A 55,310-nucleotide genomic window follows, 5' to 3' on the forward strand; every position below is an offset into this window, starting at 1 on the left:
ACACCCGCTGCTTCCGCTGCCACAGCCGCCGCGCACCCGATCCCCGATCGCCACGGCCAGAACCTCTTCACCACCGACACCGAGCTGCACACGCTGCTCGCGCTGTACCTGCCCGAGGCCCTGCGCACGCACATGCGCCCGCACTTCGAGCGCCTGGGCGGCCTGGCGGGCGGCCTGCTGGACGACCTGGCCGGCACCGCCGACCGCAACCCGCCCACGCTGAAGCAGCGCACGCGCACCGGCGTCGACGAGCAGAAGGTCATCAAGCACCCGGCCTATGTCGAGATGGAGCGCCTGGCGCTCAGCGAATTCGGCCTGGCCGCCATCTCGCACCGCGACGAGACGCTGGGCTGGCAAGGCAAGATGCCGCCGCTGGTCAAGTACGTGCTGACCTACCTCTTCGTGCAGGCCGAGTTCGGCCTGTGCTGCCCGGTCTCGATGACCGATTCGCTCACGCGCACGCTGAAGAAGTTCGGCACACCCGAGCTGGTCGCCAAGTACCTGCCGCGCCTGACCTCGCTCGACTTCGACGAGCTCGCGCAGGGCGCGATGTTCATGACCGAGCAGGCCGCCGGCTCCGACATCGCCGCCACCGCCACGACCGCGCAGCGCCAGGCCGACGGCAGCTGGCGCCTGGCCGGCGACAAGTGGTTCTGCTCCAACCCCGACGCCGGCTTTGCGATGGTGCTGGCACGCGCCGACGACGCGCCCGCGGGCATGAAGGGCGTGTCGCTGTTCCTGCTGCCGCGCGAACTCGACGACGGCAGCCTCAACCACTACCGCATCATCCGCCTCAAGGACAAGCTGGGCACGCGCTCGATGGCCAGCGGCGAGATCCGCCTCGAAGGCGCGGTGGCCTACCTCGTGGGCGAGGAAGGCCGCGGCTTCCAGCAGATGGCCGACATGGTCAACAACTCGCGCTTGTCGAACGGCGTGCGCTCCGCCGGCCTGATGCGCCGCGCGGTGGCCGAGGCCGAGTACATCGCCTCCGAGCGCCGCGCCTTCGGCCGCGCGCTCGAGCAGATGCCGCTGATGCAGCGCCAGCTCGACAAGCTGCGCGTGCCGTCCGAACAGGCCCGCACCATGGTCTGCCAGACCGCGCAGGCGCTGGCGCGCTCCGACGCCGGCGAGCCCGATGCGTATGCGCTGCTGCGCATCCTCACGCCGCTCATCAAGTTCCGCGCCTGCCGCGATGCGCGCCAGGTCACGGGCGACGCGATGGAAGTGCGCGGCGGCTGCGGCTACATCGAAGAATGGAGCGACCCACGCATCGTGCGCGACGCGCACCTGGGCTCGATCTGGGAAGGCACCAGCAACATCGTCGCGCTCGACGTGATCCGCGCCGTGAAGCGCGAAGGCTCGCTGCCCGTGCTGCGCACGCACGTCGACAAGCTCATCGCCGACGCCACCGAACTCACGCCGGCCTTTGCCACCGCACTGCGCGACACGATGGCACGCGCCTGCGCCCTGGCCGAGACCGCCGCGCGCGAAGGCGGCGACGTGCTCGCACGCCAGGCCGCATCGGCCCTGTACCACTGCACGAGTGCCGCCGCGATGGCCTGGGAAGCCTCGGCCGGCGGCTCCGCCGCGCGCCTGCGCTGGGCCCAGCTGGTGCTGCTGCACCGCGTGCTGCCGCGCGATCCGCTGGCACCCGATGCGCTGCCTGCCGACTGGCACGCCGCGCGGGTCCGCACGGCCGCCTGACCCCTTTTCGAGAACAACGGAGACAAGAACCCATGCGACACCCCCTCAGCCACTTTCTCAGCGCAGCGGCCACCGCCTGCGCTGCCCTGCTGCTCGCGGCGACGCCCGCCGCACACGCCCAGCCCGGTGCCTTCCCGTCCAAGCCGATGACGCTGGTCGTGCCCTTCCCGCCCGGTGGCCCGACCGACGCGATGGCGCGCACGCTCGCCGCCGGGCTGCGCGACAAGCTCGGCCAGCCCATGATCGTGGAGAACCGCGCGGGCGCGGGCGGCAACATCGGTGCCGACTACGTCGCGCGCGCCGAGGCCGACGGCCACACGCTGCTGTTCGGCACCTCGGGCCCGCTGGCCATCAACGTCAGCCTGTACCGCAAGATCAGCTACGACCCGACCAAGAGCTTCGCGCCCGTGATCCAGGTCGGCTACCTGCCGAACATCCTGGTGGTGAACCCGGCCCTGCCGGTGAAGAACGTGACCGAGCTGGTCGCCTACGCCAAGGCCTACCCGGGCAAGCTCAGCTATGCCTCGTCGGGCAACGGCGCGTCGTCGCACCTGGCGGGCGTGCTGTTCAACTCGGTGGCCGCCACCGACCTGCTGCACGTGCCCTACAAGGGCACGGGCCCGGCGCTCAACGACCTGCTGGGCAACCAGGTCAGCATGACCTTCACCGACATCCTCACCGCGCTGCCCTACGTCAAGGCCGACAAGCTGCGTGCACTCGGCGTGACCACCTCGGCGCGCTCGCAGGCGCTGCCCGAAGTGCCGACCGTCACCGAACAACTGCACACGCCTTACGACGTGAGCGTGTTCTTCGGCATCGTCGCGCCGGCCGGCACGCCGCCCGACCGCGTGGCCAAGCTCAATCACGCGTTCGCCGAAGTGCTGAACTCGCCGAAGGTCAAGCAGATGTTCGCGGCGCAAGGCCTCGAAGCCAGCGCCGACACCTCGCCGCAGAAGCTCGCGCAATTCATCGCCGGCGAAACGGCCAAGTGGAAGGACGTGGTGAAGAAGTCGGGTGCGCAGCTCGACTGAGCGCGCAGGCACGCCCCATGTCGGACATGAGCCCCGCCTTTACCGCTGAGCCACCGGGCCTGCTGTTCGGCCTGCCCATGCCGATGGCGCGCAGCTTCGCGCTGCGCGGCGAGGCCATCGGCGACGAGCGCTCACGCGTGCGCATGCCCTACAACGCCGACCACGCCAACAGCCGCGGCGACGTGCACGGCGGCGCGATCGCCGTGCTGTTCGACTGCGCGCTCGCCAGCGCCGTGCGCTCGCACGCGCCCACGGCCTTCGGCGTGGTCACCATCGACATCACGGTGCACTACACCGCGCCCTGCGCCGGCGACGTGATCGCCACCGCCGTGTGCGAGCGACGCGGCCGCGCGATGTGCTTCGCACGCGGCGAGGCACGCAACGCCGACGGCGAACTGCTCGCCATGGCCACCGGCACCTTCAAGCTGGTGCCGCGCACCGCTCCCTCTTCTTCCGAGTCCACCCCATGACCACCGCCCCTTCTTCGACCGGCGCCCTCGCGGGCATCCGCGTGCTCGACATCTCGCGCATCCTCGGCGGCCCGTACTGCGGCCAGATCCTCGGCGACCACGGCGCCGACGTGCTCAAGGTCGAGCCGCCACAGGGCGACGACACGCGCACCTGGGGCCCGCCGTTCAAGGAAGGCGTGGCCTCGTACTACCACGGGCTGAACCGCAACAAGCGCGTGCAGCACCTGGACTTCTCGACCGAGGAAGGCCGCGAGGCGCTGCTCGCGCTGGTGGCCGAGGCCGACGTGCTGATCGAGAACTTCAAGACCGGCACGATGGAGCGCTGGGGCATCGGCTACGAGGCGCTGTCGCAGCGCTTTCCGCGCCTCGTGTGGTGCCGCGTGTCGGGCTTCGGCGCCGACGGCCCGCTGGGCGCGCTGCCGGGCTACGACGCCGCCGTGCAGGCCATGACCGGCATCATGAGCATCAACGGCGAGGCCGACGGCGGCCCGCTGCGCGTGGGCCTGCCGGTGGTCGACATGGTGACCGGGCTCAACGCCGTCATCGGCGTGCTGCTCGCGCTGCAGGAGCGCCACCGCAGCGGACGCGGCCAGTTCGTGGAAGCGGCGCTGTACGACAGCGGCCTCTCGCTGCTGCACCCGCACGCGGCCAACTGGTTCATGGACGGCACGGCACCGCGCCGCACCGGCAACGCGCACCCCAACATCTATCCCTACGACGCACTCGCCACCGGCACCGACCCGATCTTCGTGGCCGTGGGCAACGACCGCCAGTTCGCGAGCTTCTGCCGCTGCATCGGCCTGCCTGCGCTGTCCGACGACCCGCTGTACCGCACCGCCGGCGCGCGCTCGGTGAACCGCGACGGCCTCAAGCAGCAGCTCGAAGCCGCACTCGCCGCCTTCGACGGCCGCACGCTGGTCGACCAGCTGATGGCTGCCGGCGTGCCCGCCGCGCCCGTGCTGCCGGTGGCGGCGGCGCTGCAGCACCCGCACACGCTGCACCGCGAGATGGTGGTGGAGATGGAGGGCGGCTATCGCGGCATCGGCGCGCCGGTGAAGCTCAGCCGCACGCCGGCCAGCTACCGCCACGCGCCGCTGACGCCGGGCGACGCCTTCCTGCCGAGCGACGACGACACAGCTGCGCGCTGATCTGCAGCGCGCTCAGTCGAGCGAGAGCTTGAGCGCGCGGATCAGCGGATGCCAGCGCGCCGACTCGCGCGCCAGCAGGGTTTCGAATTCGGCCGGCGTGCCGCCCACCGGCTCGACACCCGCCTCGGCCAAGCGGCGCTGCACCGCCGGGTTGTGCAGGGCGCTGGCCACCGCGCGCTGCAGCCGCGCCACCACCTCGGGCGGCGTGCCCGCGGGCGCCACGAGGCCGTGGAAGATCGCGGCCTCGACCTTCGGCAGGCCCAGCTCCGCGAAGGTCGGCACGCCCGGCAGTTGCGCCAGGCGCGCGGGGTTCGCCACCGCGAGCGCGCGCAGCCGGCCGCCCTGGATGAAACGGCGCGCCGTGGCGAGCTCGCCCATCGCGAACGGCAACTGGCCGCCCGCCACCTCGACCAGCGCCGGCCCGGCGCTGCGGTACGGCACATGCACCATCTCCAGCCCCGCCTCGCGCGCCAGCAGTTCCATCGCGAGGTGCTGCGGGCTGCCGTTGCCGGCCGACGCAAAACTGAAGCGGCCCGGAAAGGCGCGCGCGTCGTCGATGAAGGCACGCGCGTCGCGCACGCCGCTGGCCGGTCCGACCAGCAGCACCATCGGCAGCCGCACCAGCTGCGTGACGGGCGTGAAATCGCGCGACGGGCTGTAGCTCAGGGTGCGGTACAGCGCCGGGTTGAGCACCCACATGCCGTTGTCGGCCGACAGCACCGTGTGGCCGTCGGCCGGTGCGCGCGCGGCCTCGAGGGCGGCGAGCGCGGTGTTGCCGCCGGGGCGGTTCTCGATCTGCACCGGCTGGCCCGTGTCGATGGCGAGCTGGGCGCCGATCGCGCGCGCGACGACGTCGGCAATCGCGCCCGTCGGGAACGGCACGATCCAGCGGATCGGCCGCGCCGTGTCGTCGGAGGGCTGCGCCCAGGCCGTGCCCGCCACCAGACCCAGCAGCGCGGCCAGCCGCCGCCGTGTCAGGTCCGGCGGGCGCGGCGTCACGGGGCGGCCCGACTGGTCTTCAGGCCCTGCCCCGCGGCCCAGGTCGACACGTCTTCGCGCTTGATGGCCGCGGCCATGAGGCCGGGGAACGCATCGGGCGTGCAGGCGAACGAAGGCACGCCCAGCGCCGCGAGCTTGGCGGCCAGGTCGCGGTCGTACGAGGGCGCGCCCTCGTCGCTGAGCGCCAGCAGCGCGATGAACTGCACGCCGGCCTCCACCAGCTGGTGGGCGCGGCGCAGCAGGCCGTCTTCCACTCCGCCTTCGTACAGGTCGGAGATCAGGATCAGGATGGTGTTGCGCGGCTCGCGCACCAGCGTCTGGCAATAGCCCACGGCGCCGTTGATGTCGGTGCCGCCGCCCAGCTGCACGCCGAACAGCAGGTCGACCGGGTCTTGCAGCTGCTCGGTCATGTCGACCACGGCGGTGTCGAACACCACGAGCTTGGTCGACACCGCCGGCAGGCTCGCCATCACGGCGCCGAAGATGCTCGAATAGACGACCGACGCGGCCATGGAGCCGCTCTGGTCGATGCACAAAATCACTTCGCGCTGCGGCTGGCGCGCCTTGCGGCCGTAGCCGATCAGCGTCTGCGGCACCACGGTGCGGTACTCGGGCTGCCAGTGGCGCAGGTTGGCGCGGATGGTGCGGTGCCAGTCGATCTCCGAATGGCGCGGGCGGCGGTTGCGCTGGCTGCGGTTGAGCGCGCCGCTCACGGCGCTGCGCATCGGCTCCTCGAGCTTCTTCATGAGTTCGTCGACCACCTTGCGCACCACGGCGCGCGCGGTGTCCTTGGTGCCGGCCGGGATCACGCTCGCCAGCGCGATGAGGTTGGCCACCAGGTGCACATCGGGCTGCGCGTTCTCCAGCATCTCGGGCTGCAGCAGCATCTGGCGCAGGTTGAGCCGCTCCATCGCGTCGCGCTGCATGACCTGCACCACCTGGCTCGGAAAGTACTTGCGGATGTCGCCGAGCCAGCGTGCCACGCTGGGCGCCGAATCGCCGCGGCCACCGCGCTGCCCGCCCTGGCCGAGGCCGCGCCGGCCGTCGGCTTCGTAGAGCGCGGCCAGCGCCTGGTCGATCTCGCGCACGCGGCCTTCGATGGCGCCGCAGCTGGCGTTGGCTTCGCTGCCGAGCACGAGGCGCCAGCGTTGCAGGCGGTCGGCGGGCGGCAGGGTTTCTTCTTCCATCGGGTTCGAACTCATGCCTTCACTCCCAGCAGTTCCCGCAGCAGCGGCAGCGCGAGCACCGCGCGTGATTCGTCCCAGTCGGCGGCGGCAACGGCGGACGGCAAGGTGCCTCCGACCGCGCCGCGCTTGGCGCGCTCGCCGAGCGCGCGCCGGTCGGCGCCCGAGAAGTCCGCGAAGCTGCGCCGCACCAGCGGCAGCACCTGCACGAAATGGTCTTCGCCGAGCCCCGCGAGCCAGCCGTCGACCAGCGACCACACGGCATCGTCGTGCAGCAGCACCATCGCGTTGCGGTTGAGAAAGCCTTCGAGCCATGCCGCCGCGTCGGTCGGCGGTGCGCCGGCCGAGAGGTTGCGTGCCAGCTGTTGCGAAGCGCCGTCGCTGTCGATCTGCGCGTCGTCGAGCAGCAGCCGGCAGCTCACGCCGCGCAGCAGCGGCGCGCCGGTTTCGCCGAAGGCGATGGATCGCAGCGCGTTGCGCCAGGCGGTGGTGGTTTCTTCGCCGTCGCGCAGGCGCACCGCGTCGTGCGCGCCGATGAGGCGGGTGCGCAGCGACTCGGCGGCTTCGGCGTCGAGCGCTCCGCACGCAATCGGCAGGCCGATGGCGCCGCGCACGATGAGGCTGTCGAGCACGTGCGAAAGCAGCGCGCTGTCGGTCTGGCGCACGCTGCCGTAGCGGAACACATTGGCCAGCGGCGGCACGGCGCCGATGAGCTGCACGGCGTCGCCGGTGAGCGCGGCGCGGTCTTCGAGCGCGCGGGTCACGGCCTGCACGGCCACGGGCAGATCGGCCAGCAGCACGGTGTCGACCTGCTCGGCGAGTGCGGTGAGCGAGGTCTCGGCCGCGAGCCCTTCCATCACGCGCGCGCTCGCGGCGTGCGCCACGGTGGCGCCGAAGCGGCTGGCCTCGATGACGCGCAGCGCGAACTCGGGCTGCCACTGCAGCTGCCACACCTCGTGGAAGGTGCCGCGGCTCGCGCGCTGGCCGGCCGTGACCTCGCCCCACGGCAGATCGAGCAGGCGCAGGCGGTGCAGCAGGTGGCTGCGCGCCAGGTCGTTGGGCTGGCGCAGGTCGAGGTCGAGCGTCTTCGCGGTGGCCTCGGGCTTGAGGCGCAGGCTTTTCTGCGCCTGTTCGAGGTCACGCTGCAGCGGCACGGTGGGCACGTCGGCCGGCACCTGGCCCATGCGGTCGCCGACCGTGAGGCGTTCGCGGATGAGCGTGAGCGGCGCCTGCTCGCCCATGCAGATCACGCTGCGCACGGCCTCGTCGAGTTCGGGCAGGCCGGGCGCGGGGCGCTCGCGCAATGCGGCGAGCGTGTCGGCCAGGCGCGTGGCTTCGATGAGGTGAGCGGAAGAACAGTCGAGATCGTGCTCGCGCAGCAAGCGCGCAACGCGTGCGAGCCAGCCGGTGCTGCGCCCCGCCACCTCGTGCCCCTGCTGCCACAGGTGCTCGTACCAGCCCGGCGAATCGATGCCGGCGCCGTAGCCGCTGGCACTCGTGAGGTGGCGGTAGGTCCACGGCACCCAGGTCGCGAGCACCTTGAGCTTGGGCAGGCCCTTGAGCAGCGCCGCATCGGCCTTGGCGGTGGCCGCGCCCTGCAGCGCGGGCACGTGCCAGGCACCGCAGACGACGGCGATGCGCTGGTGGCCGGCCTTCACGGCCTCGCGGATCGATTGCCGCATGAAGGCTTCGCGCCGCTGCTCGCGTTCCATCGCGCGCACGCCGCGCCGGTCTTCGGGCGTTTCGGCGCGCACGGCGGTCATGGCTTCGGCGATGGCGCCGAACAGGTCTTCGCCGTCGCCGCGTTCCTCGACCATGTGGTTCCACCAGCTCTCGCCGTCGGCATAGCCGGCGGCGTGGGCGAGCCAGTCGAAGGGGTCGTCGGGCAGCGTGTGCGTGGCCTGTTCTTCCTCGGGGGCTTCGACGGTTTCGGCGACGGGCACCGTGTCGGTCTCGTCATCGCCGAGTGGCGTGTCGACAGGCTCTGCGGCCTTGGCCTCGTCGGCCGCGCGCGCGGCCTGCTCGATCGCCATGCGGTGCGCCTGCGGCAGGTCGATGAAGCGCGTGGGCACACCGCGCGCGGCGCCCCACTGCAGCGCCTGCCATTCGGGCGAGAAGGTGGCGAAGGGATAGAACGCGGCCAGGCCGGTGTCTTCGCTCGCATGGATCAGCACCGCGACCGGCGGTTGCAGGTCGGCATGCGCGAGAAAGGACAGCAGCGGCTCGGCCTCGGGCGGGCCCTCGACGAGGATGCAGTCGGGCTGCAGCGACTCGAAGGCGCGCAGCAGGCTGCGCGCACAGCCGGGGCCGTGGTGGCGGATGCCGAAGTAGTGCAGCGGCGAAGGCGCCGCGCTCGTGCTCATGCGCTGGCTCGCGTCAGAGTTGTTCGCGGCAGGCGCGGTAGAGGTCCTTCCAGTCGGCCCGTTCCTTCACCACGGTTTCGAGGTATTCCTTCCACACCACCTGGTCTTGCACCGGGTCCTTGATGACGGCGCCGATCAGGCCCGAGGCCACGTCGGCCGAGCGCAGCACGCCGTCGCCGAAATGGCCTGCCAGCGCCATGCCGCTGTTGATGACCGAGATGGCCTCGGCGGTCGAGAGCGTGGAAGTGGGCGACTTGATGCGCGTCTTGCCGTCTTCGGTCTGGCCGTTGCGCAGCTCGCGGAAGATCTGCACCACGCGGCGCACTTCCTGCAGCGCGGGCGGCTCGGCCGGCAGCGCGAGCGCACGGCCCAGCTCGGACACGCGCTTGACGACGATCTGCACTTCCTCGGCCTCGCTCGACGGCACGGGCAGCACCACGGTGTTGAAGCGGCGCTTGAGCGCGCTCGACAGTTCGTTCACGCCCTTGTCGCGGTTGTTGGCCGTGGCAATGACCGAGAAGCCGCGCGTGGCCTGCACCTCGGTGCCGAGCTCGGGCACGGGCAGCGTCTTTTCCGACAGCACGGTGATCAGCGAATCTTGCACGTCGGCCGGGATGCGCGTGAGTTCTTCGACGCGCGCGATCTTGCCCAGGCGCATGGCGTTCACGAGCGGGCTCGGCACCAGCGCCTTTTCGGACGGGCCGTGGGCCAACAGCTCGGCGTAGTTCCAGCCGTAGCGCAGCTGTTCTTCGCTGGTGCCGGCGGTGCCCTGGATCAGCATGGTGGAGTCACCGCTCACGGCGGCGGCCAGGTGCTCCGACACCCACGACTTCGCGGTGCCCGGCACGCCGTACAGCAGCAGCGCGCGGTCGGTGGCGAGCGTGGACACGGCGATTTCCATCAGGCGCGAACTGCCGATGTACTTGGGGCTGACCTCGAAGCCGCTGGCCAGCTTGCCGCCCATCAGGTAGGTGAGCACGGCCCAGGGCGAGAGCTTCCAGTTGGCCGGGCGCTGGCGGTCGTCGACCTTCTGGAGCGCGTCGAGTTCTTCGGCGAATTGCTGTTCGGCATGCTGGCGCAGGACATTGCTCATGGACGGCCTTGGGAAGAGGTTGAAAGTGAGGAAGAGGAAGAGGAAGAAGACGAAGAAAGCGTGGCGACCAGCCGGCGTGCGCGCACGATGCGCGCGGTGTCGGCCAGTGCGTTGGCGAGGCCGGGGCTTTCCTCGGCCGCGCGCGGCAGGTCGGCCAGCAGCGCCAGCGCATCGAGGTGCAGCAGCGCGGCGGCGGTGCCGAGCACCTGGCGCAGCACGTAGTCGTTGACGAGGTCGCCGCGCTCGACGCGCGTGCGCAGCGCCTGCGCGATGCGCAGTGACAGTGCGGCCGAGGGCGTGTCGCCGGGCGCGCAGGCCTGGTCGGCAAACGCGACGACGTCCTGCACGCCTTCGCCGGCATCGCCGAGTTGGGTCGCCCAATGGCGCTCGCGGCGTTCGCGCGGCAACAGCGCGAGCAGCGGACCCACGCCGCCGCGGTGACCGCGCGGGCGGTCGAGCAGCGCGTCGCACCAGCCGAAGTCGGGCGCGGCCAGCACGGCCTCGTTCCAGGCGCGCAGCAGCGCGTCGTGCCAATCGCCGGTGGCGGCCCAGTCGAGCAATGCAGCGGGCGTCAGGCCGGTGCGTGCGGTCCACCAAGCGAGCGGCATCTGGCGCACGAGCTGGTAGAGCCACCACGCGCGCGCGCCGAGGCTGTCGTGCGTGGGGCGCGCGGCGTCGATGGCGTCGTCCTTCCAGCGCGGGTCGGCGGACTCGGGGGCGTTCAGTTGCCACACCGTGCCTTGCGATGAGAGCAACGGCGCAAGGAAGGCTTCGACACGCCGCACGTGCGCGCTGGCCGGCAGGCGCTGCAGCAGCTCGACCACGGTCTGGCGCACGTCGCGTGCGCGGTCTTTCAGCTGGGCTTCCAGCAGCGCTTCGTCGTCGGGCCCGAGGTTCTCGGCCAATGCGCCGATCAGCACGGCGCGCTCCTTGGCGGGCAGTTGCGGCAGTTCGGCGGCGAGGCGTTCGCGCGCGCCGGCCGGGTCGTCGCGGCGTTGCTCGGCCAGCACGGCACGGCGCTGGTCGATGCTGCCTTCGTCCCAGCGGGTCTGCGTGTCGGCCTGCGCGCTGGCGCCGACGGCGTAGCGCCAGTCGTCGTTGCGCGCGGCCAGCCAGCGCCCGCGCTCGCCGAGCGCGAGAACGACGGCGGGCCGCAGCGCGGTGTCGCGGCGGCCGGCATCGAGTGCGGCGGGCAGCAGGCTGGGTGGCAGGCGCCAGCCAGCGGTCGAGAGCACGGCCAGCACCTCGTGCTGCAGGCGCTGCGGGCCGGCAGCGAGTGCATCGGCGATCACGGCGAGCAAGGCGGGGTCGCCGAGCGCGGGAGAGGGATCGTTGGCGGCAGGCGGTGCGTCGTCGGCCGGCAGGCCCGGCGCGACGAAGCCCGCGCGGCGGCCCACGGCCACGGCGCCCGCGACGCGCAGCAGCAGGCCCTGCGCGGTGTCGGTAGGTTGTTGCAGCGCTTGAAGCAGCGCGCCGAAATCGCCGGCCATGCCGTCGGCGGCTGGCACGGGTTGGCGTGCGGTACCGACAAGGGCCGTCTGCAGCAAGGTGTTCCAGTGGCTCATTCGATTGCCTTCGTGCTTCGCACTTCGGTATTCGCCTTGGGAGCGGCCCGGCGGCTCATGTCCGCGCTCCGCTCAAGGTCCAGACGGGTGTTCCACCCTCAGCCGCCCACGCGGTAAGTGGCGCGAACTGCTCGCCGTCCCATTCGCCGAAGACGCGCAGCGGCGCACCGCCCGAATGCGCCAGCAGCTGCCAGGCTTCCGCTGCGGCCAGTTGCATCGGCAGGGCCTGCGACGCGGCGCCCAGGCGCAGCCACCACTGGTCGCCGTGCCGCGCGGGCACGGCATCGGCCCACACCAGGGGCAGCAGCGGCTGCCACGGGTTGGCCGCGATCTGCTGCGCCATGCGTTGCCATTCACCGGTTTCGTCATTGGCTGCAAAAGGTGCGGCGGTCGACGCGGCCTCGGCCGGCAGCTCGGCCACCACCGCGCGCTGCGAGGCGTGGCCGGGATAGAAGCACAGCATGGCCGCGCGTTCGCTGCCGCTGACCCAGCCGGTCTCGAAGCCGCGTCCGCCGTGCGAGTAGTCGAGCAGCAGCGCGCGGCGTCCGCTCGCGCGGCCCTGCAGCCACACATGGCGCTCGACGAGCTTGGTGTCGCGCTCGTCGAGGCACTGGCCCAGCACGAGCCAGTGGTCGTTCACGCGCTCGCCGTCGGCGAGCAGCGCCTCGCGGTCCTGCGGCCAGCCGAGGGCGGCGCGCAGGTCGGCGCGCGTGGCGGGCGACAGGCTGTCGCGGCGCGGCACCGCATCGACGATCAGTTGCAGCCGGCCCAGCCGGTCGAGCAGGCGCGCGGGCCAGCCGTCGCCGGCACCGATCAGCTCGGCCGCCTGCGTGATGCGCTGGCCGAGCCCCGGCGCCTGCGCATCGACCATGCGCGCGGCCATGGCGGCCCAACCTTCGGCCTGCTCGCTGCCGAGTGCGGCCAGGCCGCGCTGGGTCTGGTCGTCGAGCCAGCGCGCGAGTTCCTGCACGCCGGCCTCGATGCGCTTCCAGCGCTGCGCGTCGCGCTTGGCGGCGGCAGCGGGATCGGGCGCGGCGGCGGGTTCGGCGGCGCGGGCTTCTTTCTTCTCGGCCTTGTCGCGGCGCGAGGCGAGCCAGTCGGCCACCCACGGCGGCGGCACGCCGGCGGTGAAGCTGGCTTCGCTCTGCGCGCGCAGCAGCATCAGCGCCAGGCCGTGCTTGCAGGGGAACTTGCGGCTCGGGCAGGAGCAGCGGAACACGGGCCCCGACAGGTCGACCTGCGTCTGGTAGGGCTTGCTGCCGCTGCCCTGGCATTCGCCCCAGACGGCGTCGTCGGAGTGCGCGAGCGTGGGCCACTTGGCGGGCGCGAGCAGGCCTTTGGCGGCCTTCGCGGAGGCGTCGTCCGGCGCAAGCGCAAGGACGGCTTCGGTACTGAGACTCATGGAAAGGGCAGCCTCGCGCCGGGCCGCGGCGCGGTCAGGGGTGGGAGGGGCGCGACCATCAGGGCGCGATGGGGTTGCCGGGCGTGCCTGCTTCGCCGGCCACGACCGCAGTGGTCGCGGCAGGGGCGCGGTAGGACACGCGTGCCGCCGGCACGGGTGCGGCGGCGATCGGTGGCGACGGCGACATCGGCCGCGTGACGCCGGCCTTGGTGACGGTGACGGGCGGGGTGCCCGCTGCCGCAACAGGCACCACCACGCCAGGCGTCGCCTGGCCGGGAGCTGCTGGCGTCGTCTCGTACGGGTTGTGCAGCACCACGGTCTTGCCGACGCCCACGCCGGTGCCGACCGGTCCGATGCCGACCCCCACGCCGACACCGGCCGAGCCGGTGACGGCGCCGTTGTCGTGCAGGGACACGCCCGCGCCGAGCGGGCCCCAGCCGGTGTTCAGGCCGACGGAAAAATTGCCGTCCTTCGTGGCACCGAGCCCGAGCGAGAGCCCGGGCACCAGCGGAATGCCGATGTGATAGTGCGAACAGCCGCCCACCAGAAGCAACAGCAGCAGCGCCGAAGTGGCAGCCGCTGCGCGACGAACGATGCGCGGCCGGGCGTTCACACCAGCAGCGCGTTGACGCGCCTCACGTAAGCGGCCGGGTCGGCCGGCAGGCCGCCTTCGGCCAGCAGCGCCTGGTCGAACAGGATGTTCGCGAGGTCGTCGAAATGCGCGGAGCCTTCGAGCTTCTTCACCAGCGGGTGCTCGGCGTTGACTTCGAGCACGGGCTTCAGGTCGGGCGCGGGCTGGCCGGCCTGCTTGAGCATGCGCGCGAGCTGCGTGCTCATGCCGCCGTCTTCCACCACGAGGCAGGCGGGCGAGTCGACCAGGCGCGTGGTCACGCGCACGTCTTCGGCCTTGTCCTTGAGCGCCTCTTTCAGCTTCTCGAGCAGCGGCTTGAACGACTCGGCGGCTTCTTCCGCGGCCTTCTTCTCGGACTCGTCCTGCAGCTTGCCCAGGTCGACCGCGCCCTTGGCCACGCTCTGCAGCGGCGTGCCGTCGAACTCGTTGAGGTAGTTCAGCGCCCACTCGTCGACACGGTCGGTCATGAGCAGCACCTCGATGCCCTTCTTCTTGAAGACTTCGAGCTGCGGGCTGTTCTTGGCGGCGGCGAGGTTGTCGGCCGTGATGTAGTAGATGGCGTCCTGGCCGTCCTTCATGCGCGCCTTGTAGTCGGCGAAGCTCACGCTCGCGACGTCGCTCGTGGTGGAGGCAAAGCGCAGCAGCTTGGCGATGCGGTCGCGATTGCCCATGTCCTCGCCCAGGCCTTCTTTCAGCACCGCGCCGAACTCGGCGTAGAACTTGGCGAACTTGCCCGAGTCGTCGGCGGCTGCGGCGGCCGTTTCAGCGGCGGTGGGCGTGTTCTTGTCGACCACGTCCGTCACGCCTTCGGTCGGCTCGGGGGCCGGCACCGACTCGCCCGAGCCCACGTCGGTCTTGCCTTCGTTGCTGTCGGGCGCGGTCTTCTGCTTCCTGGCCAGGTCTTCGAGCATCGACAGCACGCGCTTGGTGCTGCCTTCGCGGATGGCCTTCACGTCGCGGCTTTCCTGCAGCAGCTCGCGGCTCACATTGAGCGGCAGGTCGGCCGAGTCGATCACGCCCTTCACGAAGCGCAGGTAGTTGGGCAGCAGCGCCTCGGCGTCGTCCATGATGAAGACGCGCTTGACGTACAGCTTGACGCCCGCGCTCTTGTCGCGGTTCCACAGGTCGAACGGGGCCTTGGCCGGGATGTACAAGAGCTGCGTGTACTCGGTGCTGCCTTCGACGCGGTTGTGGCTCCAGGCCAGCGGCGCTTCGAAGTCGTGGCTGATGCTCTTGTAAAACTCTTCGTACTGCTCGGCGCTGATCTCCTTCTTGGGACGGCTCCACAGGGCGTTGGCCTTGTTCACCGTTTCCCACTCACCGGTCTTCACCATGTCGCCGGGCTGGTCGTTCTCGCCTTCCTTCCACTCTTCCTTTTCCATCAGGATGGGCAGGGAGATGTGGTCGGAATATTTGCCGACGATCTGCTTGAGCTTCCAGGCGTTGAGGTACTCGTCGGCGTCGTCGCGCAGGTGCAGCGTGATGCTCGTGCCGCGCGCGGCGCGCGTGATGTCGGCCACCTCGAAGTCGCCGGCGCCGCCGCTCACCCAGCGCACGCCCTGGTCGGCGGGCAGGCCCGCGCGGCGCGACTCGACGCTGATCTTGTCGGCCACGATGAAGCCCGAGTAGAAGCCCACGCCGAACTGGCCGATGAGCTGTGCGTCGGCCTTCTGGTCGCCGCTCAGGCGGCTCATGAAGTCTTTGGTACCACTCTTGGCGATGGTGCCGAGGTTGTCGATGGCTTCCTGGCGCGACAGGCCGATGCCCTTGTCGGTGATGGTGAGGGTGCGCGCGGCCTTGTCGAACGACAGGCGCACGTCGAGCTCGGGCTGGTCTTCGTAGAGCTCGGGGTGGTCGAGCGCCTCGAAGCGCAGCTTGTCGCACGCGTCGGACGCGTTCGAGATCAGCTCGCGCAGGAAGATTTCCTTGTTGGAGTACAGCGCATGCGTGACGAGGTGCAGCAGTTGCGCGACTTCAGCCTGGAACGGGAGTTTGGTATTGGAGGAATCAGCCATGGGAAAGAAGGATATCGGAGCCGAAAAATTCTAAGCCGGGTCGCCTCGGCGGCACACCCGGATCGACCGCTTTGCGAGCGGCCGGCCGGGCACGGGAAAGCAGCATTCTTCCCCATCCGTGGCGCAGTTCACGCCGCGGCCCCCGATGGCACCGCAAGTCAGGTGCTGCTGGGATCGGACGCGGAAGCTCGGCCGCCTTACCACCTGCCCCCGAAGGGATTCTCATGACGAAAAATTTCAATGCCTTGTTCCTGGCCTGCGCAGGCCTGGCCTTCACCGCTCTGTCGGCCCAGGCGCAAGTGCCGGCCGAAGCCCCGGCGGGCACCACGGTGCAGTGCAAGGACGGCAGCTATGCCTCGCCGGACACGAAGTCGGGCGCCTGCCGCGGCCACAAGGGCATCCAGACCTGGTACGGCAAGGAGGCCAAGGCCGCTGCGGCACCCGCACCCGCCGCCACGCCTGCGGCTGCGTCCACGCCCGCCGCTGCGGCGACACCGGCCCCGACCGCGGGTGCCGCGACCAAGGCGCCCGGCGCGCCTGATCCCGCGAAGATGGCAGCCGCACCCGGTGGTGGCGCCGGCAAGGTCTGGGCCAACGACCAGACCAAGGTCTACCACTGCATGGGCGACCGCTACTACGGCAAGACCAAGAAGGGCGAGTACCTGACGGAGGCCGATGCCAAGGCCAAGGGCATGCACGCCTCGCACAACAAGACCTGCGCGTAAGGCACGCCCGTTCCGCCCGGAGTCCGGCGACGGGCTACCGGGGCTGCAACTCGACCTCGCGCGTCCAGCGGTCGATGAGCCGCTTGCGCTCGGCCGCCTTGCCGTACTTCTCGAAGTCGTACTTGATGAGCTTCACGCTCTCCATCGACGGAATGCGCGCATCGGGCTTGAAGGTCTTGTTGGCCGGCGACTGCAGGCTGCCGGCCTTGGCGCCGATGGACTGGCCCGCGGGGCTCATGAGCCAGTCGTAGTAGCGCTTGGCGTTCTCCTTGTTGCGCGCGCCTTTCACGAGCGCGATGCCGCCGATCTCGAAGCCCGTGCCTTCGCAGGGCGCGGCGGTCTTCACCGGAAATTTGTCGTGCCGCCAGCGCTCGAAGCCGAAGATGAAGCTCACGCCGATCGCCACCTCGCCCTTGGCCACGTTGGGCGCCTGCGCCTGGCCGCTGCGCGTGTAGCTGGTGACGTTCCTGTGCAGCTTCTTCAGGTAGTCGAACGCGGGTTCCTCGCCCATCTGCTGCACCAGGCCCGCGATGACGGTGTAGGCCGTGCCGCTGGTGGCGGGGTGCGAGATTTCGATCTCGCCCTTGTACTCGGGCTTGATGAGGTCGGCCCAGCACTTGGGCTCGGCGAGCTTCTTTTTCTTCAGCAGGTCGGTGTTGAAGCCGAAGCCCATGGCGCTCGTGTAGAAGCCGCCCACCATGTTCTGCGACATGGCGTACTGGCGCACCGACCAGTCGTGCAGGTCGTTGATGTAGGCCGGGCGGTAGGGCTCGAGCAGGCCCTGCTCGGCGGCCTGCAGGAACGGGTCGCCGGTGCCGCCCCACCAGAGGTCGGTCTTGGGGTTGGCGGCTTCGGCGCGCAGCTGCGCACCGATTTCGCCGGTGCCCTTGTGGGCCTGCTGCACCTTGATGCCGGTCTCGCGCGTGAAGGCCGTGGCGGCCGCCTCGCACCAGCCCACGTCGGTGCTGCACAGCGCGTTGACGGTGCCCTGCGCGGCGGCCAGCGGCGCCCCGAGCAGGAGCACCGCGCCCAGGCAGGCGGTGGCCAGGGCACTCACGGTGTGTGGCGGGGCGAATGAAGGCATGCGCAGGTCTCCTCGTTGTTTGAAAGCGCAGGATAGCGCCCGTCTGCGTGGATGGGCTCAGCGTGTCGCCAGCAGCGGCGGCAGATGCGCCACCAGCCAGTCGATCACCACGCGCGTCTTCAGCGGCAGGTAGCGGCTCGGCGTGCGGATCACGTGCAGCGGAAAGCCGAACGGCACCGGCTCGTCGAACACGCGCACCAGCGTGCCGGCCGCGAGCGCGTCGGCCGCCAGCCAGGCCGGCAGCCGCGCCAGGCCCATGCCGCCGAGGGCGGCCTCGAGCAGCACCTCGGCGCTGTCGCAGCGCAGCCGCGACGGCAGCGCGGTCTCCACCACCGTGCCGCCTTCGTGAAAGCGCCAGGGCGAGACCTGCCCGTCGCGGGCGTAGTACACAGCCTCGTGCGGCGCGACCAGCGCGCGCAGATTGCGCGGATGACCGCGCTCGGCCAGGTACGCGGGCGCGGCGCACAGCAGCATCCACTGCACGCCGACGGGCCGCGCCACGAGGCCGGCGCTGTCGTCGAGCTCGCCGCTGCGAATCGCCAGGTCGAGCCCCTCTTCGACGAGGTCGACGCGCCGGTCGTTGAAGGCCAGCTCCAGCGACAGCTGTGGATGCTGGCGCGCCAGGGCCAGCAGCAGCGGCCCGACCTTGAGCCGCCCCAGCATCGCCGGCATGCTCAGGCGCACGAGGCCGGCGGCCGTGTGGCGCGCGGCGTCGGTGAGCGCCTCGGCCGCGTCCAGCTCGGCCAGCGCGCGGCGGCAGCGCTCGTAGTAGCCGTGGCCTTCCTCGGTGAGGCTCTGGCTGCGCGTGGTGCGCAGGAACAGGCGCGTGTCCAGCCGCGCCTCGAGCCGCGCGATGCTCTTGGCGACGGCCGAACGGGTGACGTGCAGGCGCTGCGCGGCGAGCGCAAAGCTGCCCGCCTCCACCGCCGCGACGAACTCTTCGATGCCTTGCAGGCGTTGGCTCATTGGATACTTTCAAGCACCATTCTTCGGAAAATTATCCACCACCGGATCGTTTTCATCGGCAATAGCATCGAGGCCGATCTTTTCCGATGGAGCCTTTCCGATGCAAGAACCCGACGTGCTGCGCCGCTGGCAGCTTCCCCGACTGGGCCGCGCCCACCTCGAACAAGCCGAAGCGCCGATGCCCTCGCCCGGCGCGGGCCAGATCCTCGTGCGCGTGGGCGCGGTGGCGCTCAACTACCGCGACCTGCTCATGGTGCGCGACGGCATGGGCATGGCGCTCGAGCTGCCCTTCACGCCCGGCTCGGACATGGCGGGCACGGTGGTGGCCGTGGGCCCCGGCGTGCGCCGCTTTGCCGTGGGCGACCGCGTGATCAACACCTTCTGGGGCGGCTGGATCGACAGCCACTGGCATGCCGACACCACGCTGCTCGGCGGCCCCGGGCCGGGCATGCTGGCCTCGCACGTGTGCATCGATGCGACCTGGGCCGTGGCCGCGCCGGCCACGCTGAGCCTCGAGGAAGCGAGCACGCTGCCCTGCGCCGGCCTCACGGCGTGGTTCGCGCTGGTCGAAACCGGTGCCCTGCGCGCGGGCGAGACGGTGCTGGTCCACGGCACCGGCGGCGTCGCGCTGTTCGGCCTGCAGCTTGCGCGGCTGCACGGCGCGCAGGCCATCGTGGTGACGGGCAGCCCCGACAAGCAGGCCGCGGCCCTCGCACTCGGCGCCACGCACGTGCTCGCACGCGACAGCGACTGGCCCGTCGAGGTGCGCCGGCTCACGCACGGGCGCGGTGTCGACCACGTGCTCGAACTCTCGAGCGGCCCCGACCTCGACCGCTCGCTGCAGGCCGTGAAGCAGGGCGGACGCGTGTCGATCATCGGCATGCTCAGTGGCGACACGCTGAGCGCCTCGTTCTACGCGATGGTGCTCGGCCGCGTGACGGTGCAAGGCATCGGCGTCGGCCACCGGCGTGCGCTCGAAGAGCTGGTGCGCGCGGTCGATGCCAACGCGCTCAAGCCGGTGATTGCGGCGCGCTACGGCTTCGACGCGCTGCCCGCTGCGCTCGACCATCTGGAACGCGGCGCGTTCGGCAAAGTGGTCGTGACGATGTGATGTCGACGCCATGTCGATGTGCGGTGGCGCGCCCTCGCCCCGCCCATTTGCAAATGCTGCAGGGCACAAATCCACAGCAATCGTGAACAGTTGCCGTTCAGCGCGCCCGTTTGCTCGACGCCTCCAATTCCCGTTCCTAGAATGCGGCCCGCGTTCGGCTCCCGCCGTGCGTGCTTTCTCAACTTCAGGATGGAGCGTTATGGAACACAGTACCTACAAAAAGTGGTCTGCAGAATTCATTGGTACTTTCTGGCTCACGCTCGGAGGCTGCGGAAGCGCAGTTCTGGCGGCGGCCTTTCCGGGCGTCGGCATCGGCCTGCTCGGTGTCTCGCTGGCCTTCGGCCTGACGGTGGTCACCGGCGCCTATGCGCTCGGTCCGATCTCGGGCGGCCACTTCAACCCGGCCGTGTCGATCGGCCTCGCAGCCGCAGGCCGTTTCAAGGCCGGGCAACTGCCGGGCTACATCGTGTCGCAGGTGCTGGGCGCCATCGCCGCAGCCGGCGTGCTGTACCTGATTGCCACCGGCAAGCCGGGCGCGGACATCGGCGGCTTTGCCACCAACGGCTACGGCGAGCACTCGCCCGGCAAGTACGGCATGACGGCCGCACTCATCAGCGAAGTGGTGATGACCGCCGTGTTCCTGATCGTGATCCTGGGGGCCACCGCCAAGCGCGCGGCCGCCGGCTTCGCGGGCATGGCCATCGGCCTGTGCCTGACGCTGATCCACCTGGTGTCGATCCCCGTGACCAACACCTCGGTGAACCCGGCGCGCAGCACCGGCCCGGCCCTGTTCGGCCCGTCGTATGCGGTGTCGGAACTGTGGCTGTTCTGGGTCGCCCCGATCGCGGGCGCGATCATCGGCGCGGTGATCTACCGCGCACTGCTCAGCAACGGCAACGACGACTGAGCTTCGGCAGTGGAAGCTGGATCAGCTTCCGCTGCCCGACTTCACCATCGGCAGTGAAGTCGATTGCCCGATGGGCTCGGTGCCCGTCGGGTGCGAGGCCGCATAGGCGCCCGCCTGGATGTCGGACACCGGGGTCATCCCGTTCATCGCCGGTGCCGACGTCGACTGGCCGATGGGCTCCGTGCCGCTCGGGCGTGCGGCGGCCATCGCGCCGGCCTGCACGTCCGGGTTCTCCGGCGAATTCATCTGCAGCGGGTGGAAGTCCGAACCGTCGGTGGTTTCAGCGGACGCATTGACCGTGCCCAGGGCCGCGAACGCGGCGAAGGAAGCAACGGCAAGAAGTTGGATCGAAGTGCGCATGGTGTGTTCTCCTGAGGGCAGGTTGTCTCCGGTCCGGTGCCGTCGCGCGGACCGCGCGCAGCAGGACCTGCAGCCACTCTAGGCAGCCTGACTGAGGCCAGCGTGAGCGAAGAATGAGCCGGGCGTGAGCACCACCGCCCGGCCTACGTCGACAACAACACCCGCGCCCTCAGCCCCGGCCCGTCGTCGCGGTTGCGCAGTTCGATGCGCAGGCCATGCCGCTCCGCCGCCGTGCGCGCGATCGCCAGGCCCAGCCCGCTGCCGCCCGCCGCCGCGCCGGGCACGCGAAAGAAGCGGTCGAACACGCGCTCCAGTTCGGCCGGCGGAATGCCCGGCCCGTTGTCCAGCACATCGACCACCGCCTGCCCCTCGACGCGGTGCAGCCGCACATCGACCACGCCGCCTTCGGGCGCGTAGCGCAGCGCGTTGTCGATGAGGTTGTCGAACACGCTGCGCAGCTCGGCGGCAGGCGCAGTCACCACCGCAGCGGTCAGGCCTTCAAAGCCCACGTCGATGCGCCGCGCATCGGCCAGCACCATGCGCTGGCCCAGGCTTTCGCGCAGCAGCGCCTCGATGTCGACCCGCTCGCCCAGCGCATCCGACGGCGGTGCGTCCTGCCGCGACAGCTGCAGCAACTGCTCGATGAGGTGCTGCGCGCGCGTCACGCCGGCCTCGAGCTGGTTGAAGCGGTCGGTGGCTTCGCCGGCCGGCACGTGCGCGCGCAGGTTCTCGATCTGCAGGCCGATGGCGGCCATCGGCGTGCGCAGCTCGTGCGCCGCGTCCTGTACGAAGCGGCGCTGCGTGGCGAAGGCGCTGCGCACGCGCGACAGCAGGTGGTTGAAGGCGCCCACCAGCGGCGTGATCTCGTCGGGCACGCGCGCCAGCGACAGCTCGGTCGGGCGGCGCTCGTCCTGCGAGGCCACGTCGCGCGCCACGCCGCGCAGCGAGCGCGAGGCGGCCGACACGATGAGCCACAGCACCAGCAGCGCCGCCGGCAGCAGCAGCGCGATCGGCAGGCCTTCGAGCAGGGCACGGCGCAGCGCGCGGCGGTGCCGGTAGTCCTCGTTCTGCAGCACCTGCACGCGCGGCGCGTCGGCATGCTGGGCGGGCTCGGCCGTGAACACGCGCCAGCGCGAATGCGCGGGCCCTTCGGCGTGCACGTCGCTGAAGCCGCTGCCGGGTTGCAACGGCACCGACAGCGCGGGCCACGAACTCGCGCGCAAGGTGGCGCCGTCGGCGCTCCAGAGCTGCACGACGAAGGCGCCGCGCGAGAAGGCCGCCTCGCCGTCCATCGCGCGCGGGGTCTTGGGCGGGTCGTTGCCCGCGTACGACTCGGCCACCAGCCGCATCTGGTCGTCCAGCGCGTTGTGAACGAGGTTGCCGTAGGCCAGAAAAGAGAACCACGCCGTGAGCACCGCCGCCACCACATGCAGCGTGACGAGCCACAGCAGCAGCTGGGTGCGCAGCGAACGCGGGCGCCACCAGCGGCGGGCCGCACCGGTCATGCGGCGACTCGCCAGCCCAGGCCGCGCACGTTGCGGATCGCGTCGGCGCCGAGCTTGCGGCGCATGCCGTGGATCAGCACGTCGATCGCGTTGCTGGTCACTTCGTCGCCCCAGCCGTAGATGCGGTTCTCGAGCTGCTCGCGCGAGAGGATGGCGCCGGGCCGCTCCAGCAGCGCATGCAGCAGCGCGAACTCGCGCGCGGTGAGTGCCTCGCGTACGCCGTTCACCGCCACCTCGCGCGTCGTGAGGTCCAGCTGCAGCGCGGCGGTGCCGATCAGCGAATGGGCGGCGCCGTCGCGGCGACGCACCACGGCACGCATGCGCGCGAGCAGCTCGCGGAACTCGAAGGGCTTGAGCAGGTAGTCGTCGGCGCCCAGATCGAGGCTGTGGATGCGGTCGTCCAGGCCGTCGCGCGCGGTGAGCACCAGCACGGGCGTGGCGTCGCCGCGTTCGCGTGCGCGGCGCAGCACCTCGGTGCCGTCCTGGCGGGGCAGGCCCAGGTCGAGCAGCACGCAGGTGTAGCCGCCGTCGCCGAGGGCGCTTTGCGCCAGCTCGCCGTCGCGCACCCAGTCGGCCGACCAGCCCGCGCCCTCGAGCGCCTGCTTCAGGCTGCGCCCGATCATTTCGTCGTCTTCCACCAGCAGCACGCGCATCGCGGCGACTCCTTCGCGCGCAAGGTAGCACGCGACCGGGATGATCGGTAGTGGCCCTGCGCCGCGGCGCAGCGTAGGCGCGAAGACTTAGGCGGGGCTTAGGACGCGGACCGCGTGCCGCTCATTCTCTGCATCCGCGGCAAAGGCCAGCAGGCGCAGCGCCTCTTCCTCCACGCCGCGCCGGTCGGCCACCGACCAGCGTGTGAAAGGCTCCAGCACCACGGTGGCCGCCTGCGTCGTGCGCTCGATCTTCCAGGTGCCCGCCACGAAACCGTCGAGCAGCACCGTGCCACGCACGATGCCGTTGACGGTGAACACGCGGGCGCGGTGCGCCTCGTCGAGCACGCGGCTGCGGTCGGCGTGCGAGAGCAGCAGGTTGTCCCATTCGGCGACCAGGCGCGGCGGCGCGGGCGTGTCGGGGTCGGGCCGCGGCGCACGCGGCAGGTCGAAGAGCTCCTGGCCCTGCTCGCCGGTGAACACGCGCAGCTGCGGCCTCAGCCGCTCGGCCACGGCCTTCCAGCCCGTGAGGCCCGACCAGGCGCCGGCATCGGCCAGCGTCGCGGGGCCGAAGGCGGCGAGGTAGCGCAGGAGCAGGTCGTCTTGCGTGGCGGTGGCGATGCGGGTGGCGGAATCGCCCAGCCATGCCCCGAGTGGCTGCAGCAGCGCGTTCTGGTGCGAATTCCAGCTGCCCGCGGGCGGCAGATGGACCAGCGGCACGTTGTTGCGGATGAGCGCGGCGAGCGAGGCCGGTGCGTGGTCTTTCCAACGCATCGCAAGCGCCTGGCCGAGCGCCGTGCCGGTGAGCGGTCCGCCGCCGAGCAACGCACGGCCCGCCTTCACCACGGCCGCACGGTCGACGCCTTCAAGGGCCCGCGCATGCAGGCCCGACAGGCCGCGCTGGTGCACGGGTTCGAGCAACGGCCGCCAGGCCCACGCGTCCGGGGCGGTCATGAGATGCAGGGTGGCGCGCAGCGTCGACATGCGCACGATGCGGCGGTTCTTCAGCGCGTCGGTCAGCTGCTCGCGGCGAAAGCCTTCGAGCCGGCTCCACAGGCCGACGTACGGTGGGTTGGGCGCCTGCGCCTGCAACCCGGCCAGTTTGTCGATGGCCTGCACGACGGTCGCCTTGCGCCGTGCCAGCAGCATCTGCCGCGCCAGCGTGGCCCGGTTCAGTGCGCGACGGCTCAGCACCGCGGCCATGGGCAGATTCTTAGAACTTCTCGTGCGGCGCCAGGTAGCGCCACTGCCCCACCGGCAGGTTGCCGAGCATCACCTTGCCGATGCGCACGCGCTTCAGGCCCACCACCTTGAGGCCGACCAGCTCGCACATGCGGCGGATCTGGCGCTTCTTGCCTTCGGTGAGCACGAAGCGCAGCTGCTCGGGGTTCTGCCACTCGACGCGCGCCGGCTTGAGCGCCTGGCCGTCCAGGCTCAGGCCGTGCCGCAGCCGGGCCAGCATGGCGGGCGGAAACACCGCCTGCACGTTGGTGGTGACCGGGTCGTCGTCGTCCAGGCGCACCAGCTGGCCGGTGGGCGCGGGCTGGTCCAGGCCGTGGTAGGCCACGCGCACGAGGTATTCCTTGTCCATCACCGAGTCTTCGCCGATGAGCTGGCGCGCGATGCGGCCGTCTTGCGTCATCACAAGCAGGCCGGTGGAGTCGATGTCGAGCCGCCCGCACGGCGCCAGGCCGCGCAGCTGCTGCGGGCCGAAGAAGAAGCGTGCGTTGTCTTCCACCCAGCGGTTCTGCGGCGTGAAGAGCGTGACCGCCGGCTCGTGGCCGTCTTCGGCCTGCCCGCTCACGTAGCCGATGGGCTTGTTGATAAGGATGGTGACCTGGTTCGCCTGCTGGCCCTTGGCGGCCTTGTCGACCTCGATGCGGTCGTTGGGCGTGACCTTCACGCCCATCTCGGCGGGCTTGCCGTTGACGCGCACCCAGCCCTGCGCGATCCAGTCGTCGGCCTCGCGGCGCGAGCACAGGCCGAGTTCGGCCATGCGTTTGTTGAGGCGGATCGGGGCGGGGGCGTTGTCGGTCATGGGAGCAGTGGTTGCGGCTGGCGGGGTGGCGGTGCGCAGCCCGCGGGACGGGGCGTCCCGTGACATTTTCGCCGATGCCGGGCGCCGTGCGACGCGCGGGGCCGATGTGTCGCAATGCGTGGCGATAATGCGCGCCAATCGGCACGCCGCCGGCACCCCTACTGCATGACCCATCTCCTGATCCTCAGTGTGAGCGCCGGCAACGGCCATGTGCGCGCCGCCCAGGCGCTTGAAGCCACCCTCGTCCAGTCGTTCCCGCCGCACACCGCGGTGCATGTCGACGCCATGGCCCATGTGCCGGCGGGCTTTCGCAAGGTGTACACCGACTGGTACCTCCAGCTGGTGAACCGCGCCCCCGAGCTGTGGTCGTACCTGCACCAGCGCACCGACGTCACGCCGCACCACGCGCCCTCGCAGCGGCTGCGCCGCGGCATCGAGCGCCTGAGCACCGGGGCGCTGGTGCGCGAGATTCGCCGCGCCAAGCCCGATGCCGTGATCTGCACCCACTTCCTGCCGGCCGAGCTGCTGATGCGCGAGCGCAACCGGGGCCGCATCGAATGCCCGGTGTGGCTGCAGATCACCGACTACGACCTGCACAACATGTGGCTGGTGCCGGGCATGACGGGCTACCTCGCGGCGACGGAAGAAGTCGCCTTCCGGCTGCGCGCACGCGGCATTCCGCCCGAGCGCGTGCACGTCACGGGCATTCCGGTGATGCCGGCCTTTTCCGAGCCCGATGCGCCGGAACTCGCGCATGCCGCCTGCGCCAGCGCGCTGGGGCTGGACCCCGCACGGCCGGTGCTGCTGATGGCGTCGGGTGGTGCCGGCGTGGGCGACCTGCCGAGCATGGTGGAACGCGTGCTCGCGCTCGGCGGCGACACGCCGTTCCAGGTGATCGCCGTGGCCGGCCGTAACGCTGACGCCCACGCACGGCTCGAAGCGCTGTCGCAGCGCCATCCGGGCCGCGTGGTGGCCGTCGGCTTCACGAACGAGATGCACAAGATGATGGCCGCGGCCGACCTGGTCGTGACCAAGCCCGGCGGCCTCACGGTGTCGGAGTGCCTGGCGCTGGGCAAGCCGATGCTGCTGATCTCGCCGATTCCGGGGCAGGAAGAGCACAACGCCGGCTTCCTCATGGAAGAAAGCGCCGCCTGGCTGGCCTACGACGCCATCGGCCTGGACTACAAGGTCGCGCGCCTCATGGCCGACCCCGCCAAGCTCGCGGACATGGCCGCGCGCAGCCGCGCCCTGGGCAAGCCGCAGGCCGCGCGCGCGGTGCTGCAGCGCGTGCTGGGCATTGCCGAATGAGCGCCGCCGCCGGGGAGCCCCGGCCCCACATCGGCCGCACGCTGGTCTACCTTGCGTGGGTCGTGACGATGGCGTTCTTCTTCGCCAACGCCGAGATCCAGATCGAGGGCGGCGCCGGCTGGGCCACCTCGCTGCCCACCTGGCGCATCGAGAACAACATCTGGCTCGACCTGTTCTGGGGCGGGCGCGCGATGACGGGGTATCACGCCTGGGTGTTCACCTTCATGATGCTGGTGTTCTTCTCGCCGCTGGCCTTCCAGGGACGCTGGACATGGCGCGACTGGGGGCTGGCGCTCGCGGGGCTGATCGTGTTCTGGGTCTGCGAAGACTTCCTGTGGTTCCTCATCAACCCGGCCTTCGGCTTCGAGAACTTCAACCCGACCAAGGCTTTCTGGCACAAGCACTGGGTGTGGGGCGCGCCGGTGGACTACTGGGGCGGGCTCGCGGTGGCGCTACTGATCCTGGTGCGCCGGCACTGGCCTCGCCGCACGCGATGACGACAACAACGAAGACTGCCGACCTGCGCCCCGGCCACTGGGCCGATCCGCTCGATGCCCTGCAGGTCGAGAACCTGCACCGCATCACGCCCACGCTGTACCGCAGCGCGCAGCCGCGCCGCGCGAACGTGGCGGCGCTGCAGTCGCTGGGCATCCGCACCGTCGTGAGCCTGCGCTCTTTCAACGACGACCGGAAGGTGTTTGCCGGCAGCGGCATCCGGCTGGTGCGCGTGCCGATCAACACCTGGTCGATCGACGATGCCAAGGTGCTGCGCGCGCTGGTCGCGATCCGCGAGGCCGAGACTCAAGGGCCGGTGCTCATCCATTGCATGCACGGCGCCGACCGCACGGGCGTGGTGGCGGCCGTCTACCGCATGGCCGTGCAGGACTGGGACAAGGACAGCGCGCGCCAGGAAATGCTGCGCGGCGGCTATGGGTACCACACGCTGTGGCGCAACATCCCGCGCTACATCGAGCGGCTCGACCCGCTCAGGATGCGCCACGCGCTGGCCCATGCCCCGGTGATTCCCGTGGTGTCCTGAAGGCGCCAGCAGACGCGCACACCCGCTCCTATACTGGCCGCCCCGTGGCCGATGGCCATCTTCGAACGACCTTTCACAGGGGCTTCTCCATGGCACTCCAACTGCGCTCTCTCGTCCGTTCCAACGGCGAACTCGAACTCTCGCTGCACGACGACCCGATGCCCGAACCGCAGGCCCACGAGGTGGTGATCCGCGTCGAGGCGGCGCCGATGAACCCGTCGGACCTGGGCCTGCTCTTCGGCGCCGCCGACATGAGCACCGCGGTGGCCTCCGGCACGGCCGATCGCCCCGTCGTCACGGCCATGGTGCCCGAGCGCGCACGCGCCTCGATGGCGGCGCGGCTCGACCAGTCGATGCCGGTGGGCAACGAAGGTGCGGGCGTGGTGGTCAAGGCCGGTTCGTCGCCGGCCGCGCAGGCATTGCTCGGAAAGACGGTGGCGGCCATCGGTGGTGCGATGTATTCGCAGTACCGCTGCCTCGCCGCTGCGCAGTGCCTGGAGCTGCCTGCGGATGCCACTCCTGCCGATGGCGCCTCGTGTTTCGTCAACCCGCTCACCTCGCTGAGCATGGTCGAGACCATGCGGATGGAAGGCCACAAGGCGCTGGTGCACACGGCGGCCGCGTCCAACCTCGGCCAGATGCTCAACAAGATCTGCCAGAAGGACGGCATCGACCTCGTCAACATCGTGCGCAAGCCCGAGCAGGAAGCACTGCTGCGCGGCATCGGCGCGAAGTACGTCTGCAATGCGAGCTCGCCGGACTTCCTCGAACAACTGACCGACGCCCTGGTCGCCACCGGCGCCACGCTGGCCTTCGACGCCACGGGCGGCGGCAAGCTCGCCGGCCAGATCCTCGGCTGCATGGAAGCGGCGCTGAACCGTACCGCCAAGGAATACAGCCGCTACGGCTCGACCACGCACAAACAGGTCTACATCTACGGCGGCCTGGACCGCAGCCCCACCGAGTTCGTGCGCAACTTCGGCATGGCCTGGGGCATGGGCGGCTGGCTGCTGTTCCCGTTCCTGCAGAAGCTGGGCGATGAAGGCACGCAGCGGCTGCGTTCGCGCGTGGTGGCTGAGTTGAAGACGACGTTTGCGAGCCACTACACGCGGGAGGTGTCGCTGGTGGAGGCGCTGCAGCTGGATGCGATCGGGGTGTATGGGAAGCAGGCTACGGGGGAGAAGTTTCTGCTGAATCCGAACAAGGGCGTGGCGGCCTGATCGCTTGCCTGGGGTGAGCGGCTGTCGTGAGGTGATGGCCGCTGCCCTCACCCCAACCCTCTCCCCGAGGGGAGAGGGAGCAAGACCTCGGCGCCACTGAGCGCCCTCTTGCGTACCTCTCGCCGCTCTCGCTCTTGTCCCCGTCTTGTCCCCTCTCCCTCTGGGAGAGGGTTAGGGTGAGGGCATGTGCCGCCGATGAAGCGCGGCCTCCTCACTAGACAACCAGCCGGTACCCCACAGCCGTCTCGGTCAGCAAGTGCTTCGGCTGCGCCGGGTCCGTCTCCAGCTTCTGCCGCAAATGCCCCATGTAGATGCGCAGGTAGTGGCTCTGGTCCGTGTGCGACGGGCCCCACACTTCGCGCAACAGTTGCCGCTGCGTCAGCACGCGGCCGGCGTTGGCCACCAGCACGCAGAGCAATCTGTACTCGGTCGGCGTGAGGTGCACCTCGGCACCGGCGCGGCGCACGATGCGTGCGGCGCGGTCCAGTTCGATCTCGCCGAAGCGGAACACGGCCTCTGCGGCCGGTTCATCGCCGTTGCCGCTCGCCGCACGCGGCCTGCGCAGGTTGGCGCGCACGCGGGCCAGCAGTTCGCCGGTGCCGAAGGGCTTGGTGAGGTAGTCGTCGGCGCCGGCGTCGAGTGCGGCGATCTTGTCGGCTTCGTCGGTGCGGGCCGAGAGCACGATGATCGGCACCTGCGACCAGCCGCGCACATCGCGGATCAGCGACACGCCATCGCCGTCGGGCAGGCCCAGGTCGAGCACCAGCAGGTCGGGTTGCCGCGTGCCGGCGGCGGCAAGGCCGTCGCGCAGCGTGCCGGCCTCGTGCACCTGCCAGCCTTCGGCCTCGAGCGCGCCGCGCACGAAGCGGCGGATCTGCGGCTCGTCTTCGATCACGATGGCGGTGGGGGATGGCATGGCGGGTTTCAGAGCTGGGCTTCAGCGGGTTCGGGGGGCTCGCGGCGCGGCAAGGTGACGGTGAATTCTGCACCGCCGTCGCGCGCATTCGCCGCGCTGATCTCGCCGCCATGCGCGCTCACCACGGCGCGGCAGATGGCCAGGCCGAGGCCGACGCCGGGCGTGGCGGATTCGGCCTCGCCGCGCGTGAACTTGTCGAACAGCGTCTGCTCGCGGCCGTGCAGCGCGGCCGGCAGGCCGGGGCCGTGGTCGCGCACGGTGAGCACCAGCGTGCCGGCCTCGGCGCGCGCGCCCACCTCGATGGGCGCGGCGCCGTACTTGGCGGCGTTCTCCAGCAGGTTGACGAGCACGCGCTCGATGAGCACGGCGTCGAACTCGACCAGCGGCAGCTCGGGGTCCCAGGCGGTCTGCACCACCATGCCGCGCAGCGCGGGGCGGGCGGCGCGGATGGCGGCGCCCACCACCTCTTCGACCGACTGCCAGTCGCGCCGCAGGTTGACCGTGCCGCCGGCCACGCCGCTTTCGAGCCGCGCCATGTCGAGCAGGTTGCTGACCAGCGCATGCAGCGCATGGGCCTGCGTGACGATGGCGCGCGCGGCCTCGCCGTGTTCTTCGGGCGGCAGGGTCTGCAGCGATTCGGCCAGCGCGATGAGCGCGGTGAGCGGCGTGCGCACGTCGTGCGAGATGGCGCCGAGCAGCGCGTTGCGCAGGCGCTCCGATTCCATCTCGACCACGGCCTGCTGCGCCACTTCGACATAGTGCACGCGCTCCAGCGCGATGGCGATCTGGCGCGCGAGCGTGTCCAGCTGCTGCGCCTGCTCGGGAATCAGCAGCCAGCGCGGGCGGGCCGGGCACAGCGCGAGCACGCCGCGCACGCGCATCGGCGCGCGCAGCGGCACGTAGTGCCAGGGCTGCGCGGCGAGCGTGGCGGTGGCCAGGCCGGCGGGCTGGCCGTGGCGGAAGGCCCAGTCGGCCACCTGCGCGTCGAAGCCGGGCGGCGGGTCGGCGGGGGGCACGAGCTGGTCGGCCGCATCGGTGACGAGCACGCGCGCATGGCCGCCGAAATGGGCCTGCACGGCGGCGGTGCCGAGTGCGACGACCTGGGTGCTTTCGAGCGCGGCCGAGAGTTCGCGCGTGAGCTCGAACAGCGAGCGCGCGCGGCGCTCGCGGCTGGTCGACACGCCGGCCGCAAAGCGCAGCCCGGCCGTGAGCTGGCCCACCAGCAGGCCGACGCCGAGCATGACGGCGAAGGTCAGCAGGTACTGCACGTCGCTGACCGCGAAGGACAGGCGCGGCGCGACGAAGAAGTAGTCGAAGGCCGCCACGTTGAGCATGGCCGCGAGCGCCGAAGGACCGCGCCCGAAACGCATCGCCACGCCCACCACGCCGAGCAGGAACAGCATGACGATGTTCGACAGCTCCAGCACGTTGGCCAGCGGCGCACAGAGCAGCGTGAGCGCGATGCTGGTGGCAGCCGCCCAGGCGTAACCGGGCCAGCGGGACTGCGCGCGCTCGTCGTCTTCGTCGTCGTCGGCACGCGCTGTTGCGAACGGCACCTGCGACAGGCGGCGCGCGCTGTCGGCGCGACCGACCTCGAGGATGTCGAGCGCCGACGCCCGCTGCGCCAGCGCGCGCGACAGCGGCACGGCGGACCCGCCCCACCAGCGCCGCCAGCCGCGCACGGGTTCCGATCGCCCGATGACCAGCGTCGCGCAGTTGAGGCGCCGCGCCTGCTCGGACAGTTGCTCGGCCACGTCGGCGCCGGTGAGCACCGCCGTGGCCGCGCCCAGTTCTTCGGCCAGCTTGAGCACGGCGAGGATGCGGTCGCGCTGTGCCGCATCGAGGCGCTGCAGCCGCGGCGTCTCGACATACGCGGCATGCCAGCGCACGTTGAGCTGGCCCGCGAGCCGCGCGGCGGTGCGCACGGTCTGCGCCGCGCCCTCGTGCGGGCCGACGCAGGCCAGGATCGCGCCCGAGGTGTTCCAGGCCTGCAGCGCTGCACCGCCCTGCCCGTTGCCGCCGGGGCCCGACTGCTCGACGCGCCAGCCGCGCACGTCGTCTTCGACATGCTCGGCGGTGCGGCGCAGGGCGATCTCGCGCAGCGCGATCAGGTTGCCCTTGCGGAAGAAGTTCTGTGCGGCGCGCTCGGCCTGCTGGGGCAGGTAGACCTTGCCGGCCGCGAGCCGCGCCGTGAGTTCGTCGGGCGTGACGTCGACCAGCACCACCTCGTCGGCCTCGTCGAGCACGGTGTCGGGCACGGTCTCGTGCACGCGCACGCCGGTGATGGCGCCGACGGTGCCATTGAGGCTTTCGAGGTGCTGCACGTTGAGCGCCGACCACACCTCGATGCCGGCAGCCAACAGCTCCTGCACGTCTTGCCAGCGCTTGGCGTGGCGCGAGCCGGGCGCGTTGGTGTGGGCCAGTTCGTCGACCAGCAGCACGGCGGGCTTGCGCGCCAGCGCGGCGTCGAGGTCGAACTCGGCGAGCGTGCGGCCGCGATAAGGCAGCTCGCGCAGCGGCAGCGTGTCGAGCCCCGTGAGCAGCGCGGCGGTCTCGCTGCGGCCGTGCGTTTCGACCACGCCGATGAGCACGTCGCGCCCGGCCTCGCGCTCGCGCCGGGCGGCGCTGAGCATGGCCCAGGTCTTGCCCACGCCGGCGCTGGCACCGAAGTAGATGCGCAGCTTGCCGCGCAGCGCGCGCGCCTCGTCGCTGCGCAGTTGCGCGAGCAGGGCGTCGGGGTCGGGGCGGGTCTCTGGCATGGGAAGGTGCAGGTTATCGCATCGGCCCGCTCTTGCGTCGCCGCGGATGCCGACGTGCAGTGCGCGACAGCACCCACCAGGCAAAGCCCAGCGGCACGAACAGCGCCGCCATGGCCAGCAGCACGTGCAACAGGTCAGTGACCATGGCGCAGGCCGCAGCGCGTGAGGTGATCGCGCCAGCTCATGAGCCGGCCGATCTCGCCCGAGGGCACGCATTCGATGAGGCGGTGCAGCACCTCGGCGTAGCGCGCAGTCGGAAAGCGGATCATCAGGCGCACGCAGGGCGCGTCGCTTTCCTGCGAGCTGCAGGCATGCAGTAGCGGCTCGCAACGCACCACGCCAGCCTCGGCGCACGCCGCAATGCTGCGGCGCACGCGCAGCGCATCGGCGCAGCAGACGGTGACGTCGAGCACGTGGAACTGCGTCGTGCGCGGCGCGATCGGACTTCGCACGACGCTGGGGTGTTCACGGTAGGCGGCATAGGCCATGGTTTGTTCTCCTCAACGCACCGTCGAAGAAGCATCGAGCGCCAGGTTCAGCGCCAGCACGTTGACGCGCGATTCGCCCAGCACGCCCCACAGCGGCTTCTGGGTGTTCTGCACGACCAGCGCATTGACCTGGTCCAGCGGCACGCCGCGTTCGCGCGCCACGCGGGCAGCCTGGTAGTGCGCGGCGGCGGGGCTGATGTCGGGGTCGAGGCCGCTGGCCGAGGCCGTGACGAGGTCCACCGGCACCGGCGCGGTGTTGCCCGGGTCGGCCGCACGCAGCGCCTCGACGCGCGCCTTCACCGCATCGGCCAGCGCGGGGTTGAGCGGGCCCTGGTTGGAACCGCCCGAGGCGCTCGCGTTGTAGGGCTGCGGCGCGGTGGCCGACGGGCGGCCCCAGAAGTGCTTCGGGTCGCTGAAGTTCTGGCCGATGAGCGCGGAGCCGACGGGCTTGCCGTCGCGCACGACCAGGCTGCCCGCCGCCTGCGACGGGAACAGCGCTTGCGCGGCGCCGGTGACGGCTGCCGGGTAGATCAGGCCGGTGAGCGCGCTCAGCAGCGCGAAGAGCACGAGCGCGGGGCGCACGATGCTGCCTTGGTTGTTGTTGTCGTTCATGACGAAGAACTCCTCAGACCAGACCGACTGCCACGAGCAGCCAGTCGATCAACTTGATGCCGATGAAAGGGACGAGCAAACCGCCCAGGCCATAGATGGCGAGGTTGCGGCGCAGCAGCGCGGCGGCGCCCACGGGCCGGTAGCGCACGCCCTTGAGCGCCAGCGGGATCAGGAACACGATGACGAGCGCGTTGAAGATCACCGCCGACAGGATGGCCGACGACGGGCTGGCGAGCCGCATCACGTTCAGCGCACCCAGCTGCGGGTAGGTCGACACGAAGATCGCCGGAATGATCGCGAAGTACTTCGCCACGTCGTTCGCGATCGAGAAGGTGGTGAGCGAGCCGCGCGTCATGAGCAGCGCCTTGCCGGTCTCCACCACCTCGAGCAGCTTGGTCGGGTTGGAGTCGAGGTCGACCATGTTGCCGGCCTCCTTCGCGGCCTGCGTGCCGCTGCCCATGGCCACGGCCACGTCGGCCTGCGCGAGCGCGGGGGCGTCGTTGGTGCCGTCGCCGGTCATCGCGACCAGCCGGCCTTCGGCCTGGTACTTGCGGATCAGCGCGAGCTTGTCCTCGGGGGTGGCCTCGGCCAGGAAGTCGTCCACGCCGGCTTCGGCCGCAATGGCGGCGGCCGTGAGCTTGTTGTCGCCCGTGATCATCACGGTCTTGATGCCCATGCGGCGCAGCTCGGCAAAGCGGTCCTTGATGCCGGTCTTGACGATGTCCTTGAGCTCGACCACGCCGAGCACGCGGTTGCCTTCGGCCACGGCCAGTGGCGTGCTGCCGCGGCGTGCCGTTTCTTCGGCGGCGCGCAGCATCTCGGCCGGCATGGTGCCGCCGAACGATTCGACATGGCGGCGCACCGCATCGACCGCGCCCTTGCGCAGCACGATGGCGTCGGTGTCCAGGCTGTGGGGCGCGGCCGGCAGGTCGACACCGCTCATGCGGGTCTGCGCGGTGAAGGGCACATAGCGCAGTACGTCGACAGAGGCGGCTTCGAGGCCGTCGCGACGTGCGAGCTCGACGATGCTGCGGCCCTCGGGCGTTTCGTCGGCCAGCGAGGCGAGCATGGCGGCGCGTGCGAGGCGGCCCTTCGGCACGCCGGGTGCGGGCAGGAAGGCGCTGGCCTGGCGGTTGCCGTGCGTGATGGTGCCGGTCTTGTCGAGCAGCAGCACGTCGACGTCGCCGGCGGCTTCCACCGCGCGGCCCGAGGTGGCGATCACGTTGGCCTGCATCATGCGGCTCATGCCGGCCACGCCCACGGCCGAGAGCAGGCCGCCGATGGTGGTCGGGATCAGGCACACGAGCAGCGCGACCAGCGCGGTGAGCGACACCACGGTGCCCGCACCGGCGGCCTCGACGCTGAACACCGAGAACGGCAGCAGCGTGACGGTGACCATGAGGAACACGATCGTCAGTGCGACCAGCAGGATGGTCAGCGCGATCTCGTTCGGCGTCTTGTGGCGCTTGGCCGCTTCGACCATGCCGATCATGCGGTCCAGGAACGACTCGCCGGGGTTCACCGAGATGCGCACCACCAGCCAGTCGGACAGCACGCGGGTGCCGCCGGTGACGGCCGAGAAGTCGCCGCCCGACTCGCGCACCACGGGCGCCGATTCGCCGGTGATGGCGCTCTCGTCGACCGAGGCCACGCCTTCGATGACTTCGCCGTCGAGCGGAATCACGTCGCCGGCTTCCACCAGCACGACGTCGCCCTTGCGCAGGTTGGGTGCCTGCTCCGGCAGCCACGGCGCACCGTGGTGCGGCTGTTGCTGGTCCTTCAGCTTCTTGGCCCAGGTGTCCTTGCGCAGGCCGCGCAGCGACGCCGCCTGCGCCTTGCTGCGGCCTTCGGCCAGCGCTTCGGCGAAGTTGGCGAACAGCACGGTGAACCACAGCCACACGGTCACGGCCAGCACGAAGGCAGGCTGCATGCCGGTGTCGCCCGGGAAGCTCAGCGCATGCACCCAGAGCAGCGTCGTGAGGATGCTCCCGATGTAGACGATGAACATCACCGGGTTGCGCCACTGGGTGCGCGGGTTCAGCTTGGCGAAGGCGCCCCAGAGCGCGGGCTTGACCAGTGCTGCATCGAACAGCGAAAGGGAAGTCTTGGAGGTTTTGGTTTTGACAGTCATGGTGCGCTCCTTCTTATTTCCAGAGCACGAGATGTTCGACGATCGGGCCCAGGGCCAGTGCCGGCACGTAGTTGAGCAGACCGACCAGCAGCACGGTGCCGATCAGCAGGAAGACGAACAGCGGGCCGTGCGTGGGCAGCGTGCCGCTGGTGACGGGCAGGCGCTTCTTGGCGGCCAGCGCGCCGGCAATGGCGAGCACCGGCACGATCATCGCGAAGCGCCCGAGCCACATCGCCAGGCCGAGCAGGCCGTTGTAGAACGGTGTGTTGGCCGACAGGCCGGCGAAGGCGCTGCCGTTGTTGTTGGCGGCCGAGGTCAGCGCATACAGCACCTCGGAGAAGCCATGCGCGCCGGGGTTGGCGATGCCGACCTTGCCCGCGCCCGCGCTCACCGCCAGCGCCGTGCCCGCCAGTACCAACACCGGCGTGACCAGGATGGCGATGGAGATCAGCTTCATCTCGCGCACCTCGATCTTCTTGCCGAGGTACTCGGGCGTGCGGCCGATCATCAGGCCCGCGATGAACACCGCGAGCATGGCGAACACCAGCATGCCGTACAGGCCGCTGCCGACGCCGCCGAAGACGACCTCGCCCAGCTGCATCAGCACCAGGGGGACCATGCCGCCGATGGGCGTGAGCGAGTCGTGCATGGCGTTCACCGCGCCGCACGAGGCGGCGGTGGTCACGGCGGCAAAGAGGGCCGAGGCGTCGATGCCGAAGCGCACTTCCTTGCCTTCCATGTTGCCGCCGCTTTGCAGCGCGCTCGCCATCTGGTCCACGCCCAGCGGACCCAGCAGCGGGTTGCCGGCCTGCTCCGCCGGCGTGACGACCAGCACGGCCACCACGAACAACACCGTCATCGCCGCGAGCACGGCCCAGCCCTGGCGCAGGTCACCGACCACGCGGCCGAAGGCGAAACACAGTGCCGCCGGGATCAGGAAGATCGCCAGCATCTCCAGCAGGTTGCTGAACGCGGTCGGGTTCTCGTACGGATGCGCCGAGTTGGCGTTGAAGAAGCCACCGCCGTTGGTGCCGAGCATCTTGATCGCTTCCTGCGAAGCGACCGGGCCCATGGCCAGCGTCTGCGTGGGCGTGGTGGCGTCTTCCATCACGGGCGCGCCCTTGTCGTCCTTCAGCGGCTGGCCGTCGGGGCCGTTCTTGGGCTGCTGGAAGGCCGTGGCCTCGAGCGTCTGCACCGACTTGTAGGCGTCGAAGTTCTGGATCACGCCCTGCCCCGCAAGGCACAGCGCGAGCACGAACGAGATCGGCAGCAGCACCCACAGCGTGACGCGCGTCACGTCGGCCCAGAAGTTGCCGACCAGGCCCTTGCCGTCACCACGGCGCGCAAAGCCGCGCACCAGTGCGAAGGCGACCGCGATGCCGGTGGCGGCGGAGAAAAAGTTCTGCACCGCCAGGCCGAGCATCTGCGTGAGATAGCTCATGGTCGACTCGCCGCCGTAGCCTTGCCAGTTGGTGTTGGCGACGAAGCTCACCGCCGTGTTGAAGGCCGAGTCGGGCGACACCGCGCCCATGCCGGCCGGATTGAACGGCAGCCCGCCCTGCAGGCGCTGCAAGGCGTACAGAAAGATCGCGCCGATGGCGTTGAATGCCAAGAGCGCCAGCGCGTAGCGCAGCCAGTGCATCGACTGCTCGGGCTTCGTGCCCGCGAGGCGGTACAGCGGTGCTTCGACGCGCTGCATCCAGCGCGGCACGCGCTCGCCGCACAGCGCGGCCAGCAGCTTGCCCAGCGGCCAGGCCAGCACGAGCAGCGCGCCGAGAAAAAGGGCCAACAAGACCCAGGCCGAGGTTTCCATGTCAGAACTCCTCGGCGCAGATCAGCGCGAACACCAGGTAAGCAAACAGGACCACGGCGACCAGTGCGCCGAAGCCGTACAGGACTTCGAGGCCGATCACGATGCATCTCCCTGCGTGCGTGTATCAGCAACGCCCGCGTGCGGCTTCTGCGGCCCTTCGAGCCGGTTCAACCCGACGACCATGGCCGCCACCACGGCCCACAGCGCCAGCAAGGCGCCCATCCAGACGATGTCCATTCATCACTCCTGCAAACAAGATGAGATGAGTCTCGGCAGGCGTGCGTAAAACCGGGGGAAAGAGTGGGTGGGGGGGCGTAAAGAAAGCGTAAAAACGCGGCGCTGGCGCAGGCTCAGTGCGCCATCCACCGCCCGTCGTCACGCTGGCTGAGGAAGTAGCCGGCGCGGCCGACGCCCGGGTCGTCGACCGATTTCTCGTTGACGATGTCCATCTCGGCGCGCGCGATCAGCCAGGTGCCGCCATGCTTGCCGTTGGACCATTGGAAGCGGTGGAACCGCGCATCGGAGCCGATGTAGAAGGTGTGCTGCAGCGGCGACGCGCCGTAGTTGCGGAACGCGGAGACGGGAATCTGCTGCGTCTCGCGGGCGCTGCCACATCCCGCCAACCCCGTCGCAATGAGAAGCGCCGCGACCCCAAGGGCTGCGACGCTGCCACGCGAAAGAAGCCGTGCGGTGCCCATGCCCTGGGTCAGCGGCCGAAGCCGCGGTTGTACGACCCCACGGCGGAGTTGTAGTAGCTCACGATGTTCTTGAACGTCGACGGAAACTTGCTGTCCTTGAACGTCCGCCATTGGCCGATCATGTTCAGCAGGCTGCCGTGCAGCGACTCGTAGTTGTAGTTGGGCGCCTTGCCTGCTTCCCCCTTGGCCTTGGCTGCGGCCTTGGCTTCTTCCAGCGCCTTGGAGAGTTCTTCGAGCGAGGCCTGCAACTCGCTGGCCGCCGCATCGACCTTGGCGACGGCGTCCTTGTTCTTCATGCCGTCGATCTGGTCGAGGCTGTTGACGAACTTCTTGGCCACCGCCATCGACGCCAGCGTGTGGTAGTTGAGCAGGTCGCCCTCGGCCTTGAGCTTGGCCATGCGTTCGGTGCGCGACGCCTCCTGCACGCGGTCGAGTTCGCTGCCCAGCGTGTCGATGCTGGCCAGCAGGCCCTTGAAGGCGGCGTTCATGTCGGCGTCGGCCGCGCGGCCCTTGACCCACTTGTCTTCGAGAAAACTCTTGGACCTGTAGTACGGGTCCATCGGCGTCCAGACGGCGACGAGCTTCTCGCCCGTGGCCACCACGCCGTCGACGGCCGCGTCGAGCGCCGCGTCGCCCGAGCCGCCGGCGCGTGCCTTCTTCAGGTCGTCCGCGATGGACTGCACATCGGAAGGGCTGCCATAGAACGAGTTCCCGCTCGGCGACTTGCCGTTCACGTTCATCTGCACGTAGCTCTTGTACTTGGCGGCGACGCTGCGGTTGTCGTCGATGAGCCGGTTGTAGGCCTGGCTGTAGCTGGTGCGGGCCGCGGCCTGCTCGCGCGCCGGGTCCTTGGCGGGCTGGGTCTTGCCCGATGCGGACTGCGAAGGCGATGGCGACGGGGCCTTGGTGTCGTCCTTGCAGGCTGCGAGCACGGCGCAGAAGCACAGGCTCAAGGCAAACAGGCGCGTGCGCGCCGATCGGTTGTTGTGCGCGGTCATGCGCTCTCCCTCGGTTGTGGTTGTTCGGTGCCGGCCCGGCCATGCCGCATCGAAGAAGGGCATCGCGCGCAAGGGCGGCGTCGGGTGCGAAAAATGATAGCCAGCACCACCGCCTCCGCGCGTCGCAAACGCGCGAAAAGCACGCGGCGCACCGAACTAAATTGTGAGGATTCGCTTCAGGGCCGCGCCTGAAAAATCAAAGCGTGCGTTCGAGCTGCCAGCTTTGGTACTTCAGGCTTACCACCGCACCGATGACAATGCCCGCAATGGCCGGCAGGCTCGCGATGCTCAGCGTCGACAGCGCGCTCAGGCCCTGCCCGATGGTGCAGCCCATGGCCGTGACGCCGCCGATGCCCATGAGCACGGCGCCTGTCGCGTGGTGCGCGAGGTCGCCGGTGTTGACAAACCCTTCCCAGCGGAATTCGCGCGACCACAGCGCATGCAGTGCGGCGCCCACCACCACGCCGGCCACCGACACGATGCCGAGCGTGAGCCGCTTGTTGGCGTCGCTGTAGAACATGAGCCAGTCGAGCGCGTAGGCCACCGGCGTGACGAAGCTCAAAGCTTCGGCGCGGCCGGAGTTGGTGGCGAGGAACACGTGCTCGAGCGTGAGCGGATGCTCCTCGACCACCGCCCAATGCCCGCTGAGCCACCATGCACCGACGACCAATGCGCCGATCAGCATGCCGCCGACGAGGCTGCGCACGTCGCGCGTCGCGCGGCCCCATGCGGCCCACACGAGCAGCGCACCGCCGAGCACCAGGCCGAGCGCGAGGCGCAGCGACGATGCGTTGAGTTGGAAGGATGCGGCCAGTACCTCGGGCAGCGACGCGTTCACCGCGAGCTCCACATGCACCGCATCGACAGTCGCAACACGCAACACCGCGGTGATGCCTTTCAGCGTGGCGAAGGCCGACACACCCATGAGCACCAGCACCACCAGCGCCTTGAGGTTGCCGCCGCCCAGGCGCACCAGCGTCTTGTTGCCGCAGCCCGAAGACAGCACCATGCCGACGCCGAACAGCAGGCCGCCGACCAGCGCCGCGAGCCAGAGGATCTGGTGCGAGGCGTAGAGCGTGCGGTCGGCATCGACGAGCCCCGCGAACACGAGCGCCGAGAAGCCGATGAGCGCGACGCCGCCGGCCGCGGCCCACTGCTTCACGCGGGTCCAGTCGCCGAGCGCCACCACGTCGCTGATCGCGCCCATGGTGCAAAAGCGCGTGGCGCGCGCGACGGCGCCGAACACCGCCGACAGCACGAAGGCCGCCACGAGCGCGAGCGTGGTGAGAAGGGAAACCTGCTCGATGGACATGCCCCGATTCTAGGGAGCGCCCCACATGCGGGGCGCTCGATTCAGGCCAGGCCGGGGTTCGGTGCGATGTTCTTCAGCACGGGTTCGTCGAGCCGGCGCGTGGTCACGACCTTGCGCGACTTCAGCCACGGCTCGATGACTTCCCACACCGGCTTGTTGCCGGCGGTGCGCGCCTCTTCGCTCACGGGCGCCCAGCCCGCGACCTTGTAGCTGCGGCTGGCGTCGATGGGCTTGCCGCCCAGGCGCATGTCCTGGATGCGCTGGCCCATGGCGGCGGTCGGGTCGCAGGTGTACTGCAGCCCGCCCACGCGCACCATGTCGCCGCCCTGCTGGTAGTAGGGGTCGGGGTTGAAGAGGTTGTCGCAGACGTCCTCGAGCACGGTCTTCAGCGTCTCGCCGGTCATCTGCGTGACGGTCGCGTACGAATACGTGGTGGCCGTCATGTCCATGAGCCACTCGCGCGTGATCGCCTGGCCGGGCAGCAGCGAGGTGCCCCAGCGGAAACCGGGTGAAAAGGCGATGGGCGCGTCTTGCACTTCCATGAGCGCATCGAGCAGCAGCTGGTCGCCGGTGCCGTTGAAGTTGCCGCGCCGGTACAGCGCGCCGTCGGTGTGCGCGAGGGTTTCCGCAAGCTTGGCTTCGTAGGGCGCGCGCACGCGGGTGATGAGCGCGTCCATCTCCTTGTCGGCCGGAATCAGGTCGGAGAACACGGGCAGCAGGCGGTAGCGGAAGTCGCTCACCTTCTTGCCCTTGACGTCGAAGTCGATCACGCCGAGGAACTTGCCGTTGGAACCGCCGTTGACCACGATGGTTTTGCCGCCCGCATTGCTCACGAGCGTGGGCATGGGCGTGCCGTCGTGCGTGTGGCCGCCCAGGATGGCGTCGATGCCGGTGACGCGGCTGGCCATCTTGAGGTCGACGTCCATGCCGTTGTGCGACAGCACCACCACCACCTGCGCGCCCTTGCCGCGCGCCTCGTTCACCACGCGCTGCAAGTTGTCGTCCTGGATGCCGAAGGTCCAGTCGGCCACCATGTAGCGCGGGTTGGCAATGGGCGTGTACGGAAAGGCCTGGCCGATGATGGCGCAGGGCACGCCGTTGATCTCGCGCATCACATACGGCTTGAACACCGGGTCGCCGAAGTCGGCCGTCTTGACGTTCTGCGCGACGAACTCGACCTTGCCCGCAAAGTCTTTCTCGATGATCTGCTGCACCCGCGCCATGCCGTAGGTGAACTCCCAGTGCCCGGTCATCACGTCGACGCCAAGCAGCTTGCAGGCATCGACCATGTCCTGCGCATCGGTCCACAGCGACGTGGCCGAGCCCTGCCAGGTGTCGCCGCCGTCGAGCAGCAGTGCGCCGGGGCGGCTGGCCTTGAGCTGCTTGACCAGCGTGGCCAGGTGCGCGAAGCCGCCCACCTTGCCGTAGCGCTGCGCGGCCTTGTCGAAGTCGAGGTAGGTGAGCGCATGCGCCATGCGCGTGCCGGGCTTCACGCCGGCGGCTTTCAGCAGGTGCTCGCCCACGAGGTGCGGCACCTTGCCGCGCATGGCGCCGATGCCGATGTTGACGCCCGGCTCGCGGAAGTACAGCGGCTTGAGCTGCGCATGGCAGTCGGTCATGTGCAGCATCGACACGTTGCCGAAGGCCGGCACGGTGTACATGCCGTCGAGGCCGGCAGCCACGCTGCTGCCGTGGCGGCCCAGGCCCAGGCCGGCGACAGCGCCGGCACCGAGCATCTGGACGAACTCGCGCTTGGAAAGGTTCATGAAGAAGAAAGCCGGACGCTCAGCGGTTGACGGGAGACTGGGGGTCAAGCAGCAAGCCCATCACGTCGCGGATCTGCTTCTCGTTGAGGATGCCGGAGTGGCCGACGCGCGGCATGTTCGAGCAGGCGTTGTAGGCACGCGCGTTCCACAGCTTGCCCCAGGTGTATTCGACGATGGGCTTGGAAGCAGCGCTGGCCGGGTCGCTCACGCCGCGCAGCTTGCCGTAGTGGTACAGGCTCGGGCCGAGCGTGCCGAAGGAGATTTCTTCCTTCGACATCTGGTGGCAGTTGTAGCAATTGCCGCCGTTGGCGGCATTGGCCGCGTCGGTCCAGGTGAGGCCGCGGCCGTTCTGCGCGATCTTCTCGCCCTCGCGCCAGTCGCCGACGAACTTGCCGTCAGAAGGCCAGCGCACGGTCTTCATGTTGGCCGCCTCGATCTCCTTGGTGCGTTGGTCGTCCAGCGGCTTGCCGCTGGCCTCGGCTTCGCTGCATGCGAGGTTGGCCGGGTCTTGCACGAGGCGGTCGACCTTGGCGATGCCCTGGTCGCGGAAGGAGCGCTGCAGCGCGTCGGCGGTGAGCTTGTCGAGCTCGGCAGCGCTGTCGACGGACGCGCAACCGAACACGGTGAGCGCGCAGGCCACGGCGGCCAGGCCGAAGAAATGATCAGACTTCATGGCGTGGCTCCTTCAGCGCTTGATGGCCGGTGCGGTCGTCTTGCCGCCCTGGCCGTTGACGCCCATGTACACGGCCAGCGCCACGGTCACGTCGCTGGCATAGCCCGGGTACGGAAAGCGCTGCTGGCGGAAGCAGTCGTTGAGCCGGCGCTGCATGCCCCACAGCTCGCCCGACGACACGCGGTAGGCCGGCCAGGCGCCGAAGCCTTCACCCGCGCCGGGGTTCTTCGTGAGGTTGGGCAGGTCTTGCAGGCGGATGCGCTTGCCGTCGGCGCCGTGGCAGGTGGCGCAGGCAAAGTCGTGCGGGCCGGCGCGCAGGAAGAACAGGCGCTTGCCCACTTCGTACGCGCGGCGTTCGCTGGCATGCGACTGCGGCAGGTTCAGCGGCAGGCCTTTCGACTCGGCCGAGATCCACGCCACCAGCCCCTCGAGGTTCTTCTGCTCGCCCTGGCCGAACGGCGTCTTGGCGATGGCGGCGGCGTCGAAGCCCTGCAGCGTTTCCATGCAGGTGAGCAGGCGCGACTCCATGTCCTGCACGCGACCGGTGTCGGGAAAGTAGCGCGGCAGTTCGGCGAATGCGCCCTTCACCACGCCCGGGCCCTTGCCGAGGTCGCACTTCTCCATCGACGCGGCCTTGGGGCCGCGCTTCTGTTTCCAGAGGTCTTCGCCCTTGGCCTCGAACAGTTCGGCGGGGTTGCCGTCCTGCAGCAGCGCGCGGTACTCGGCGATGCCTTCGGCCGTGGTCTTCTGCGCCGCGGCGGGCAGCGCGATGCTGCCGGCCAGCACCAGCAGGCTCAGGCATGTGGTTGTCCTCATGGGGCCGCCTTTTTTTCTCGTGGGGAACACAACACGCGAGCGAGCGCTCGCGTGGTCGAAGAAAGCGTCAGCTGACGGTGGCTTCGTCGGTGCGGGTGTCGCCGCGGTTGTCCTTCCAGGTCACGGCGATCTTGTCGCCGGCCTTTGCGCCCTTCAGCGTGAACTGCATGAAGGGGTTCTTCGACACCGCCGGGCCCCAGTCGGCCGTGAGCACGGTCTTGCCGTTGAGCGAGGCCGTGACCTCCTGGATGAACCAGGCGGGAATCGTCTTGCCGGCGGCGTCCTTGCGCTGGCCGGTTTCCATTTCGTGCGCCATGAGGATGCGCACGGTCGTCTTGTCGCCCGCGGCCTGGGCGCGGATGCGCATGGGATCTGCCATGGTGGTCTCCTTCTTCTCGTCGTGTTCTTGTGTGTGAAGTCCGTCGCTCAGCCGCCGCAGCCGCCGAGCGTGACCTTGACTTCCTTCTTGGCGAAGAGCGCCTTGCCGTCGTTCATGACCGCGATCGCGTACACGTCGGACGACTGGCCCAGCTTGGCGCGCGTGGTGAAGTTCGACTCGACGAACTCCGAGGTGTTGAAGATCGCGACCACGGCGTTCGGGTTCTTCTCGACCAGCAGCATGAGCTGCTTCACGCCGGGCAAGGCGGTGGCCACGCTGAGCGGCACCACGGCGCCGTTCTCGGCGATGTCGGGGCCGGTGATGGTGACGTCCTTGCTCTCGGTGGGCGCGCCGGTGACGCCGACGGCCTTGAGCGCGTCGGCCACGCTCTTGGCGTCGAAGGCGTCTTTCGAATACGCGAACGCGGTGGCGGGAAGCCAGCCGACGGTGGCCGCCAGGCCTGCGAGGGCGGCGGACTGCGTGAGCATCTGTCTGCGGTTTTTCATGGGGTTGTCTCCTGTCGAATCATGGTCCGGCGCTGTCGGCGAGCCAGCGTGCGATGGCCTTGGCATCATCGTCGCCGAGGGTCTGCGGCGGCATCGGGATCGCCCCCCAGACACCGGTGCTGCCCGCCTTGATCTTCTGCAGCAGGTGGTCGGTCTGGCCGGGGTACTTTTTCGCGATGTCCGAGAAGGCGGGGCCGACGAGTTTTTGCGTCATGCCGTGGCAGGCGGTGCAGCTGTTCTTCTCGAGCAAGGCGACGGGCACCTTCGGTGCTGCGGCGGCCGGTGCGCTGGTCTTCACTGCAGCAGCGGGCGCGGCGGTGGCGATGCCGCGCTGCGCGCCCACCAGCCGGTTCTGGTCGGCGAGGTTGCCGTGGCTGCCGCGCGCATGCGGCGGCAGTTGCGTTACCGACGATGCGGCCGGCACGCAGTCGCGCATGCAGGCCACGGCCGACACATCGGGCTTGGCTGCGCGGCCGAGTTCGTTGCCGGGCCACATCGCGTGCGCGGTGGTGCCGCCATTGCGGTTGGGCATGCGGGCCTGCACCTCGCGGATGTTCTTGTCGGACAGCGTGAAGTCGTCGGGCACGATGCCGCCGAGGTTCAGCATGTAGGCGGTGACGGCATACACATCGTCCGGCGTCAGCGACTTGGGCTGGTTCCACGGCATGGCGCGGTACACGTAGTCCCACACGGTCGACAGGCTCGTGACCTTCATCAGCGTGGTGCGGCCGGGGAACGCCGGGTCTTTCAGGCGCGCGACGTGGCCGCTCTTGATGTCTTCTGCGGTGGTGCCGCCGACGATCGGGCTGAACACCTGGTTCGATTCGCCGAACACGCCGTGGCACGAGGCGCACTTGCCTTCCCACAGGTCCTGCCCGCGCGTGACGGAGCCCGAGCCGGGCGGCAGGCCCTTGAAGTCGGGGCGCACGTCGATGTCCCACGCGGCCACTTCCTTGGGCGTGGCGTCGCGGCCGATGCCGGCGTAGCCTGCCGTCTTCGGTTGTGCCCATGCCGCAGCGCCGACGCCGCAAGCGAGCGCAAGAACGAGCAGCGTGCGCTTAGGAAAGCTGGACATTCGCCACCTCCCCGTTCGCCTGCACCTGCCACGACTGGATGGCGTTGTTGTGATAGATCGAGCGTGTGCCGCGCACCGCGCGCAGCTGCTTGTAGCTGGGCTGCACGTAGCCGGTGTCGTCCATCGCGCGGCTCTGGATGATGGCCGGCGTTCCGTCCCACACCCAGTCGATGTTGAAGCGCGTGAGGCACTTCGAGAGCACGGGCGATTCGAGCCGTGCGGTGCGCCAGTTGCGCCCGCCATCCACGCTCACGTCCACGCGCTTCACCGAGCCGCGGCCCGACCACGCGAGGCCGGTGATGTTGTAGAAGCCCTTGTCGAGCAGCATCTGCCCGCCCGAGGGCGTGGTCACGACGCTCTTGCATTCCTGGATGCTGGTGTACTGGCGGTGCTGGCCGTCGGGCATGAGGTCGACGTAGTGCACCGTTTCATCCTTGGCGCCGTAGGGCTGGTCGCCGAGTTCGATGCGGCGCAGGTACTTGACCCAGCTCACGCCCTGCACGCCGGGCACCACGAGCCGCAGCGGGTAGCCCTGCTCGGGCCGCAGCATCTCGCCGTTCTGGCCGTAGGCCACGAGCACTTCGCCGGAGCGGATGAGGCTCATGGGAATGGTGCGCGTCATCGACGAACCGTCGGCGCCTTCGGCGAGCACGAAGCGCTCGCCCTTGAGGTCGGCGCCCGCCATCTCGAGCAGCGTGATCAGCGGCACGCCGGTGAACTCGCTGCACGACAGCATGCCGTGCGTGTACTGGGCCGTCGGCACCGCAACGTTGCCCCACTCCATGCCGGTGTTGGCGCCGCACTCGATGAAGTGAAAGCGCGACACCGACGGCAGCCGCATGAGCTCGTCGAGCGTGAAGACCTTCGGCGTCTTCATCATGCCGTTGACCATCAGCCGGTGCTTGGACGGATCGATGTCCCACCAGCCCTGGTGGTGCCGCTCGAAGTGCAGGCCGCTGGGCGTGACGATGCCGAACAGCGACTGCAGCGGCGCGAACGACACCGAGGCCTGCGCGGTCGGCGTGAGCCCCGGGCTCTGGCGGCGCTGCACGTTGGCTTCGTACTTGGAAGGCTTGCCGTAGCCGTCGGTGACCACCGGCTGGCCGAGGCCCGTGCTGTGCGCGGGCAGATTCAATATGGCAGGGTCGCCGTCGCCCACTGCGGTGCGCGTTTGCGCAAGCGCGGACGACGTGGCCGCCGTGCCTGCAACGGCGGCGGCGAAGGCATTGCGGATGAAGTCGCGCCGCCCCTTGCCGGCTTCGGCGAAGACGGCACGCACGCCCTGTGCGTCGAGAAAATTCTCGGGTGCCTTGCGCACCTGCCCGGTCTGCTGGATGCTGCCGCTCATGGCGTCGCGTCCGTGCGCCTTACTTGGCGCCACCCAACACCCAGGCGGCCAGCGCCTTGGCATCGGCCTCGCTCATCGCAGGCTGCGCGGGCATGGGCACGGCACCCCACTTGCCGGTGCTGCCCTTCTGGATGCTCGCGGTGAGCACAGCGAGCGCATCGGCCTGGCCGGTGTACTTCTTCGCGACGTCGAGGTACGCGGGGCCGACCAGCTTCTTGTCGACCGCGTGGCAGGCGAGGCAGGCGTTCTTCTGGGCCAGCTCCTTGTTGGCAAGGGCCGGTGTCGACAGCAGCAGGGTGGTGACAGCAACGGCGAGCGACGGCAACAGCAACTTCAAATCGGTCTCCTCGAAACGCGCCCCGAAGCGGCTGGTTTCATCGTTAAATAAGTAAATCGTTATGTATTGATTTTAGGGACGATCGTGCACAAGGGAAGGGCTTTGCTCTTGGGGGAAACCCGTTCGGTTTCTCCATGCATAACGTCAGCTGCGGACGGCGGTGCGCGCTTGCTGCAGGCGTGCTTCGAGGTAGGCGCCGTAGAAATCAGAATCGCCACCGGTCAGCCGTTCGGCGACCTCGCGGCCGTTGCGGCCGAAGAAGAGCACGGTCGGTGCGACGGTGACTTTCCACGCCTTGATGAGCGCGTCGTGCGTGCGCGCTGTGCCATCGAAGTCGCGCACGGTGCGCGCGTCGCGAAAGTCGATCTGCACCACGGGCAAGCCGGCGGCGACTTCGGGCACGAGGTAATGCTCGCGCACGATCTTGCAGAAGGGACAGCCCTGCAGGCTGGCCATGACGACCAGCGGTTGCGAGCGGGCCAACGCCGCCGCGAGTGCACCGGTCAGCGAAACGGGCGCGGGCAATTGCTGCACCTCAGCCGCATGCACAACCGTCGGCGCCACGCACCACGCGGCAAAACCCGCGACGAGCTGCCGGCGCGTGCGGTCGCCGGTCATCGCGCCTCCTGCTCCAGCAGCAGGTAGGTGTTGTAGGCGTTCATGCGGTTGGCCACCTTGAACAGCGGCCAGGCCTCGAAGCGCGACCAGTCGGTGGCCGCGTAGGCCTCGTCGAAGGGCGTCATCTCGGTGGCGGCCTTCTGCATCGCGCCGCGCAGGAAGACGAGGTAGTCGCGCGTCTGCCGCAGGTCTTGCGCCGGGTCGTCCGACGCGGGGCCGTGGCCCGGCACGATGGTGCGCGCGTCGAGTGCGAGCAGCGCGTCGAGCGACGTGATCCAGTGCCGGCTGTCGGCCGAGCCCACGTAGGGCGTGCGGTTGCGGAACACGATGTCGCCGGTGAACAGCACCTTCTGCTGCGGCAGGAAGATGGCCAGGTCTTCGGGCGTGTGCGCGGGGCCCGCGGGCTGGATCACGAAGCGCGTGCCGCCGATCGTCAGCTCGGTGCGGCCGTCGATCCACACGTCGGCCGGCACCAGCCGCGTGCGCTCGTCGATCCACGGCGCGAGCTCCTGGCGCGAGGCCTCGAGCCGCAGCCGTGCGGTATCGGACGTGAGGTAGGTCTTGCCCCGCGTGTGCGCCACGATCTGCGCGCCCAGCGCCTTGAACACCTGCAGGCCGTAGATGTGGTCGGCGTGGTAATGCGTGAGGATGACGTGGCTGATCGGCTTGGGCGTGAGCTTGCGGATCTCGGCCACCATGCGCTCGGCAACGGCGGGCGAGCCGAGCGCGTCGATCATCACGACGCTGTCGCGCGTGATGACGAAGCCGGCGTTCGAGATGAAGTTCTGGTTCTCCTTCGAGCCGAGCGCGGGGATGCCCTGCACGTAGTAGATGTCGGGCGCCACCGGCAGCGGGCGGATCTCGGGAGCGGCGAACGCGGCACTGGCGCTCAACCAGAGCGCAGCGCACATCAACAGCGCCTTCGCGCGAACGGCGGTGGGCCGGCACGGGAACATCGTGGGTCGTCTCCTGCGGGCTGGGCGGCGAGGGCCGCGGGCTTGCCCGGCTGTAAATATAAGCAGAAGATGATATTTTGCGGGCAACGACAACAGCCAGAGGGTTTCCCCATGAGACACGCATTCATCGCTTTCCTGCTCGCCATGGTCGCCACGTTCGCGGGCGCGCAGGAGACCAAGGTGGTCTACCACGTGAACACCGGCGTGGAGAACAGCGCAGCCATCCTTGCGAACATCACGAACCACCTGAACGCAGACCCGAAGGCGAAGATCGTCGTGGTCACGCACGGCCCCGGCATCGACTTCCTGTTGACCGACGCCAAGGACAGCAAGGGCCGCGAGTTCAGCGGACCGGTGAGCGCACTGGCCGGGCGCGGCGTGGAGTTCAAGGTGTGCAACAACACCCTGACCACGCGCAACATCGACGCGGGCAAGCTGCTGATGGAAACCAAGATCGTGCCCTCGGGCGTGGCCGAGGTGGCGCGGCTGCAGGCGAAGGAAGGCTACGTCTACCTGAAGCCCTGAAGTTCAGAAGCCGGCTGACGCCGGCCTTCTTCTCTTCTTCTTATTCCTGCTCGATGGCGATCTGCACGCAGATGCTGCGGCACAGCGCCACCACGGTTTCGTTCGCGATGCTGTAGTAGATGCTCACGCCGTCGCGGCGTCGTGCGAGCACGCCTGCCTGGTAGAGCGTGTTCAGGTGCTGCGACATGTTGGGCTGCGTGGTGTCGATCTGCGCGAGCAGCTCGCTCACGTTCTTCTCGCCGTTGCACAGCAGGCTCACGATCTTCAGCCGCATGGGCGCGGCCATGGCCCGGAACAGGTCGGCGGCAATGTCGAAGACCTCGTCCTCGGTGACAGCCGAGGACTTCTTGCGGGGTTTGGTGGCCATGCTGAATAGGTTCATGCGCAGGTCGCAATGTACATCGGCCCTTGGCGGCACGAGCGATGTCCCGGCGGCCGCACGGCGATTGCACGCGGCCGCCGCGTCACAAACGCGACGGGCTGCCCGTCTTCGGGATGCGGGGATGTCCCCGCGCCACCACCCGGAGCACCCCGCATGCACGCAACGCAAAAGATAGCCCTGCCCTATCGAGGCCATTGCCACGTCGTTCTCGACATCGTTCGGACGCGATCTAATAATCAAAGTACTTTCTTTGATAAAAGAGCAGGTTGCGTATGAACAAACAATCCAGGACCTGGCTCGGCGCCGGTCTCACGGTCGCGGTGCTGGGCGCGGCGGGCTACGGGCTCGTGGCGAAATTCCAGCCGGCCCATGCACAGGACGGCGCCACACCGCCGGCCAAGGTGGCGGTGGCCCCCGCGAGGCAGACCGAGATGGCGCGCTTTCTCAGCGGCATCGGCACGCTGGAGGCCAACCGGCAGGTCGAAGTACCGGCCGAGGTGGAGGGACGGGTCGCGAAGATCCTGTTCACGCCGGGCGCGCAGGTGCGTGCCGGCCAGCTGCTGGTGCAGCTCAACGACGCGCCCGAGCAGGGCGACCTCGAACGGCTGCGCGCCCAGCAGGCCAATGCCAGGGCCTTGCTCGAACGCACGCGCCGCCTGCTGCCGCAGCAGGCCGCCACGCAGGAGCAGATGGAGCAAGCCCAGGCCGCGTTCGACCAGGCCAGCGGCGAGCTGCGGCGCGTGCAGGCGCTCATCGAACAGAAGCACATCAAGGCGCCGTTCGACGGCGTGCTGGGCATCCGCAAGGTCAACCTCGGCCAGTTCGTGCGCGCCGGCGATGCGCTGGTGTCGCTGACCGACAGCCGCACGCTCTTTGCCAACCTCACGCTGCCCGAGACCGCGCTGCCGGCGCTCAAGCGCAACCAGGCGGTGGCGCTCGCGGTCGATGCCTACCCGGGCCGCGTGTTCCCCGCGAAGCTCAGCGCCATCGAACCGATGATCGGCAGCGACACGCGCACCGTGCGCTTGCAGGCCACGGTCGACAACGCCGACGGCGCGCTCACGCCCGGCATGTACGTCAACGGCAAAGTCGCGCTGCCCCCGCGCGCCGACGCCATCGCCGTGCCTGAAACCGCCATCACCTACAGCACGCACGGCGACTCGGTGTTCGTGGTGCGCGCCGGCGAAAAGGGCGACGGCTTCTCGGTGCAGCAGGTGTTCGTGAAGACCGGCGAGCGGCAGGACGGGCTGGTCGTGGTCGAACAAGGCCTGAAGGCCGGCGAGCAGGTCGTCACCTCGGGCCAGCTGCGCCTGTACAACGGCGCGGCCGTGGCGCCGGCCGCGAAGGACACGCTGGCCCTCACGGAGCCGAAGTCATGAAGTTCACCGACCTCTTCGTGCGCCGGCCCGTGCTGGCGCTGGTGGTGAGCACGCTCATTCTTCTGCTCGGCGCCCGCGCGCTGGGCGACCTGCCGGTGCGCCAGTACCCACTCACCGAAAGCACCACGCTCACCATCACCACGCAGTACCCCGGCGCCTCGCCCGAGCTGATGCAGGGCTTCGTCACGCAGCCCATCGCGCAGGCGGTGGCCACCATCGAGAACGTCGACTACCTCTCGTCGTCGTCCACGCTGGGCCGCAGCGTGATCAGCGTGCGCATGAAGCTCAACGCCGACGCCAACCAGGCGCTCACGCAGGCGATGGCGCAGGTCAGCCAGGTGAAGTACCGGCTGCCGGCCGAGGCCTTCGATCCGGTGATCCTCAAGTCGGCGGGCGAGGCCACGGCGGTTGCGTACGTGGGTTTCTCAAGCAAGACCATGCCGGTGCCGCAGCTCACCGACTACCTCTCGCGCGTGGTGCAGCCGCAGTTCGCGTCGATCGAGGGCGTGTCGGGTGTCGAGGTGTCGGGCGGGCAGACGCTGGCAATGCGTGTGTGGCTCGACGCCAACCGCATGGCCGCGCGCGGCATCTCGGCCGGCGAGCTGGCCGACGCGCTGCGCCAGAACAACGTGCAGGCCGCACCCGGGCAGGTGAAGGGCCTGTACGTGGTGTCGAACATCCGCGTGAACACCGACCTGGTGAACGTGGCCGAGTTCCGCGACATGGTGATCAAGCGCGACGGTGAAGCCATCGTGCGGCTGGGCGACGTGGCCACCGTGGAACTCGGTGCGGCCAGTGCCGACAGCAGCGCGACGATGGACGGCGACAAGGCCATCTACCTCGGCCTGCAGGCCGCGCCCAACGGCAACCCGCTGGTGATCGTGAAGCGCATCCGCGACCTGCTGCCCGGCATCAAGCAGAACCTGCCGCCGGGCGTGGAGGTGCAGCTGCCTTTCGAACTCGCGCGCTTCATCGAGGCCTCGATCGACGAGGTGCAGAAGACGCTGCTCGAAGCCATCGCCATCGTGGTGCTGGTGATCTTTCTCTGCCTGGGCTCGCTGCGCGCGGTGCTCATTCCGGTGGTGACGATTCCACTGTCGATGCTGGGCGCGGCGGCGCTGATGCTGCTGTTCGGCTTCAGCATCAACCTGCTCACGCTGCTCGCAATGGTGCTGGCCATCGGCCTGGTGGTGGACGACGCCATCGTGGTGGTGGAGAACGTGCACCGCCACATCGAAGAGGGCAAGTCGCGCGTGCAGGCCGCGTTGATCGGTGCGCGCGAAGTGGCCGGTCCGGTGATCGCGATGACGCTCACGCTGGCCGCGGTGTACGCGCCCATCGGCCTCATGGGCGGGCTCACAGGCTCGCTGTTCAAGGAGTTCGCCTTCACGCTCGCAGGCGCGGTGGTGGTGTCGGGCGTGATCGCGCTCACGCTGTCGCCGGTGATGGCGTCCTTCCTGTTGCCGCAGGACGCCAGCGCGGGCCGCGTGGCCCGCATGGCCGAAGCCTTCTTCCACAAGCTCGCCACGGCGTATGGCCGGCTGCTCGACGTGTCGCTGCACCACCGCTGGGTGACGGGCCTGCTCGCGGCAGCGGTGCTGGTGAGCCTGCCTTTCCTTTACAACGCCGCGCAGCGCGAGCTGGCGCCCGGTGAAGACCAGGCGATGGTGATGACCGTCATCAAGTCGCCGCAGCACGCCAACATCGACTACGTCGAGAAGTTCGGCCAGACGTGGGACGCGGTGCTGGCCAAGCTGCCCGAGAACACCGGCCGCTGGCTCATCAACGGCTCGGACGGTGTCTCCAACAGCATCGGCGGCGTGCAGCTGTCCGACTGGAAAGACCGCGAGCGCAACGCCGACCAGATCCAGGCCGACGTGCAGGGCGGCATGAACGAGGTCGAAGGCAGCAGCGTGTTCGCCTTTCAGCTGCCGTCGCTTCCCGGTTCGACCGGTGGGCTTCCGGTGCAGATGGTGATCCGCAGCGCGGGCGACCACGCCACGGTGTTCGAGGCGATGGAAACGTTGAAGAAGGCGGCGCGCGAGAGCGGCAAGTTCGCCGTGGTCGACAGCGACCTGGAGTTCAACAACCCCGTGACCGAAGTGCGCGTGGACCGCGCCAAGGCCAACAGCATGGGCGTGACCATGAAGGCCATCGGCGACACGCTGGCGGTGCTGGTGGGCGAGAACTACGTCAACCGCTTCGGCATGGACGGCCGCTCGTACGACGTGATTCCGCAGTCGCCGCGCGACCAGCGGCTCACGGCCGAGGCGCTGTCGCGCTACTTCGTGAAGAGCGCGAGCGGCCAGCCCGTGCCGCTGGCCAACCTGGTGACGCTGTCGACGAGCGTGGGCCCCAACAAGCTCACGCAGTTCAACCAGCTCAATGCCTCGACCTTCCAGGCCATTCCGATGCCTGGCGTGACCATGGGCGACGCAGTGGCGTTCCTGAGCGAAGAGGCGAAGAAGCTGCCGGCCGGCTTCAGCTACGACTGGCAGTCGGACGCGCGCCAGTTCACGCAGGAAGGCTCGGCGCTGGTGATGGCCTTCGTGTTCGCGATCGTGGTGATCTACCTGGTGCTGGCCGCGCAGTACGAGAGCCTGCGCGACCCGCTGATCATTCTGATCAGCGTGCCGATGTCGATCTGCGGCGCGCTGGTGCCGCTGGCGCTGGGCTTTGCCACCATCAACATCTACACGCAGATCGGGCTGGTGACGCTCATCGGGCTCATCAGCAAGCACGGCATCCTGATGGTGGAGTTTGCCAACGAGATCCAGGAGCGCCAGAACCTGGACCGCCGCGCCGCCATCGAGCAGGCCGCGCGCATCCGGCTGCGCCCGATCCTGATGACCACAGCCGCGATGGTGGTGGGCCTGGTGCCGCTGCTGTTCGCGAGCGGTGCGGGCGCCAACAGCCGCTTCAGCATCGGCCTGGTGATCGTGGTCGGCATGCTGGTGGGCACGCTGTTCACGCTGTTCGTGCTGCCCACCATGTACACGCTGCTGGCGCGCGACCACCGCACGGTGGGCCGCTCGGCGCGCACCGCCGAACTCGAAGCGCTGGTGGCGCGCGAGCCCGCCGGCGACCCCGCCTGATGACACCGGGAGCATGACCATGACAAGAAGACTCTTCTCTTACGCCGCGCCGTTCGCCCTCAGCGTGCTGGTGCTGGCCGGCTGCGCGGTCGGTCCGAAGTACGCCGCGCCGAACGACGCGCCGGTGGCCATCTCTGCGCCCGAGCGCGCGCTGTTCGCGCCCGACGCGGTGCAGCGCGACTGGTGGCGCCAGCTCGACGACCCGCAGCTCGACGCGCTCATCGAACGCGCGCTGGCCGGCAACCACGACATCCGCATCGCGCAGGCCCGGCTGCTCGAAGCCCGTGCGATGCAGACCGAGGCCGAGCTCGACCGCCTGCCCGTCGTGACGCTGGGCGCCAGCAAGACACGCAGCATCGCGCAGGGCAACGGCGTGCCGGCCGATGCGCGCACGCTGGCGCAAAGCAGCCGCGCGGGCTTCGACGCCGGTTGGGAGATCGACCTGTTCGGCCGACTCCAACGGATGGACGAAGCCGCCACCGCGCGCGCCCAGGCCAGCGCAGCCGACCTCGAACAGGTGCGCATCGTGGCCGTGGCCGAACTGGCGCGCAACTACTACGAAATGCGCGGCGCCGAGCAGCGCCTGGCCGTGACGCAGCGCACGCTCGACAGCCTGCGCCAGAGCCTGCGCGTGACCGAGGCGCAGGTGCAGACCGGGCGCGGACTCGAAGGCGACCTGGCGAGCGCGCAGGCCAACCTGGCCAGCACCGAGAGCCAGCTGCCCGCGCTCGAAACCGCGCGCCGACAGGCCGCTTACCGCGTCGCCGTGCTGGCGGGCCTGCGCCCGGCCGAGCTGGTGCCGATGCTGCAGCCGCAAGCGCTGCGCGTGCTCGACAAGCGCCTGCCCATCGGCGACCTCGGCGAACTGCTGCGGCGCCGGCCCGACGTGCTGCGCGCCGAGCGCGGCCTGGCGGCCAGCACCGCCGATGTGGGCGCGGCCACGGCCGAGCTGTATCCGCGTGTCGACATCGGGGGTTTTCTGGGGTTCATCGCGCTGCGCGGCGCCGACCTGGGCAGTTCGTCGAGCCGCGCCTTCAGCGTCACGCCCGGCGTGAGTTGGCCGGCTCTGCGGCTGGGCTCGGTCAAGGCCCGCCTGCGCGGCGCCGAAGCCCGTGCCGAGGGCGAGCGCGCCGTCTACGAACAGACCGTGTTGCGCGCCATCGAGGACGTGGAGAACGCCCTCACCGGCTACGGCCAGAACCAGCTGCGC

At 69.7% G+C, this 55,310-nt stretch carries 53 protein-coding genes (2 of these 53 cut by a window edge); 15 read left to right on the forward strand and 38 right to left on the reverse strand.

The window, feature by feature from the left end; all coding sequences use genetic code 11:
* The 4 genes in view from CLU95_RS12880 to CLU95_RS12895 are tightly spaced (at most 32 nt apart) and all read left to right on the forward strand, a layout consistent with a single transcriptional unit that may run on beyond the window.
* A protein-coding gene (locus CLU95_RS12880) for an acyl-CoA dehydrogenase family protein (RefSeq protein WP_099793632.1) crosses the window boundary here: on the forward strand, window positions 1-1,704 show its 3' portion. It extends 6 nt beyond the left edge of the window; only the last 1,704 of its 1,710 coding nucleotides appear in the window; its start codon lies beyond the left edge, outside the window; the stop codon is at window positions 1,702-1,704.
* Between the two features lie 32 nt (window positions 1,705-1,736).
* Window positions 1,737-2,735, forward strand: coding sequence for a Bug family tripartite tricarboxylate transporter substrate binding protein (locus CLU95_RS12885; RefSeq protein WP_099793634.1), 999 nt, complete (start codon window positions 1,737-1,739; stop codon window positions 2,733-2,735).
* 26 nt (window positions 2,736-2,761) lie between these two features.
* Complete coding sequence (locus CLU95_RS12890) at window positions 2,762-3,205, forward strand: PaaI family thioesterase (RefSeq protein ID WP_373668829.1); 444 nt, start codon at window positions 2,762-2,764, stop codon at window positions 3,203-3,205.
* Entirely contained in the window at window positions 3,202-4,353 is a 1,152-nt protein-coding gene (locus CLU95_RS12895) for a CaiB/BaiF CoA transferase family protein (RefSeq protein ID WP_099793637.1), read from the forward strand. Before CLU95_RS12890 ends, CLU95_RS12895 begins: the two co-directional genes overlap by 4 nt.
* A gap of 12 nt (window positions 4,354-4,365) precedes the next feature.
* Here the strand turns inward: CLU95_RS12895 and CLU95_RS12900 are convergent, their stop codons facing one another.
* From CLU95_RS12900 to htpG, 8 genes are read right to left on the reverse strand one after another with little or no spacing between them, the layout of a single operon-like run.
* A complete protein-coding gene (locus tag CLU95_RS12900; RefSeq protein ID WP_257214614.1) occupies window positions 4,366-5,352 on the reverse strand; it encodes a Bug family tripartite tricarboxylate transporter substrate binding protein in 987 nt (328 codons plus the stop codon).
* Window positions 5,349-6,554, reverse strand: a complete 1,206-nt coding sequence (locus tag CLU95_RS12905) for a VWA domain-containing protein (RefSeq protein WP_099793639.1) — start codon at window positions 6,552-6,554, stop codon at window positions 5,349-5,351. The genes CLU95_RS12900 and CLU95_RS12905 overlap by 4 nt, the downstream gene beginning before the upstream one ends.
* Entirely contained in the window at window positions 6,551-8,899 is a 2,349-nt protein-coding gene (locus CLU95_RS12910) for a DUF5682 family protein (protein ID WP_099793641.1), read from the reverse strand. The genes CLU95_RS12905 and CLU95_RS12910 overlap by 4 nt, the downstream gene beginning before the upstream one ends.
* 13 nt (window positions 8,900-8,912) lie before the next feature.
* Window positions 8,913-9,992 carry an AAA family ATPase gene (locus tag CLU95_RS12915; protein WP_099793642.1) on the reverse strand — a complete coding sequence of 360 codons (1,080 nt, stop codon included), beginning with the start codon at window positions 9,990-9,992 and terminating at the stop codon, window positions 8,913-8,915.
* On the reverse strand, window positions 9,989-11,557 hold the full coding sequence (locus tag CLU95_RS12920; RefSeq protein ID WP_099793644.1) for a DUF5691 domain-containing protein: 1,569 nt from the start codon (window positions 11,555-11,557) through the stop codon (window positions 9,989-9,991). Before CLU95_RS12920 ends, CLU95_RS12915 begins: the two co-directional genes overlap by 4 nt.
* A 55-nt stretch (window positions 11,558-11,612) precedes the next feature.
* Entirely contained in the window at window positions 11,613-12,959 is a 1,347-nt protein-coding gene (locus CLU95_RS12925; protein ID WP_099793646.1) for an SWIM zinc finger family protein, read from the reverse strand.
* 58 nt (window positions 12,960-13,017) lie between these two features.
* A complete protein-coding gene (locus tag CLU95_RS12930) occupies window positions 13,018-13,572 on the reverse strand; it encodes a hypothetical protein (RefSeq protein ID WP_099793648.1) in 555 nt (184 codons plus the stop codon).
* Window positions 13,569-15,605, reverse strand: coding sequence for a molecular chaperone HtpG (gene htpG, locus CLU95_RS12935; protein WP_099793650.1), 2,037 nt, complete (start codon window positions 15,603-15,605; stop codon window positions 13,569-13,571). Before htpG ends, CLU95_RS12930 begins: the two co-directional genes overlap by 4 nt.
* 224 nt (window positions 15,606-15,829) lie before the next feature.
* Here htpG and CLU95_RS12940 point away from each other — a divergent pair, with 224 nt between their 5' ends.
* Window positions 15,830-16,330, forward strand: coding sequence for a DUF3761 domain-containing protein (locus CLU95_RS12940; protein WP_099793652.1), 501 nt, complete (start codon window positions 15,830-15,832; stop codon window positions 16,328-16,330).
* Window positions 16,331-16,364: 34 nt separating this feature from the next.
* On the opposite strand, the gene CLU95_RS12945 is transcribed toward CLU95_RS12940, so the two are convergent.
* Window positions 16,365-17,414 (reverse strand): ABC transporter substrate-binding protein, encoded by a 1,050-nt coding sequence (locus CLU95_RS12945; protein WP_099793653.1) that lies wholly within the window; start codon window positions 17,412-17,414, stop codon window positions 16,365-16,367.
* Window positions 17,415-17,471: 57 nt separating this feature from the next.
* A complete protein-coding gene (locus tag CLU95_RS12950; RefSeq protein WP_099793655.1) occupies window positions 17,472-18,380 on the reverse strand; it encodes a LysR substrate-binding domain-containing protein in 909 nt (302 codons plus the stop codon).
* Between the two features lie 100 nt (window positions 18,381-18,480).
* Here CLU95_RS12950 and CLU95_RS12955 point away from each other — a divergent pair, with 100 nt between their 5' ends.
* Window positions 18,481-19,491, forward strand: a complete 1,011-nt coding sequence (locus CLU95_RS12955) for a zinc-dependent alcohol dehydrogenase family protein (RefSeq protein WP_099793657.1) — start codon at window positions 18,481-18,483, stop codon at window positions 19,489-19,491.
* A 199-nt stretch (window positions 19,492-19,690) separates the two neighbouring features.
* Entirely contained in the window at window positions 19,691-20,398 is a 708-nt protein-coding gene (gene aqpZ, locus CLU95_RS12960) for an aquaporin Z (RefSeq protein ID WP_099793659.1), read from the forward strand.
* A 21-nt stretch (window positions 20,399-20,419) separates the two neighbouring features.
* Here the strand turns inward: aqpZ and CLU95_RS12965 are convergent, their stop codons facing one another.
* The 5 genes from CLU95_RS12965 to CLU95_RS12985 all read right to left on the reverse strand — a co-directional run bounded on the left by CLU95_RS12965 (window position 20,420) and on the right by CLU95_RS12985 (window position 24,951).
* On the reverse strand, window positions 20,420-20,758 hold the full coding sequence (locus tag CLU95_RS12965) for a hypothetical protein (protein WP_099793661.1): 339 nt from the start codon (window positions 20,756-20,758) through the stop codon (window positions 20,420-20,422).
* Between the two features lie 143 nt (window positions 20,759-20,901).
* Window positions 20,902-22,263: a sensor histidine kinase gene (locus tag CLU95_RS12970; protein WP_099793663.1), complete on the reverse strand. Its 1,362-nt coding sequence runs from the start codon at window positions 22,261-22,263 to the stop codon at window positions 20,902-20,904.
* On the reverse strand, window positions 22,260-22,916 hold the full coding sequence (locus CLU95_RS12975; RefSeq protein WP_099793665.1) for a response regulator: 657 nt from the start codon (window positions 22,914-22,916) through the stop codon (window positions 22,260-22,262). The genes CLU95_RS12970 and CLU95_RS12975 overlap by 4 nt, the downstream gene beginning before the upstream one ends.
* Before the next feature lie 87 nt (window positions 22,917-23,003).
* On the reverse strand, window positions 23,004-24,116 hold the full coding sequence (locus tag CLU95_RS12980) for a winged helix DNA-binding domain-containing protein (protein WP_099793667.1): 1,113 nt from the start codon (window positions 24,114-24,116) through the stop codon (window positions 23,004-23,006).
* A gap of 10 nt (window positions 24,117-24,126) precedes the next feature.
* Window positions 24,127-24,951, reverse strand: a complete 825-nt coding sequence (locus CLU95_RS12985) for a pseudouridine synthase (RefSeq protein ID WP_099793669.1) — start codon at window positions 24,949-24,951, stop codon at window positions 24,127-24,129.
* A gap of 165 nt (window positions 24,952-25,116) precedes the next feature.
* Between CLU95_RS12985 and CLU95_RS12990 the strand changes: the two genes are divergently transcribed.
* The 4 genes from CLU95_RS12990 to CLU95_RS13005 all read left to right on the forward strand — a co-directional run bounded on the left by CLU95_RS12990 (window position 25,117) and on the right by CLU95_RS13005 (window position 28,518).
* A complete protein-coding gene (locus CLU95_RS12990; protein WP_099793671.1) occupies window positions 25,117-26,259 on the forward strand; it encodes an MGDG synthase family glycosyltransferase in 1,143 nt (380 codons plus the stop codon).
* Entirely contained in the window at window positions 26,256-26,756 is a 501-nt protein-coding gene (locus CLU95_RS12995) for a hypothetical protein (RefSeq protein WP_099793673.1), read from the forward strand. Before CLU95_RS12990 ends, CLU95_RS12995 begins: the two co-directional genes overlap by 4 nt.
* Complete coding sequence (locus CLU95_RS13000; RefSeq protein WP_099793675.1) at window positions 26,753-27,298, forward strand: dual specificity protein phosphatase family protein; 546 nt, start codon at window positions 26,753-26,755, stop codon at window positions 27,296-27,298. The genes CLU95_RS12995 and CLU95_RS13000 overlap by 4 nt, the downstream gene beginning before the upstream one ends.
* An 89-nt stretch (window positions 27,299-27,387) precedes the next feature.
* The gene (locus CLU95_RS13005) at window positions 27,388-28,518 is read left to right on the forward strand and encodes a zinc-binding dehydrogenase (RefSeq protein ID WP_099793677.1); all 1,131 of its coding nucleotides are present in this window, start codon (window positions 27,388-27,390) and stop codon (window positions 28,516-28,518) included.
* A gap of 214 nt (window positions 28,519-28,732) precedes the next feature.
* On the opposite strand, the gene kdpE is transcribed toward CLU95_RS13005, so the two are convergent.
* The 22 genes from kdpE to CLU95_RS13105 form a co-directional block, all read right to left on the reverse strand.
* The gene (gene kdpE, locus CLU95_RS13010; RefSeq protein WP_099793679.1) at window positions 28,733-29,434 is read right to left on the reverse strand and encodes a two-component system response regulator KdpE; all 702 of its coding nucleotides are present in this window, start codon (window positions 29,432-29,434) and stop codon (window positions 28,733-28,735) included.
* An 8-nt stretch (window positions 29,435-29,442) separates the two neighbouring features.
* Window positions 29,443-32,193, reverse strand: coding sequence for a DUF4118 domain-containing protein (locus tag CLU95_RS13015; RefSeq protein ID WP_099793681.1), 2,751 nt, complete (start codon window positions 32,191-32,193; stop codon window positions 29,443-29,445).
* Between the two features lie 13 nt (window positions 32,194-32,206).
* A complete protein-coding gene (locus tag CLU95_RS31150; RefSeq protein WP_257214615.1) occupies window positions 32,207-32,338 on the reverse strand; it encodes a hypothetical protein in 132 nt (43 codons plus the stop codon).
* On the reverse strand, window positions 32,328-32,681 hold the full coding sequence (locus tag CLU95_RS13020) for a hypothetical protein (RefSeq protein WP_099793683.1): 354 nt from the start codon (window positions 32,679-32,681) through the stop codon (window positions 32,328-32,330). The genes CLU95_RS31150 and CLU95_RS13020 overlap by 11 nt, the downstream gene beginning before the upstream one ends.
* 12 nt (window positions 32,682-32,693) lie before the next feature.
* Window positions 32,694-33,293, reverse strand: coding sequence for a potassium-transporting ATPase subunit KdpC (gene kdpC / locus CLU95_RS13025; RefSeq protein WP_099793685.1), 600 nt, complete (start codon window positions 33,291-33,293; stop codon window positions 32,694-32,696).
* 13 nt (window positions 33,294-33,306) lie between these two features.
* Complete coding sequence (kdpB, locus tag CLU95_RS13030) at window positions 33,307-35,424, reverse strand: potassium-transporting ATPase subunit KdpB (protein WP_099793687.1); 2,118 nt, start codon at window positions 35,422-35,424, stop codon at window positions 33,307-33,309.
* 13 nt (window positions 35,425-35,437) lie between these two features.
* On the reverse strand, window positions 35,438-37,237 hold the full coding sequence (gene kdpA / locus CLU95_RS13035) for a potassium-transporting ATPase subunit KdpA (protein WP_099793689.1): 1,800 nt from the start codon (window positions 37,235-37,237) through the stop codon (window positions 35,438-35,440).
* A gap of 1 nt (window position 37,238) precedes the next feature.
* On the reverse strand, window positions 37,239-37,337 hold the full coding sequence (gene kdpF / locus CLU95_RS13040; RefSeq protein WP_056576794.1) for a K(+)-transporting ATPase subunit F: 99 nt from the start codon (window positions 37,335-37,337) through the stop codon (window positions 37,239-37,241).
* Window positions 37,334-37,474 carry a hypothetical protein gene (locus tag CLU95_RS30880; protein WP_180288594.1) on the reverse strand — a complete coding sequence of 47 codons (141 nt, stop codon included), beginning with the start codon at window positions 37,472-37,474 and terminating at the stop codon, window positions 37,334-37,336. Before CLU95_RS30880 ends, kdpF begins: the two co-directional genes overlap by 4 nt.
* Before the next feature lie 113 nt (window positions 37,475-37,587).
* Window positions 37,588-37,935 carry a hypothetical protein gene (locus tag CLU95_RS13045; protein WP_143605991.1) on the reverse strand — a complete coding sequence of 116 codons (348 nt, stop codon included), beginning with the start codon at window positions 37,933-37,935 and terminating at the stop codon, window positions 37,588-37,590.
* 8 nt (window positions 37,936-37,943) lie between these two features.
* Entirely contained in the window at window positions 37,944-38,933 is a 990-nt protein-coding gene (locus CLU95_RS13050) for a DUF3829 domain-containing protein (RefSeq protein ID WP_180288595.1), read from the reverse strand.
* 196 nt (window positions 38,934-39,129) lie between these two features.
* A complete protein-coding gene (locus tag CLU95_RS13055) occupies window positions 39,130-40,245 on the reverse strand; it encodes a YeeE/YedE family protein (protein WP_099793695.1) in 1,116 nt (371 codons plus the stop codon).
* A gap of 41 nt (window positions 40,246-40,286) precedes the next feature.
* Window positions 40,287-42,011, reverse strand: a complete 1,725-nt coding sequence (soxB, locus tag CLU95_RS13060) for a thiosulfohydrolase SoxB (RefSeq protein ID WP_099793697.1) — start codon at window positions 42,009-42,011, stop codon at window positions 40,287-40,289.
* A gap of 19 nt (window positions 42,012-42,030) precedes the next feature.
* Window positions 42,031-42,684, reverse strand: coding sequence for a sulfur oxidation c-type cytochrome SoxX (gene soxX, locus CLU95_RS13065; RefSeq protein WP_062473846.1), 654 nt, complete (start codon window positions 42,682-42,684; stop codon window positions 42,031-42,033).
* Window positions 42,685-42,696: 12 nt separating this feature from the next.
* Entirely contained in the window at window positions 42,697-43,500 is an 804-nt protein-coding gene (gene soxA / locus CLU95_RS13070; RefSeq protein WP_099793698.1) for a sulfur oxidation c-type cytochrome SoxA, read from the reverse strand.
* Between the two features lie 67 nt (window positions 43,501-43,567).
* Window positions 43,568-43,879, reverse strand: coding sequence for a thiosulfate oxidation carrier complex protein SoxZ (soxZ, locus tag CLU95_RS13075; RefSeq protein WP_172438442.1), 312 nt, complete (start codon window positions 43,877-43,879; stop codon window positions 43,568-43,570).
* A gap of 47 nt (window positions 43,880-43,926) precedes the next feature.
* On the reverse strand, window positions 43,927-44,385 hold the full coding sequence (gene soxY / locus CLU95_RS13080) for a thiosulfate oxidation carrier protein SoxY (protein ID WP_099793700.1): 459 nt from the start codon (window positions 44,383-44,385) through the stop codon (window positions 43,927-43,929).
* A 19-nt stretch (window positions 44,386-44,404) separates the two neighbouring features.
* Complete coding sequence (locus tag CLU95_RS13085) at window positions 44,405-45,460, reverse strand: c-type cytochrome (RefSeq protein ID WP_099793702.1); 1,056 nt, start codon at window positions 45,458-45,460, stop codon at window positions 44,405-44,407.
* On the reverse strand, window positions 45,444-46,808 hold the full coding sequence (gene soxC, locus CLU95_RS13090; RefSeq protein ID WP_099793704.1) for a sulfite dehydrogenase: 1,365 nt from the start codon (window positions 46,806-46,808) through the stop codon (window positions 45,444-45,446). Before soxC ends, CLU95_RS13085 begins: the two co-directional genes overlap by 17 nt.
* Window positions 46,809-46,827: 19 nt before the next feature.
* On the reverse strand, window positions 46,828-47,145 hold the full coding sequence (locus tag CLU95_RS13095; protein ID WP_218967438.1) for a c-type cytochrome: 318 nt from the start codon (window positions 47,143-47,145) through the stop codon (window positions 46,828-46,830).
* 144 nt (window positions 47,146-47,289) lie between these two features.
* Window positions 47,290-47,763 (reverse strand): hypothetical protein, encoded by a 474-nt coding sequence (locus CLU95_RS13100; RefSeq protein ID WP_257214616.1) that lies wholly within the window; start codon window positions 47,761-47,763, stop codon window positions 47,290-47,292.
* Window positions 47,760-48,719, reverse strand: coding sequence for an MBL fold metallo-hydrolase (locus CLU95_RS13105; protein ID WP_099793706.1), 960 nt, complete (start codon window positions 48,717-48,719; stop codon window positions 47,760-47,762). The genes CLU95_RS13100 and CLU95_RS13105 overlap by 4 nt, the downstream gene beginning before the upstream one ends.
* 111 nt (window positions 48,720-48,830) lie before the next feature.
* Between CLU95_RS13105 and CLU95_RS13110 the strand changes: the two genes are divergently transcribed.
* Window positions 48,831-49,244, forward strand: coding sequence for a DsrE family protein (locus CLU95_RS13110; protein ID WP_099793708.1), 414 nt, complete (start codon window positions 48,831-48,833; stop codon window positions 49,242-49,244).
* Window positions 49,245-49,284: 40 nt separating this feature from the next.
* On the opposite strand, the gene CLU95_RS13115 is transcribed toward CLU95_RS13110, so the two are convergent.
* The gene (locus tag CLU95_RS13115; protein WP_099793711.1) at window positions 49,285-49,611 is read right to left on the reverse strand and encodes an ArsR/SmtB family transcription factor; all 327 of its coding nucleotides are present in this window, start codon (window positions 49,609-49,611) and stop codon (window positions 49,285-49,287) included.
* A gap of 287 nt (window positions 49,612-49,898) precedes the next feature.
* Between CLU95_RS13115 and CLU95_RS13120 the strand changes: the two genes are divergently transcribed.
* The 3 genes in view from CLU95_RS13120 to CLU95_RS13130 are tightly spaced (at most 13 nt apart) and all read left to right on the forward strand, a layout consistent with a single transcriptional unit that may run on beyond the window.
* Window positions 49,899-51,005 carry an efflux RND transporter periplasmic adaptor subunit gene (locus CLU95_RS13120; RefSeq protein ID WP_099793713.1) on the forward strand — a complete coding sequence of 369 codons (1,107 nt, stop codon included), beginning with the start codon at window positions 49,899-49,901 and terminating at the stop codon, window positions 51,003-51,005.
* Window positions 51,002-54,100, forward strand: coding sequence for a MexW/MexI family multidrug efflux RND transporter permease subunit (locus CLU95_RS13125; RefSeq protein ID WP_099793715.1), 3,099 nt, complete (start codon window positions 51,002-51,004; stop codon window positions 54,098-54,100). The genes CLU95_RS13120 and CLU95_RS13125 overlap by 4 nt, the downstream gene beginning before the upstream one ends.
* Before the next feature lie 13 nt (window positions 54,101-54,113).
* On the forward strand, window positions 54,114-55,310 hold the 5' portion of the coding sequence (locus CLU95_RS13130) for an efflux transporter outer membrane subunit (protein ID WP_099793718.1). Its footprint extends 243 nt past the window's final position; only the first 1,197 of its 1,440 coding nucleotides appear in the window; the start codon lies at window positions 54,114-54,116; its stop codon lies beyond the right edge, outside the window.

The sequence above is a fragment of the Variovorax sp. 54 genome (assembly GCF_002754375.1).
Lineage (GTDB): Bacteria > Pseudomonadota > Gammaproteobacteria > Burkholderiales > Burkholderiaceae_C > Variovorax.

Bases quoted from the DNA above. Each gene is read 5' to 3' on its own strand.
- CLU95_RS12925 (WP_099793646.1), bottom strand. From the start codon at position 12,959: ATGAGTCTCAGTACCGAAGCCGTCCTTGCGCTTGCGCCGGACGACGCC.
- soxX (WP_062473846.1), bottom strand. From the start codon at position 42,684: ATGAAGTCTGATCATTTCTTCGGCCTGGCCGCCGTGGCCTGCGCGCTC.
- CLU95_RS12905 (WP_099793639.1), bottom strand. From the start codon at position 6,554: ATGAGTTCGAACCCGATGGAAGAAGAAACCCTGCCGCCCGCCGACCGC.
- CLU95_RS12910 (WP_099793641.1), bottom strand. From the start codon at position 8,899: ATGAGCACGAGCGCGGCGCCTTCGCCGCTGCACTACTTCGGCATCCGC.
- CLU95_RS12975 (WP_099793665.1), bottom strand. From the start codon at position 22,916: ATGCGCGTGCTGCTGGTGGAAGACGACGAAATGATCGGGCGCAGCCTG.
- CLU95_RS12995 (WP_099793673.1), top strand. From the start codon at position 26,256: ATGAGCGCCGCCGCCGGGGAGCCCCGGCCCCACATCGGCCGCACGCTG.
- CLU95_RS13115 (WP_099793711.1), bottom strand. From the start codon at position 49,611: ATGGCCACCAAACCCCGCAAGAAGTCCTCGGCTGTCACCGAGGACGAG.
- CLU95_RS12915 (WP_099793642.1), bottom strand. From the start codon at position 9,992: ATGAGCAATGTCCTGCGCCAGCATGCCGAACAGCAATTCGCCGAAGAA.
- CLU95_RS13110 (WP_099793708.1), top strand. From the start codon at position 48,831: ATGAGACACGCATTCATCGCTTTCCTGCTCGCCATGGTCGCCACGTTC.
- CLU95_RS12965 (WP_099793661.1), bottom strand. From the start codon at position 20,758: ATGCGCACTTCGATCCAACTTCTTGCCGTTGCTTCCTTCGCCGCGTTC.
- CLU95_RS12950 (WP_099793655.1), bottom strand. From the start codon at position 18,380: ATGAGCCAACGCCTGCAAGGCATCGAAGAGTTCGTCGCGGCGGTGGAG.
- kdpE (WP_099793679.1), bottom strand. From the start codon at position 29,434: ATGCCATCCCCCACCGCCATCGTGATCGAAGACGAGCCGCAGATCCGC.
- CLU95_RS12990 (WP_099793671.1), top strand. From the start codon at position 25,117: ATGACCCATCTCCTGATCCTCAGTGTGAGCGCCGGCAACGGCCATGTG.
- CLU95_RS12890 (WP_373668829.1), top strand. From the start codon at position 2,762: ATGAGCCCCGCCTTTACCGCTGAGCCACCGGGCCTGCTGTTCGGCCTG.
- soxB (WP_099793697.1), bottom strand. From the start codon at position 42,011: ATGAACCTTTCCAAGCGCGAGTTCGTCCAGATGCTCGGTGCCGGCGCT.
- CLU95_RS12980 (WP_099793667.1), bottom strand. From the start codon at position 24,116: ATGGCCGCGGTGCTGAGCCGTCGCGCACTGAACCGGGCCACGCTGGCG.
- CLU95_RS12895 (WP_099793637.1), top strand. From the start codon at position 3,202: ATGACCACCGCCCCTTCTTCGACCGGCGCCCTCGCGGGCATCCGCGTG.
- CLU95_RS12940 (WP_099793652.1), top strand. From the start codon at position 15,830: ATGACGAAAAATTTCAATGCCTTGTTCCTGGCCTGCGCAGGCCTGGCC.
- kdpA (WP_099793689.1), bottom strand. From the start codon at position 37,237: ATGGAAACCTCGGCCTGGGTCTTGTTGGCCCTTTTTCTCGGCGCGCTG.
- CLU95_RS13120 (WP_099793713.1), top strand. From the start codon at position 49,899: ATGAACAAACAATCCAGGACCTGGCTCGGCGCCGGTCTCACGGTCGCG.
- CLU95_RS13045 (WP_143605991.1), bottom strand. From the start codon at position 37,935: ATGGGCACCGCACGGCTTCTTTCGCGTGGCAGCGTCGCAGCCCTTGGG.
- CLU95_RS13005 (WP_099793677.1), top strand. From the start codon at position 27,388: ATGGCACTCCAACTGCGCTCTCTCGTCCGTTCCAACGGCGAACTCGAA.
- kdpB (WP_099793687.1), bottom strand. From the start codon at position 35,424: ATGACTGTCAAAACCAAAACCTCCAAGACTTCCCTTTCGCTGTTCGAT.
- CLU95_RS13020 (WP_099793683.1), bottom strand. From the start codon at position 32,681: ATGGCCTATGCCGCCTACCGTGAACACCCCAGCGTCGTGCGAAGTCCG.
- aqpZ (WP_099793659.1), top strand. From the start codon at position 19,691: ATGGAACACAGTACCTACAAAAAGTGGTCTGCAGAATTCATTGGTACT.
- CLU95_RS13000 (WP_099793675.1), top strand. From the start codon at position 26,753: ATGACGACAACAACGAAGACTGCCGACCTGCGCCCCGGCCACTGGGCC.
- soxC (WP_099793704.1), bottom strand. From the start codon at position 46,808: ATGAGCGGCAGCATCCAGCAGACCGGGCAGGTGCGCAAGGCACCCGAG.
- CLU95_RS12955 (WP_099793657.1), top strand. From the start codon at position 18,481: ATGCAAGAACCCGACGTGCTGCGCCGCTGGCAGCTTCCCCGACTGGGC.
- CLU95_RS30880 (WP_180288594.1), bottom strand. From the start codon at position 37,474: ATGGACATCGTCTGGATGGGCGCCTTGCTGGCGCTGTGGGCCGTGGTG.
- CLU95_RS13125 (WP_099793715.1), top strand. From the start codon at position 51,002: ATGAAGTTCACCGACCTCTTCGTGCGCCGGCCCGTGCTGGCGCTGGTG.
- CLU95_RS13055 (WP_099793695.1), bottom strand. From the start codon at position 40,245: ATGTCCATCGAGCAGGTTTCCCTTCTCACCACGCTCGCGCTCGTGGCG.
- soxZ (WP_172438442.1), bottom strand. From the start codon at position 43,879: ATGGCAGATCCCATGCGCATCCGCGCCCAGGCCGCGGGCGACAAGACG.
- htpG (WP_099793650.1), bottom strand. From the start codon at position 15,605: ATGGCTGATTCCTCCAATACCAAACTCCCGTTCCAGGCTGAAGTCGCG.
- CLU95_RS13050 (WP_180288595.1), bottom strand. From the start codon at position 38,933: ATGACCGCGCACAACAACCGATCGGCGCGCACGCGCCTGTTTGCCTTG.
- CLU95_RS12985 (WP_099793669.1), bottom strand. From the start codon at position 24,951: ATGACCGACAACGCCCCCGCCCCGATCCGCCTCAACAAACGCATGGCC.
- CLU95_RS12970 (WP_099793663.1), bottom strand. From the start codon at position 22,263: ATGACCGGTGCGGCCCGCCGCTGGTGGCGCCCGCGTTCGCTGCGCACC.
- kdpC (WP_099793685.1), bottom strand. From the start codon at position 33,293: ATGAACGACAACAACAACCAAGGCAGCATCGTGCGCCCCGCGCTCGTG.
- CLU95_RS12920 (WP_099793644.1), bottom strand. From the start codon at position 11,557: ATGAGCCACTGGAACACCTTGCTGCAGACGGCCCTTGTCGGTACCGCA.
- soxY (WP_099793700.1), bottom strand. From the start codon at position 44,385: ATGAAAAACCGCAGACAGATGCTCACGCAGTCCGCCGCCCTCGCAGGC.
- CLU95_RS13100 (WP_257214616.1), bottom strand. From the start codon at position 47,763: ATGACCGGCGACCGCACGCGCCGGCAGCTCGTCGCGGGTTTTGCCGCG.
- CLU95_RS13085 (WP_099793702.1), bottom strand. From the start codon at position 45,460: ATGTCCAGCTTTCCTAAGCGCACGCTGCTCGTTCTTGCGCTCGCTTGC.
- soxA (WP_099793698.1), bottom strand. From the start codon at position 43,500: ATGAGGACAACCACATGCCTGAGCCTGCTGGTGCTGGCCGGCAGCATC.
- CLU95_RS13105 (WP_099793706.1), bottom strand. From the start codon at position 48,719: ATGTTCCCGTGCCGGCCCACCGCCGTTCGCGCGAAGGCGCTGTTGATG.
- CLU95_RS13015 (WP_099793681.1), bottom strand. From the start codon at position 32,193: ATGCCAGAGACCCGCCCCGACCCCGACGCCCTGCTCGCGCAACTGCGC.
- CLU95_RS31150 (WP_257214615.1), bottom strand. From the start codon at position 32,338: ATGGTCACTGACCTGTTGCACGTGCTGCTGGCCATGGCGGCGCTGTTC.
- CLU95_RS12945 (WP_099793653.1), bottom strand. From the start codon at position 17,414: ATGCCTTCATTCGCCCCGCCACACACCGTGAGTGCCCTGGCCACCGCC.
- CLU95_RS12885 (WP_099793634.1), top strand. From the start codon at position 1,737: ATGCGACACCCCCTCAGCCACTTTCTCAGCGCAGCGGCCACCGCCTGC.